Source organism: Burkholderia sp. HAN2018 (assembly GCF_024704855.1).
Lineage (GTDB): Bacteria > Pseudomonadota > Gammaproteobacteria > Burkholderiales > Burkholderiaceae > Burkholderia > Burkholderia cepacia.
In genome coordinates this window covers 1-54,509 of record NZ_QOBB01000018.1, presented here as the reverse complement: position 1 = coordinate 54,509, position 54,509 = coordinate 1, and the positions used below count along the sequence as shown (strand labels likewise).

The window sequence follows — 54,509 nt, the reverse complement described above, 5'->3', positions numbered from 1 at the left end:
CGCCTTCGCCGCCCTCGCTTTCACCGTCGCGCAAGCCGCGTTCGCCGAGGTGTCCGCCACGGTGCGTCTCGAAGACATGACCTGGACCGAGCTGCGCGACAGCATCCGGGCCGGCAAGACCACCATCCTGATTCCGGTCGGCGCAACCGAGCAAAGCGGGCCGTACGTCGCGCTGGGCAAGCACAATGCGCGGGTCGCGGTACTGTCCGAGCGGATCGCGCAAGGCCTCGGCAACGCAATCGTCGCCCCCGTCATCGCTTATGTGCCCGAGGGCGGTTATGCGCCGCCGACGTCGCACATGCGCTTTCCCGGCACGATCACCGTGCCCGACGACGTCTTCGAAAAGACCCTCGAGTCCGCAGCCAACAGCTTCCGGGTCCATGGCTTCACGAACATCGTGTTCCTCGGCGACCACGGCGGTTACCAGAACGACATCCGGCAGTCGGTCGCGCGGCTGAACAAGTCGTGGGCCGGCACGGGCGCGCGCGCGTTCGTGCCGGCCGAGTATTACGGCACCAGTTCCGACGGTTACGACCGGATCCTGCGCGAGCACGGCGTGCCGGCCGCGGACATCGGCACGCACGCGGGGCTGGCCGATACGTCGCTGCTGCTGGCGGTCGCGCCGGGCATGGTCAGGGTCGACAAGCTGCGCAACGCCTCGAAGCCCGGCGCCGCCGACGGCGTCTACGGCGGCGATCCGCGTCATGCGAGCGTCGAACTCGGCCGGCTCGGCACCGACGCGATCGTGTCGCGCACCGTCGACGCGATCAGAAGGGACACCGCCGGCCGCTGACGCCGCCGCGCCATTACGCCGCCTTTGCCGTCGTTCCATTCCATCGAACCGGGACATCGTCATGCAACCGCGCCTTCGCCGTCACATCCGCTTCCCCCGTCCCGCGATCGTCGTCGCGGCTGCGCTGGCCGGCTTTTGCGCCCAGGGTGCGATCGCGGCGTCCGCCGTCGCGGCCGTACCCGGCATGCCGCCCGTGATCAACCCCGACAACCTGTACGGCGAGGCACGGGCCGGCCGCATGAGCGCGGCGGTGGCGGGCGCGCTGCCGCGCATCTATGTGCCGAACCTGCGATCGAACGACGTCTACGTGATCGACCCGGCCACGTACAAGGTCGTCGACCGGTTTGCCGTCGGCCGCAGCCCGCAGCACGTCGTGCCGGCGTGGGACCTGCGGACGCTATGGGTCGCCAACAATGCGGAAGGGCGCACCGACGGCAGCCTGACGCCGATCGATCCGAAGACGGGCAAGCCCGGCCCGGCAGTGAGCGTCGACGATCCGTACAACATGTATTTCACGCCCGACGGCAAGGAGGCGATCGTCGTGGCCGAGGCGCATGCGCGGCTCGACTTCCACGACCCGGGCACGATGGCGCTGAAATCGAGCCTCGAGGTGCCGCAATGCAAGGGCATCAACCACGCGGACTTTTCGATCGACGGCCGGTATGCGCTCTTCACGTGCGAGTTCGGCGGCAAGCTCGCGAAGATCGACCTGGTGAATCGCAAGGTGCTCGGTTACCTCGAACTCGACCGGAAAGGGATGCCGCAGGACATCCGCGTGTCGCCGGACGGCAAGGTGTTCTATGTCGCCGACATGATGGCGGACGGCATATACGTCGTCGACGGCGACCGCTTCGCGAAGACCGGTTTCATCCCGACCGGCGTCGGTACGCACGGGCTGTATCCGAGCCGCGACGGCACGAAGCTCTATATCGCGAATCGCGGCTCCAATCTCGTCCACGGGCCGCGCCACGGCAAGGGCAGCGTATCGGTGCTCGACTTCGCGACGCGCAAGGTGATCGCGAACTGGCCGATCCCCGGCGGCGGCAGCCCCGACATGGGCAACGTCAGCGCGGACGGCAAGACGCTGTGGCTGTCGGGCCGCTTCGACGACGTCGTCTACGCGATCGACACCACGAGCGGCGCGGTTCGATCGATTCCCGTCGGCATGGAGCCGCACGGCCTGACGGTGTGGCCGCAGCCGGGGCGCTATTCGCTGGGCCATACCGGCAACATGCGGTAGGGCGGCGGACGGTCAGGGCGCGCGGTCGTGCGCTCGCGTGTCACGACCGGCGGTGCATCACTCCCACGCGTGCTTGCTGAACTGATAGCCCTTGCAGCGGATCGTCTTGATGCGCTTCGGTTCCGTCAGGTCGTCGCACAGCTTGCGGCGCAGCTTGGAGATGCGGCCGTCGATCGAGCGGTCGAAGCCGTCGAACTCGATTCCGCGTAACAGCTGCGTCAGGTCTTCCCGGCTGACCACCTCGCCGGCGCGGCAGACGAGGGCCCACAGCAGGTCGAATTCGGTCGAGGTCAGGCGCGGCGCGCTGCCGTCGGGAAGGCGAATCTTGCGATCCGCGCGGTCGATCGAAAACTTGCCGAACTCGAATCGCTGCGGCGATGCCGGCGCGCCGTCGACCGGGCGCAAGCGCATCCGTCGCAGGTGGGCCTTGATCCGCGCGAGCAGGATGCGCGGCTCGACCGGCTTGCGGAGAAAGTCGTCCGCGCCGAATTCCAGGCCGAGCAACTCGTCGAACTGCTCGTTGCGGGCCGTCATCATGATGACGATGCCGTCGTACTGCATGCGTGCGTCGCGGCAGATTTCGAAGCCGTCCTTGCCCGGCAGGTTGATGTCGAGCAGCACCAGGTCGGGGCGGCGCGCGACGATCGTGGACACGGCGTCGGTGCCGTCGAACAGCGTGTCCACCTCGTACTGATGCATGCGCAGATAGTCTGCGATCAGCGAGGACAATGGGACGTCGTCTTCGACGAGCAGGATTCGGATGGGCATCGCTAAACGAGGGGGCGAAACGGGAAAGTGGCGAGCGCTCAGGCCCGTCCGAACATGGGGAAGCCGAAGAGACGCGCATGATACTGAGAAACATTCCGGCAGAATGTGGCGAAATCTGCATCGTTCGGTGAGCCTCGCCGCGGGCGGCGCGTCGCCGCGTTGCAGGAAGGCGAACGCACGAAGATGCGGCGTCGTGTTTAGTCGAACGACGCGATGTACGCGTAAACACGTTCGGAGCGGTATCCGGCGTGCAACCGGCTGAAATACCGGGCGGGATGTCGTTCGTGCGGAAACGTTTGCGAAAGCGCCGCGCATGCGGGTATCGCGCACGCTCGCCAGAGCAAAACCGGTAAAGATTGCTCTACATATCATTACAAAATATTACCTGCCGGGTGGCGTGCGGCCCGCCGTATCGCCGCGGGAGATTGCCTTCGCGCTACCGTCGGATAGCCTTGCGCAACCGCGACACCTCCTGCTCCGACACCGGCGCCGCACGATTGCCTCACGCGCTGCGTACACCTGACCACCGATGGCGACGCGCGGGCGCGGCCGTCGGGCACGCACGTTGCTCGGCTGTGGGCGGCGCCCGCCTGCGGGCGCGGAACCGCGTGCCGTTGCGCACGGCGGGCCCGCGCGTGCGCCGATATCGACATTCGTATCCGGGAGGCGCCATGCGTGAATCGAACGATCCATCCCGCGCCAGGACGGGCCCGGGCGGCCGGGCCACGACCGATCCCCGGGCCGTCACGGTCAGGCACCCCGTCACGCGCGCGTTCGAACGCTTCGCGTCGCACGTGACCGTGTGGGCCGGTTCGCCGGTCGCGTTCGGCAGCGCGGTCGCCATCACGGCGCTGTGGCTCGTCACCGGCCCGCTCTTCCACTATTCGGATGCATGGCAGCTCGTCATCAATACCGGGACGACGATCGTCACGTTCCTGATGGTGTTCCTGCTGCAGCGAAACCAGAACCGCGACAGTGTCGCGATGCACCTGAAGCTCGACGAACTCGTGGCCGTCACGCACGCGGCGAGCGACCGGCTGATCGGGATCGAGGACGCGTCGGAGGAGGAGTTGCGCGCGATGGCGCAGACCTACCTCGACATGGCGAAGCGGGTGGCCGCCGGGGACGGTAATCCGGATGGCGATCGCGACCGCGAGCCGGCGGAGCCTTCGCCGGAATCCTGACGGACGTGACGCTGCACGGCTGCACACGATCGGCTCGCGGCCGGCGGACGATTTTTCAACCGCTTGTCATTTCTGTCCATGCGGCGCGGCATACAGCGCATTCGCGCGATGAGCGCATCGTGGCGTGCCGTCCGCTGCCGGGCGGAACGCGCGAAGCGGGCGGCATCCAGCACGCGCGTGCGGCCGAAGCGCTTCGATGCGATGTCCGGCAGCGGCGCTGCCGACGGTGTGCAGTCGAGCATGCTTCCGGCAAAAACGCTTGCGGAATTCCGCTGTCTCGAACGCCGCCTGTGTGAGTCGAACCCCCGCCAGGCAAGGTTACTCGACATATCATTACAAACTATTACCGATGTCGCCGCGTATCGTTCCCTACAATTTCGCTTCCTGATGCGCGCGCATGATGCGCCGCGAATTCGTCCGTCATGCGGACGGTGACAGGCAACTGACGGGAAGGCGACATGATGCCGTGGCAAGTCGTGCAGAGTCTCGAAGCGCTCACGAACGCGATCGAAGCCGCGGTGGCGCGGGCCGACTGGGCCGGGGCCGTCCGGGCCGCCGAGACGCGTTCGCGGTTCGTGCTTGCGCTGGCGCCCGATCAGCCGGACGAGGTCGTGTCGGCGCTCGGGAGAATGCAGGAGACCGATGTCCGGATCTCCATCGTCGCACGCGAAACGTTGCAGGCGCTCGTTGCCGAGGGCTGGGCGGCGTTGCACGACACGCGGGCGGCGACGCATGCGTTGAAGGCCGGGCAGCGCGCGCTCGACGCGGACGCTGCGGCATCGCGATGCGCGCCCCGCGCCGACACGCGATTCGCGCTTCGTCATTGAGCGCGACGCTGATATCCGCTTTCTTGGGTGGCAGGATGAGATTCAGAAAACGTACCGCCTACGTCGATGCCACACGATGGTTCGTCGATGGCGACCATGACCGGGTGGCGCGGCGCCACGACACGTGGGCAGTCGCGACGCCGGAAGGCTGGCGTCCGGTGAAGCCGGGCGACTGGATTCTGCTCGACGAAAGCGGGAACTGCTGGCCGATGGACAACGGCCTCTTCCTGCGCTTTTACGAACCGGCCTTGGACTGACGTGACCGACGAACCACGCTCGCCTATCGGCGCTTGCGCGAAAACAGCAACGAATCGGCGTCGTTGAAGCGGATACGCTGCGGCTCGCCATAACCCGCCTTCTCCGCGACGCGGATCGATGCAACGTTGGTCGGCGCGATCACGCATACGCTGCGCTCGAACCGTTGCTGCCCGTCGAGCCATGCAAGCGCCGCCGCGAGCGCCTCGGTCGCGTAGCCCTTGCCGTGCGCCCACGTCGCGAGAGCCCAGCCGGCTTCCGGCACACCGCGAATCGACGGCTCGATGAGCCGGTGGAAATCGGCGAAGCCGAGGTCGCCGACATAACGGCCCGACGCCTTCTCGCGAATCGCCCAGTAGCCATAGCCCAGCAGCGGCCACAGCCCGCGATACGCGAGCATGCGCATCCACGAGTCGCGCGGCGCGGACGGCTCGCCGTTGAAGATGTGCTCGACGACCTTGGGCTCGGCCCACATCGTGGCGAGCGCATCGAAGTCGCCGAGCGGATGGCCTTCGAGGATGAGGCGCGGCGTGTCGAGAACGGGCGGGGAAGAGACAGGCGGCATCGTGGTTTCCGAGAAAGAAGGGGGAGCATGGGACGGCCGGGCCGTCGGCACGTCGACGCCGCGCTGGTCGGGGCCCGTTCACGCGCTCGCCGGCAGGTCGGGCGGCGGTGTGGGTCGGTGAGCGGCGGCGTGCGGTCGGCGGTACGCGAGTGCGCCACGCTGCGAGCGGGCATGTCCATTTCGGCAAGACAGGGCGCGGGAATGATAGCAAAACCCTTGTCGCGGCGGGCGTCGCGTCCGGCGGCCGCGAGTGATGCCGGTGCGTCGACGGCGTCGAACCGGAAACGTGCGCGATCGCAGCGGCTGGCCGCGCGATAATCGGACTTTCATGCGGCGCACGCCGCACTTCCGATGTGCGTTCACCCCTCGACATGACACTCGAATCCGACTGGCTGAGCCGCTTCATGGCGCTCGTCACGGTTACCGGGAAGCTCGAAATCCGCTGCGCGTTCGGCGCGCCGTGGGCGGTCACGTATGAACGATCGCCTGCGTGCGAGATCCCGTATCACGTGGTGCTGCGCGGCCGCGCGATCCTAGAGAATCCCGACGACGGCTCCGTGCGCGAACTCGGCGGCGGCGACCTCGTGCTGTTGCCGCACGGTTCCCCGCACGTGCTCCACGACGGCAGCGGGTTGCCGCCGGTGCCGGCGGTCAAGCGGCCCGGCGGTCACGTCTTCATCGGCGAGAACGCGGGCACCGGCGAGCGGCTGGACATGCTGTGCGGACGTTTCGGGGTCGCGCCGCCGCACGACCGACTGATCCGGCGCCACCTGCCGGCCGATCTCGTCGTGCGCGCGGTGGCGGACAGCCGCACGGCGGACGCGCTGGCCGCCACCGCGCGGCTGACCGCCCTCGTGGAGCTGATGCGCGCGGAATCGCTCGAGCAGCAACTCGGCGGTCTCGCGATCCTCGACGCGCTGTCGGCGGCACTGTTCGCGCTCGCGCTGCGCGCGATCAGCGAATCGGGGCAGGCGCCGACCGGCCTGCTGGCGCTGGCCGGCCAACCGCGTCTCGCGCCCGCGATCGTCGCGATGCTCGACGATCCGGCAAGGCCGTGGACGCTGCCCGAACTGGCCGCGCTGTGTAGCATGTCGCGCGCGACCTTCATGCGTCATTTCCAGTCGAAACTCGGGCATTCGGCCGCCGATCTGCTGACGGATATCCGGATGAGCCTCGCCGCGAATGCGCTGCGCCGGCCGTCGGCCAGCGCGGAGGCCGTGTCGGCCGACGTCGGTTATCAGTCGGTGGCTGCGTTTCGCCGCGTGTTCACGCGTTGGGCGGGGATGACGCCAGGTGAATGGCGGCGCCAGTCGTTCGGTGGTCCGCGCGACGCGGCGGCATCGGACGACGGCGTGGCCGGCGATGCGGAGTAAATGCGAAGGAGGCGGCGCTTGCTGCGGTTCGATGCAATCGCAGACGGATCGGCCAGATGTCGGCGCACGGTTCGACGCCGGGTCCATCGCTACGGTTGTCCGGCTCGACGAACAACTCGGCGGCAGCGCGGCACTTCAGGTTTTCCGATCCCCCAGGCAGCGCCGTGGCCGTCATCCAGACGGCACGCCCGCCGCAGCAATGGAGCCGGCGACGGGCGCGATCGAAACGGCAGCGGCACCGCATGCCGTCCCGATGCTCTTGCAGCCGCGCGACTTACTTCACAGGCGGGAAATCGACGACCGTGTCGTTGATGCGGTTGAACGTGTTGGTGAAGATCGTCAGCGCGATCGCGAGCGAGATTTCCGCGAGTTGCGTGTCCGTGTAGCCGGCTTCGCGGATCGCCGCGAATTCGTCGTCGGTGATCGTGCCGCTCGTCCGTTGCAGGTTCAGCACGAAACGGATCAGTGCGTCGCGCTTCGCGTCACCGGTGTTCGGCTCGCGCGAACGGATCGCGCGCAGTGCGTCGGCCGACAGGCCGGTCATCTTGCCGAGCAGGTTGTGCGCGGCGACGCAGTAGTCACACCCGGTATCGGCGCTGACGAGCAGCTTGATCGTTTCGAGATCCTGCCTGGTCAGCGTGCCGCCGGCGAGCACCCCTTCGGCGTCGAGCACGGCCGAGAGCGCGTTCGGCGCGAGATGGCCGACGGCGGCGAACAGGTTGGGGACAGTGCCGCCGGCGACCTTGCGGACTTGTGCGTACACGTCGGCGGTTGCGCCGGTGGCGGTTTCGATGGCGGGGATGGCGATGCGGCTCATGACTGGCTCCTTGATCGGAAAGTTGACGCCCGTTCGTTCGGGGTGACTCCACTTTAGAAGCGCAGGGCGATCCTCATAAGGCGCAAAATCGCCATTGTGATGCTCAAAAGGATCAAGTCGATTCGCCGCCGCCGACGGTCTACTTCCGGCTTTTCAGGAAGGTCCGCCCTTCGGCCGTGATCGACGCGCCGGAGCGGCCGTGCGCGGAATGGCTGACGAAGCCCGCGCTGACGAGTTCCCGCGCGATCGACCAGCCGAGCGCGGGCGCATCGCGCCCGTAGCGGACGTCGGCGAGGCGCTCGAGCGCCCAGATGGCGGAGGCCGACAGGTTCGGGGTGTTGGACGTGAAGTTGTCGCTCATCGCTTCCTCGTGAAAAGGGGATTCGGGGTGGGCGGGATGCCGTGACGCTGGGTGGTGCGCAAATCAGCGCGCTTGCAGCACGGGCAGCAGCGCCTGCAGCGCCGCCTCCTCGTCGGGGCCGGTGGCCAGCACTTGCGCGGACGCGCCGCCGTGCACCTGCAGCGCCGCGATGGCGGCGCTGTCCTTCGCGTTGCTGCTGATCCCGTTCGCGATCAGCAGGATGTCGCTTTCGAAGCCGCGCGCCGCGTCGACGGCTGCTTTTCGTGCGGCGCCGCCGCGGTTGCGGTTCCAGGCGGGGCCGATTTCAACGTACACGACGGTTGCCACGATGTCGGAAAGCCTCTGAACGGAGAATCGGTGTGCGGTGCCAGGCCGGCGGTGCGCCTGGCGCGCGTGAAACACGCTTTCCCGCGAAACCCGGAGCAGCCGTCGGCGAGGCCGGGGTGTGTGCATCCTGCTTGGATGTGCCGGCATTCTCGTGGAAACGGGTTGCAAATCCGGCGAACGGCACGAAAGTGGTGATTATAATACAGCGGTCAAGATATGTGAATTGCATTATAATGCCGTGTGCGCCGACGGCGGTCCGCCGATCCGTCGGCGCGTGCCGTCAGGCCGGCCGGGCGACGCTGCCAGCGCGCCCGGCATTTTTATCGACGACCCAACTCCTCCTGAATGGAAGCTGCAATGAACGCCGCCCCTGCCTGCCCGCAATGCGCGATGGAAAACACTTACCCGGACGGCACGCTGACCGTATGCGCGGACTGCGGCCATGAATGGTCGGCCGGTGCCGGCGCCGAAACCGGTGACGAGCCGGCCGGCGACGTCGTCAAGGACGCGAACGGCAACGTGCTGTCGGATGGCGATTCGGTCGTGCTGATCAAGGACTTGCGCGTGAAGGGCTCGTCGATCACGCTGAAGATGGGTACCAAGGTCAAGAGCATCCGGCTCGTCGGCGGCGATCACGAGGTCGACTGCAAGACCGACATGGGCGGCTTCATGCTGAAAGCCTGCTACCTGAAGAAGGTCTGAGTGCACCCGCGCCAATCGACTGCTTGATCGACAGCCCACCATGGCCGAGGAACGATTTTCCTACGATGCGTTCGTCAGGTTCCTGGCGACGCCGCTGAACGACGGCCGGCCTTTCGTGCTGGAGACGCAGCACGCACTTTCGCTCCATTTCGATCATATCGGCACGCAGAGCTTCATGTCGCTCCGGGATCCGGGCCGGCTCGAACTCGGCTATACACGCGTGATGATGGGCTTTCTGCTGCTGCAGCCGGAGCCTGCGCACATCTGCATGCTCGGGCTCGGCGGCGGTTCGCTGGCGAAGTACTGCTACCGGCACCTGCCCGGTGCGGCGATCGACGCGGTCGAGATCAACCCGGACGTGATCGCGCTGCGGGACGTATTCAGGATTCCTGCCGACGACGGCCGGTTCACCGTGGTGTGCGCCGACGCCGCGGATCACCTGGAAAGGGCGGATGTCCGGACGGACGTGATCCTGCACGACGCGTTCGTCGCGGACGGCATGCGTGGCCGGTGCACGGGTGCGGCATTCCTCGCGGCATGCCGGGCGCGCCTGAGTGATACCGGCGTACTGGCGATCAACTTCATGGACGACGATCCGGCATTGCCGCAACATCTCGAGCAACTGCGAGCGGTGTTCGGTGCGTCGTATACGCTGGTGCCGTGCGGCGACGACAACAACTACATCGCATTTGCGTGGAAGGGCGGCCAGCGGCTGCCGTCACTCCGCATCCTGCTCGAACGCGCACTTGCGTGCACACAGGCCGGCGAGCTCAAGCTGGCGGCCACGGCGAGACGCATGAAGGCCGGGGAGTGCATCGAGCCGCAGCGGCTGGTGCAGCGTACGCAGCCTAAGGGGCGGTGGGAGATTGGCGCATAAGTGGCGTCAAGCGGCGTCAAGTGGCGCCGCGTGCGCGGCCGCGCTTACTTCACGCGCTTGCCGAGCGCGCTCTTGGTCTTGTACGTCACGCCGTGACGGTCGAGATACTCGCGGATCAGTTGCCGCACGACTTGCGAAGGCGTGAGATCCTGCTCTGCGCAGAGCATCTCGAATGCTTCCTTCTTCGCGGGATCGATCAGGACGGTCAGGCGGGCGGTTTTTGTTTCCATTGCGGGCGAGGGTGGTCGGTATGTTAATCAAATTATAATCGATGAGCCTTCGGCGCTACTACCGGGCACGCGGGGAAACGCGGCCGGGTGCGCGCTCAACGCTTGCTGCGGACCAACGCGAGCAGGTCGTCGATCACCGGTACGATCGCCAGCGTGACGAGCACCGCGGCGAGCGGCACGGTCGATACGTAGCCGACATGCTTGAAGCCGATTGCGCCGGCCAGGCCGCCGATGAAGAACGACGAAAGCATCGTTGCATGAATCCGCAGCTTCGAGCGGTTGGCGACCACCGCATGCGCGTCGACGTCGATCGCCGACCGGTTCCAGTAGAACAGCTTCCCGAGTTCGATGCCGAGGTCGGTCACGATGCCGGTCATGTGTGTGGTGCGGATCTCCGCGCCCGACAGCTTCGTGATCGTCGCGTTCTGAAGCCCCATGATGAAACACAGCAGCGTCACGGTCACCGGTACGAAGAAGGTTTCCCACAGCGCGAGATGGCTGCCGAGCAGCCCGAACAGAAGCAGCAGCGCGGCCTCGACCAGCAGCGGCAGCATGAACTGGCTGTGCAGGCCGCGACGGCGGCCCCAGTTGACGAGGATCGCCGAGCAGCTGGCACCGATCAGGAACGACCCCAGCGAGCTGATGCCGGCCAGCGCGAGCCGCACGTCGCCGAGCGCCGTCTGGTCGGCGATCGCCGATACGATGCCGCTCATGTGCGACGTGTATTGCTTGACCGCGAGGAAGCCGCCGGCATTGGCCGCGCCGGCGACGAACGCCAACGAAAACCCGAGCTGACGGTTTGCGTTCGCGCTGCGGTGTTTTCCCGTCAGGTTTCGAAAGTACTGCGCTGGCATGGTGGCTTCGCTCAATCGCCGCGGATCGCGGGCACGGACATGAAAACCGGCGCCGGGCGGCAGGGCGGGAACGCCGCATGCGTACGGGCGCCGGGTCTCTTGAATCATGTGACGAACATGATAATGTCATTATCATACTCTGTCAGCCGTATGGGGCTGACAGTACAATGTCGTGCTGCGCGGACCGGCCGCGGCTTCGCTGCCGCATTGCCGTGCCGCCCGCATTCGCGATCACTTCTGCCCACCGTTTCATGACCCCGATCAAGTTCATCCTTCGCTACACTGCGATCCCGTTCACGGCCATCGTGGCCGTGGTGATCTGGACAGTCATACCATCGTCGAAAGAGATCGATGCGAGACAATATGCGGCGCTGTCGCGCGCATACGCGAGTTTCCCGCTGCCGTTCCGGCGCGAGATCTCGGAAACGATGGACCACGGCCGGATCAACGACCGGCGCTACCAGGCGCTCGTGCGCGATTCGCTGGGCAACGGCGTCGCGCTGGACTGGCCGGCGTCGGGCGTCGGCGCGCTCGCCGACGAGCGGCAAAAACTGGCCGAACTGATTCAGGCCGATTCAGATCTTCAAGGGCATCACCAATGAAAACTCTGCTGGTTTCCGTGGCATTCGCGATGATCATCGCGAGCCTGATCTTTGCGCTGTATTTCATGAATCACGATCGCGGCAAGTCCAAGCGGATGGCATGGTCGCTCGCGGCACGCGTCGGGCTGTCGGTCACGCTGTTCCTGTCGCTGCTGATCGCTTACAAGCTGGGCTGGATCGAACCGACGGGGTTGCCGATCGGCCGCTGAACGACGGGTGCCCCGTTGCAGCCGGGGCGTTCGCGGAAATTCGCGTTTTTCGAGGCGAGTGACGTTGCGATTGCGTACGCGACGTAACGGGCGGAGGGATGGCCGGGTCGTTCAATCCGGCTGAAGGCAAAGGGGCGGCGGCACAACTGCGGCTCGAGCTTCGGGCATCGTGGATGCGTTACTGCCTGGGGTGCTTCATTTCCTCGGCTTCCATCGCGGCGAGTCGTTCCTCACGTGCGGATACGGACTCCATGGCTTCGTCGATCGAGGCCAATGCATATTCGCAGGCCAGTTTCACTTCTTCGACGGTAGCCTCCGGCGTCTGGTCGTCGCTTGGCGGAGGGGAAAGCATGTCTCCGAGCATCATCGCCAACTCAGGGGTGTCCCACGCTTCGCCCTTTTGCGCCTTTTTCTTTATATGGTGCCGGATTTCCGCGTCCTGCTCGGGCGAGAGCGGAAGGTGTCGAAACGTGTTGCCTGGGTTGGCGTCGATCATGATGGTGCTCCTGGGATTGCTCCCTGCAATGCGCGTGCACCCGGAAAAAGAGGGGCGAAGAAGGAGTCGGCTCCTATCTTCGGGAGCGTGAGTCCTGAATGCGTTCGAGGCGGGCCAGGAGTTCGTCCACTTGGAGTGAGAGAACCTTGTTGCGCTCGGATTGCGTGCGGAGCTTGTTGAGCTTGACTCTCCAGTACGCTGGATCGTTGACGGTCGATCTGTTGATGAACGCGTGTTGCGCTTGCTCAAGCAGCCCGATTGATCGTCTGATATGGGCCAACTCGCGTTCCGCGTCGCAGTACCAGCTCATGTTTTTCGCCTTCTGATTATGGTTTTCATTTTGACTTGCTGCACGGCGAGCGCACGTGCGCTCGCTCGAAAGGCGATGCTGGAGTCAATTTCGGGCAGCACCACGGCTGCACGGCGTGACGAGCGTACTGATCATCCTTCTTGCTGCTGCGAGGTGGCCGGCCGGCTTGCCGCCTGCGTCGTCCGGCCGCGGTAATTCATGCCGGGGGCCGAGATGGCGACGCAAGCGGGCCCCCGGCAGGCACGGCGTGCACGATGTTCCTAGAACATTTTGCGGGGCGGCATCAGGCGCTTCGTCCGCAGGCGCTGCCTGGCAACGGCGCTGGCCTTTTTCCGCTTGCGCTCCGTCGTGGGCTTTTCGTAGCTGGTGCGACTGCGCAACTCCCGAATCAACCCGGTCTTCTCGATACTGCGCCGGAATCGTCGCAGCGCGACATCGATTGGTTCGTTGATCTTCAGTGTGATGGTTGTCATGTAACTCCTGGTTGAAAACGGTCGACGGGAAAACTAGCCGAGTCGTGTCATGACGGTGCTTGCGATCTCGTCAGATTCGAATTCCGAATACCCGGCTCCGATTGAAAATGCGCGCACAGCCGCGAACATCTGCAGCTCCTGTTGATGACATAGCGCGGAACGGGTCATTCCAGCGGGCAGGACAGCGTCGCTCCGAGTGACCTTGCACCCTCTGATCAGGTCAAGAAGTTCGTCGACGATCATTTCGTCCTCCAAATTGCTGGAAAGTTACTTTGCCATCGTGAGTCGCGTCAGACGGCGCTCGAAAAGAAGCCCTGCTTTTCGCGATTTTCGTCGATGACACTTTCGGCATAGCGCAATGACGCACGACGTGCATCACCGGCGGTATCGAACGGACTGTCGTCGAGAAGCCTGAAAGTCTGGCTCTGCGTCAGCGTATCGGTGGTGCCGCGAAGACAAATCTTGACCGCTGCGTCGAAGCCGGCATCGTAGTTATGCGGGTTGCCATCCAACGCAGGCACGTGTGGGTAAATCAGTGGATAGATCTCGAATCCACGGTAAATATGCATGCTCATCATGAACTCCCGGCGATCGATTGCGGCGACTCGCAAGGACGAGCGTATGCAGCCAGCATCGCCTGATGCATGGCGCGGCGGGTCGGTGTGTAAGGGACAAACGTTGCGAGCGAGGCGGTACGCGACGCAACACGGTGGCGAGTGGAGGGCGAGCGGGCAAACAGCAAACGGGCGCTCGAATGAAACCATCATACGCGCATCGTCGATCGGGTGTCCATCTTATTTCGACCGCGATGAGGCAACTGCCTCGACAACCAGTCGACGCCGGTCATTCATGCCTTATACGGAAAACGACACCTCTCCCGATTCCGCGACATGGGGCAGGGGGGCATGTACCTGACGTTGCTTGCCGAAATTGTGACGGCCGTCGAATCGACAGGGAGCCAGCGTCTGGACGTCAGTGCGAAGGCGGCGTCAGTTGCCAGCCGATGCACGCCATTCCGTGATGCGCGCGGTAAGCTGCTGCGATCATTCGATTGGCGTTCCACGAAACGGGATTCGGCACGTAGCGCGCATGCACTCGCAGCCGGGCGTCGACAGAAATGATGTTGCCACCGGGGAGGCTGCGCAAAGGCTTCTGCCAACTTTCGACAGGGCCGTCACGACGGGGACGCTCGTGGTCGCGCGTTGTCCGGATCGCAAGTTTGATTTACCTATAGTGGTGTTGTGATAAGAAAACTTATCCCGATGATGTTGATCGGAATGAATCCCATCGGAGGAGGGCAGCATCGATGGCGTGACTGAAACGGGTTCTGGGGCGCCAACAGAGGCGGTAGCGTGCCGGGCGATGACGTTAGCCGCCCGACTCGCCCGTGATGTCATGTCGATAGGCACGAGGAGAGCAACCCACGATGCGCTTGAACGCATGTCCGAACGCGCTATCCGAGTCGTAGCCGAGCATTTGCGCGATTGCCGATATCGATGCGTTCGAGCGCCGCAGTTCCCGCATCGCGAGCTGCACGCGCCAGCGCAGTACGTACTCGAGCGGCCCGAATCCCAGCCGCCGCTTGAAGTGCAGCGCGAACGTCGAACGCGATACGTGGCAGCAGGTCGCGAGTTCGTCGACCGTCCAGCGTCGCGCGGGCTGCGCATGAATGGCGACAAGCGCCGTGCTCACCCGGGAGTCCGCGAACCCGGCAAGCCATCCGACATCGCTGTTCGCGCCGTCGTCCACGTAGCGGCGCAGGATCTCGACCAGCATCATGTGGCCGAGATGCCGAACCATCAGCGACGCCCCCGGCGATGGTTTGCCGAATTCATGTGCGAGCCGCTGCAGCGCCCAGCGCAACACCGCCGCCTGCTCGGAGTCGCCGCTCACGATCACCACGGGCGGCAGGCTGCCAAGCAGCAGCGGCATGCCTTCCTCGTACGAGAAGCGACCACCGATCAGAAAGCAGTTCGCCGGTTCGCCATAGTGCGCGATGCCGTGTTCGACGTTCCGGTACACGTCGGCGGCAGGGACCGGCGTAACCGATGGATCGCTCGCCAGCGAAAATGCCCGCGGCGATGCGAGCAGGAAGCAGTCTCCCGTGCGCAGCCGGATCGGCGCCCCGGCGCCGTCGACGGTCAGCCAGCAACTTCCCTCGACAACCGCATTGAACTTGATTCCCTCGGGCGGGGGAATGGCAACCGCCCACTGGCCGCCTGCTCTCAGGCCGGTGAAATACGAGTCGCGCGTTTCCAGCAGCGACAGCACTTCCGACAGGGGATCCACGTTCAAGCTCCGGACGATCTCGACGAAAAATCGGATTCTATTGCATTCACAGTCCGGGGGCGCCGCCGGACAATGGCCTCGTGCAGTGACGCGACCGACAGGCGGGCGCGTGCTTCACGCATCGTTCCAGGAGCCTTCGATGACGAGCAGGCAACACCCCCTTCATTCCGGATTCGGCGCAGCATCGACAGCAAGCGACGTACTGGCCGATCTCGACCTTCGTGGCAAGACCGCCATCGTCACGGGCGGCCATTCGGGTCTCGGCCTGGAAACGACGGTCGCACTGGCGCGGGCCGGTGCGACCGTCGTCGTCGGCGCACGGGGCATCGATGCCGCGCGCGAAGCAACGCGCGGCATCGACGGTGTGGAGATTGCGGCACTCGACCTCGCCGATCTCGCGAGCGTGGCCACGTTCGTGGCGCGGTTCGTCGATGGGCAGCGCAACGTGGACATCGTCATCAACAGCGCGGGCATCATGGCGTGCCCGGAGACACGCGTCGGCGATGGCCGGGAAGCGCAGATGGCCGTCAATCATCTTGGCCATTACGCGCTCGTCAACGGGCTGTGGCCCGTGCTCGCGCATGGCGGCGGCGCCCGCGTGGTCGCGGTGTCGTCGCTCGGGCACCGGCTGTCGCCGATTCGTTGGGATGACGTCCAGTTCGCACACGGCTACGACAAATGGCTCGCGTACGCGCAGTCGAAGACCGCCAATGCGCTGTTCGCGGTGCAGCTCGACGCGCTGGGCGCCCCGTTCGGCGTCCGCGCCTATTCGCTGCATCCGGGCAAGATCGCGACGCCGCTGCAGCGTCATCTGACACGTGAAGAGATGATGGCGCAGGGCTGGGTGGACGAGCACGGTGTGCCGGTCGATCCGACTTTCAAGACGCCGGCCCAGGGTGCCGCAACCCAGGTATGGGCGGCAACGTCGCCGCGCCTTGCGGCGATCGGCGGTATCTATTGCGAGGATTGCGACGTCGCGGTCGTCACGCAGGGAAACGAGGAATTCGGCGTGCGGCCGCATGCGATCGATCCGGATGAGGCGGCGCGTCTGTGGGCGTGGTCCGCGAAGCTGACCGGAATCGATGCCTTTGCGGCGAGCCGCTGACGCCCGAGCGCGTATGAAGGAGGGCACAGGCACCGGCGGAGACAGGGCATGCGGCCGGCGCGAGATCCGCGCGCGGCCACTTGGTCACGCGTCGCGCGAAGCGCGCGGCTCATCTCCGCGATCGGTATCGCGGAAAGCGAGTCGGGGTTCGAGACAAGTGCATCGAAGGTTGATGCGAGTTGGCTGATCGCGAAGCTCGAGAGGGCGATTGATTCCAGTCAAGAGGGGGCAGTTCACGGCGGCCGATTGCCGCCGAGAACACAGTGCATATATCAGGGGGCGGTAAGCAAGATCGGGCCGGTGGTCGCATCCGCCGTGTCAACTGGGTCAGGTTCCGACGCCACCGCGGTGCGCCGGCGCCCGATCGGGCGATCGCCCGTCGCGTATCCGTTCAAGTCGCCCGATCGCCTTAGCGTGGCCTCGAACACGAATCAATCCGCTGCTGGCTGCCGATCCGAAGTGGATCGAGTCGTCGCCGTACACGAATCACATGGGCTCGACGCACTGTCGCGATTGAAACCGGAGAAGCGGCCCGGCATTGCCGGGCCGCGACGACGATTACCTTACTTCACGGGGGTGAGGACCGGCGCGCCTTTGTTCTTGATCAGGAACACGACGAATTTTGCCGGCTTCGTGCTGCTGGCATTTCGCCCGACCGTGTGGACGTCCTCCGGGCCTTCGTGGAACGTGTCGCCGGCATGGAGCGTGACCTCCTTGCCGCCGTTCAGGCCCATCACGATGCTGCCGTCGAGCACGTAGACGAACGCGTGCGCGTCGTGACGATGAACGGGGTCGACGCTGCCGGGCGGATAGTCCACGACGATCATCTGGACTTCCTTGCCCGGATACTCGGGCAACGGCTCCGTGGTCAGCGGCGTGACCTTCGCTTGTGGCGCGGCGACGGCCGGCTGAACGGCCATCAGCAGCGACGATACCAGCGGCGCGAGTACGAGCATGATGCGTTTCATGTCGTCACTCCAGGTTGGCCTTGTCGAGCCCGAACATCTTGTCGAACGATCCCGGCACGATACGGAATGCGACATTCAGCCGGTTCCAGCTATTGATGGCGCCCACGAGGACGGTGAGATCCGACAATTCCTGCTCGGAATAGTGTTCCCGTACGCGTGCATAGAGATCGTCCGGCACGCCATGCGCAGGGAGGCGGGTCAGTACCTCGGTCCATTCCAGCGCGGCGCGCTCGCGGGGTGAAAACAGCGTCGATTCGAGCCAGATCGCGACGTGATGCAGGCGCAATTCACGCTCGCCATGAATCTTTGCCATCTTGATGTGCATGTCGACGCAGAATGCGCAGCCGTTGAGCTGCGATGCCCGGATCTCGACGAGCTCGCGGACCGGCGCCTCGATCGTCGTCTTCTGAAACAAGCCGTCCAGCTCGATGAGCTTCCTGACCAGTTCCGGCGATTGCTGAAAGTAGTTGATACGTTGCGTCATGATCTGTTCTCCTGATCGGTTGAAGCGGTGCCGTGGGCGCGTCGGATGGCGATTCGCCGCAGCACCTGCCCGGCAACCATCGTAATCGTGCGTCCCGGGAGCTAGTAGTGCCGGCAAGGTGCGCACTCTGTTGCCGCTTCCGAACCAATCGCCCATCATGCCGACACGGCGATGAAGCCGCATATGCCTTGTCGTGCCATCTTCGTATAAGGACAGAGACGTTCCGTGTCGCGTACGAGACTTTCCGCGACGGGCAACTCGACACCCGGCATGCGGACGGTGACGTTGGCAACCAGCGCATATCCGCCATCTACCGGATCGCGGCCGAACGAGACTTCGACGGTGACGGTCGTCTCCCGGATATCGACCCTTGCGCGTTGCGCCAGCAGGCTCAGCGCGCCGTGAAAGCACGCGGCGTAACCGGCGGCAAAAAGCTGCTCGGGATTGGTGCCGCCGCCCGGGCCGCCCAGTTCGGCGGGCACGCGCAGATCGAGGACGAGACTGCCGTCGTCGGATTTCGCGACGCCCGATGCACGGCCGTGCCTGGATGTGCCGCCAGAGACCGTGACCGTGGTCGTGTAGAGCGGGGCGAATTCCTTCCCGCGGTATTTGTCGAGCAGTGTCAGCGGCGGAGGTTGCAACCTCTCGTTCTCCATATGCCTCCCGGTTGCCGGTATGGCCAACGCGAGCGGCTCTCGAACCTTGGGTATCGAGGCGATGCGTTGTTCTTCGAAGCGAATCAGCGCAACGGCGCAGCGCTTGCCTGCCAGTCAATCCCCACGAGTGCCATCCCGTCGATGGACCACACGTACTTGCATGCTAGGCAAAGACGAGCCGACGCACCAGATCGACTCGGGATGCATGGTGTTGCCCGGTCCGCACCAATGCAGTCGATGGAAGGGTAGGGCGTGCAGGGCGGCCAGACCCTGGTCCAGACACCGGGTCGTCCGATCAGATGTCACGCGTGCGCGGGATGACAACCGCCTGGCCGTGCAGTGTGCCGTCGGCGTCGAGCAGTTGCCACAGCGTGGCTTCCTCGATCATGAAGCGCTGGCCTGACTTGGTGACCCGCACGCCCTTGTAGCCCGTCTCGTAGCCGAGCCGCTGTACGCGTGCGAGGAATTGCTGCCGCTCCTCGCGATTCGGGGCTTCTGCTGAGAGTCGGGACGGCAGTCGGGTGATTTCATCCCAGCTGTACCCGAACCGGCGCTGCGCGGCCTTGTTGCCGTAAATGAAGACCGGGTCGGGATCGGTGTTGTGCGCGAGTACCGCAAACGGCGCACGCTCATAGAGCCATTCGGTAGCTTCGTCCACGTGCATGGCCTGAGGCACCAGGGGGCGGCCAAGCAGCCGGGCGTAGCTGTCGGCAAGGAGCTGATAGAACGCTGGATCGCGATGGAGTGGAATCATCTGGGACATCTCGGCGGAGATTGTGTGGTCCGTCTGCGCGACTGCGAGGGTGCTTACGATACAGCATCTGCAGACGACCATTCCTGGTTAAATGATTTCCGCGACACGGACAATGACCAACGCCGCCGGAACGAGCGCCGCCTGAGCGCACAGCGTGCCGAGAACTCGCGCACCGGCGAGCGTCGTGATGGCCCGCCGGAAGCTGTTTTCCGATATCCGGCCTTCGATGACATCGTCGGTCATGACAGAAACCTGCGGGTCGATGACGACGGCCAGCACCACGGTCGCGAAGCCGTTGATGACGGACGACAGGTTCGCGCATGTCACCCTCAGGTCGGGTTTCAGGTAACCCGCATATAGCGACGCGAACACACCGACCGTCCAGATCGCCATGGCTGCCACGTTCAGCACGATGACTTTCCAGGACACGCCGGTGCTCGCGGTCAGTTGCGTGACGTTGTGGCGGGAAGGCAGTCGTGCGCCGACGCGAAGATAGTTGACGCCGGCGCGACTGCAGGCGTCGACCAGCAGCCGCGGAATCGAACGATTCACCTGGAAATGTTCGACGGCGCGGCTGAAATAACGCTGGAAAGTCGGGATCAGGAATGCGCCGGCAATGCTCGCCACGGTGGCGCTCAGCAGGAAGAGCCGAAAATCGGTGAGCAGCCCGCTGCCCATCCGATGCGCAATATCCATTTCGACCCGTTTCGCGATGAACGGCCCCTGAAAGGAGTTGGCCGTCCGGGAAACCAGCGCGATGATCCCGAACAAGGAAAACGACAAGGCGATCCGGCGCGTTCGAACGCCGGCGATCCGCACCGCATAGGCCAGTGTCGCGATCACATGGATGACGAATGTAAGCCCGCAAATGATCCAAAGCTGACTGTCCATGCTGTGACGGCGCGTGTGGCGGAGGCATGAGTGTACCCGAGCAAAGTACCGGCCCGGTTGTCGCGAGGCGCGCAGTCGCGGGAGCGCGAGGCCCGGTTCGTCGAGGATCGGGGCGGGGACGCGCGAAGCCGGGGCAGCAAGAGTCGTGATGCCGATTCGGTCGTCCGCCGCACGAGCAGGGCGATACGCGCTGCTTCGGCGCATGAAGGCGCCATGGCAGTCATTGCGTGAAAAGCTGCTGCCCGGCGGCGCCGATTGCCGTGTCGTTCATCGCGATCATCGGTTCCACGTCGAAACCCGCGACACGCCATGCCTCGATGCCGCCGGTGAGCGGCAATGCAAGCTTGACGCCGGACAGCCGCAGCTGCCTGGCCACCGACGCAGCAGACGCTTCGTGCGGACACGCACAATAGATGACCAGCGTCCGGTTCGTTCCATAACGCTCCATGATCTGGCGGGGCTGGCGTTCATCGGCGATCAGCGCGCCCGGAATGACAAACGGATCGCGCGTTCTCCATTCGGCGGAACGGATATCGATCACGGCCGGCCGCGGCTTGTTCGCGAGCAACGCATGTAATTCGCCCGCGCTGATCCGCGCCTTCCCGAGCGCATTTGCCATCATCTGCCTGCGGCAGTAGCCATACAGAAAGTACAGCACCGGGGCGATGCCGATCACGACGAGCGCTTGCCAGCCGAGCCGGGCGACAGTCGCGAAGATCGCATCGATCTGCGACGCGAACAGCGTGCCGATGGCGAGGCCGATCGATGCCCACAGTGCAATGCCGGCGCAATCGTGCAGGACGAAGGCGCGCACCCGGACGGCCATCGCACCGCAGAGCGGAACAGCAACGAGCGAAAGGCCGGGTACGAACCGCGCAACGACGAGCACGCGAACGCCCCAGCGCCCGAAAAAGCGCTCGGTCGTCGTGACGCACGCTTCGCGCGACGGCGACAGGCCGCAGACGGTGTGAAGCGTGCGCTTGCCGTACCGTTTGCCTCCCTGGAACCAGACCAGATCGCCGAGCAGGCCGCCGATCACGGCGGCACCCAGTATCGTCAGGAAATGCAGCAGCGTCGACGACCCGACATGCGTGACGAGCGCGGTGCCCGCGCCTACCGTGATCAACGTCGGTATGGCCGGCAACGGGAGGCCGAGCGAAGACCCGAGCACGTTCAGGAATACGACCCATGTGCCGTACCGCGCGATCAATTCATGCGACATCATGATGCTCTCCTTGAGGCTGCCGCGTAGCCTGTTCCGAAGGCCGGCCGCGGCGCCGCCTGATCCGGTCTTGCAGGGCGGATACGTCGAGTCGGGGGCAGTACCGGCCGGGTCGCTCGTCACGCGATGCGGGCGCTTGAACGACCGCCTTGCTGCCCCGTGGCGGGTGTCGACGCGCGTTACCTGGCGACGGACGATTCCTGCTCCGGCGAATGTTGCCGTGCCGGCAACGCAACCTTGCCCGACCAGCCGGGTTCGTCGACGTCCTGCCGATAGCGGTGCACGTCCCGCGTGACGAAGCCGATTTCCCGGCTCGGAATCTCGAACCACTCCGGGTGCCCGAACGTACGGCGAATATCCTCGAGGCCGCTTGCCCAATGCTCGCGCATCGTGTCCTTGCTGAACTCGTAGTCCTTGTAGTGCCCCTCGAACGTCTTGTTCTTGTAGATCAGGTGCACGACGTTCACGGCGCTGCCGTCCGCCGTTTTCTGCGCATCGCGCAGCAGCGGGTGGGCAAGCCGAACGTGTTCGGGAATATGTTCGAGCAACGCCTTGATCATCTGGGCGTGCTTTTGGTTCTGCGACATGAACGCGGTGATGGCGCGCGTGCGGCTCGAATACTGAATGTCCTTGGTCCGCTCGCTGACGTCGAGAAAATCGCCCGGCAGCTTGCCTCGCGCGCTCCACAGGTCGAGCTGGAACACGAGCGTGTCCTTGTGCTGGCTTTCCCGGATGATCTCGGTGAGCGGCGTGTTGGACACCAGGCCGCCGTCCCAGTAAAACTCGCCGTCGATCTCGACGGCGGGAAAGCCCGGCGGCAGTGCGCCCGACGCGATGAAATGCTCCGGCGCCAGACGCATTTTCGAATTGTCGAAATAGACGAGATTGCCTGTTCGCACGTTGACCGCGCCGACGGAGACGCGAATGTTCCCGTCGTTGATGCGATCGAAGTTCGCGTACCGCAGAAGCGTGTCGCGCAAAGCCGACGTGTCGTAATAGCTGACCTGGTCGGGACGCTTCCTGCCGAATCCGGCGAAAGGCGCATGCATGCGCGGAGCGAAGAATCCGCCCTGGCCTTCGATCAGTGTGCGCGTGGCGGCCCATGCGCTCGACCACCTGCGCCCCACGTCTTCAAGCCCCGGCCAAGCCGACAGGTAGGCGCCGACGTGCGAGAGCGGGTCGGTCGGCTGGCTGACGGTGTTCCAGAAGCCGCGCAACGCTTCCGTGCGATCGGCAGGCGCGTTGCCCGCGATGATCGCGGTATTCAGCGCGCCGATCGAGACGCCGGCGATTTGCGTCGGTTCCACGCCGACCTCGGCCATGCCTTCATAGACGCCGGCCTGGTATGCGCCCAGGGCGCCGCCGCCCTGCAGCACGAGCCCGATTTCGTCATAGGCGGGGAGCTCGATCCGATGGGGCTGCTTCAGCTTGTTTCGCTGGCTCGGTTGCATGGTGTTCTCCTTACTGCATGAACCAGCCGTGGCTGACCACGATCGATTGTCCGGTGAGTGCGTTCGATTCGAAGCCGGCCAGGAACGCGACCGTGTTCGCGACGTCGGCCACCGACGTGAATTCGCCGTCGACCGTTTCCTTCAGCATCACGTCCTTGACGACCTGCTGTTCCGAGATGCCCAGGACTTTCGCCTGCTCGGGAATCTGCTTGTCGACCAGCGGGGTCCTGACGAAGCCCGGGCACACGACGTTCGCGCGGATGCCGCGCGACCCGCCTTCTTTCGCGACGACGCGCGCGAGGCCGAGCAACCCGTGCTTGGCGGTCACATAGGCGGACTTCAGCGGCGACGCTTCGTGCGAATGCACCGAGCCCATGTAGATCACCGAGCCGCCCTTGTTCGACGCGTACATGTGCCGCAGCGCGGCGCGGGTCGTCAGGAATGCCCCGTCGAGGTGAATGGCCAGCATTTTCTTCCAGTCGGAGAACGTGTAGTCCTCGATCCGGTTGACGATCTGGATGCCCGCATTCGACACGAGCACGTCGATGCCGCCCAGCCGGTTCACGGTGTCGGCCACGCCCGCATCGACGGCTTCCTCGCTGGTGACGTCCATCGCGACCGCCGATGCTTTCCCGCCGCCGGCGACGATGTCGTCGGCGACCTGTCGTGCCGCCGCGAGATTGAGGTCGGCGATCACGACCGTCGCGCCGTCCGCCGCGAGCTTGCGCGCGCACATTTCGCCGATACCGCTTGCTGCGCCCGTTACGAGCGCGACCTTGTCATTCAGTGCCATATGTCCTCCGGGAGCTTACTGGTTGACCGCGAGCTTCAACGGCTCGGCGGGGGCGAGGTAGTCATGGGCGACTTCGCCGATATCGAGTGTGAGATTCGCCATGACGTGACGCGCGCCGATCACCTTGCGAACCGGCAGTTCGGCAACCGATGCGAGCGCATGCGGCCGCAGCTCGAGCGCGGCAGGCCCCTCCCATGCGCCGATCACGTCGACGTCGCGCAGGAAGAAACGCACCAGTTCGCAGATGCGCGCCGAGCCGTCGACGTGCGGAATGACCTTGAGCAGATAGTTGGGCGTGTCGGCGAGCTTGCGGCGCTCCGCTGCCGTGTCGAGCGCGCGGTACTTGTAACCCATCGTGCCGGTGGCGATGCGCTGCGTGCCGTAGTCGAGCGTGCCGAGCAGCGTGTCCTTGCCGTCGATGCAGAGCCTGGGCGAGGCCAGTTTCTTCGGAAATCCCCAGATCTCCCGTCCGGCTGCGATCGGGCCTTCGTCGTCGAGGTACATCGAGTGCGTGAAGTTGGCCCGGTTGCCGTCCGCGTCCAGAACGGAGATCACCTGACCGCTTTCCGTGTAGTCGCCGAATCCCGACGAATCGGGCATGCGGATGAACTCGTAGTGAACGACGGCATGGTCGACCGTCAGCGGTGCCGGCACGACGGCACGGAGGGCATCCAGGTCCGTCTCATACGAGATGATGAAGTACTCCCGATTGACGAAGCGGAAGGGCGGACGCGGATACGCCGGGTTGGGGACGGGCATCGCGAACGCTTTGCTGCGGATATCTTCTTCTGTCACGGATCGTTCCTCGGTAGGTGAGGTGCCGGGGGCACCCGTCGCGACGGCGTTTGCCGTCGCGACCAATGACGCGTGAAGACGCGACGCGGCGCGGATTCGCCACGTGGTTTCGCGCGTTGCGCTTGCGGTGTCGTCCCTGTGCTCCGGAACGCATCGGGCAGTATGTACGGCCACCGTCAGCGCCAAGCGTAGGCGATGTGGCCGCGCGTCAGTAGCGCCGCGAAGGACCTCACCATGTTGTCTCGGCGACAACAATCGACGAAAGGAGGATTGCCCGGCAGGGAACGCCGTGCGGCCCGAACGACGGGATCGACGGCGGCACGTGCAGCGTGAATTCGCGTCGAGCGGCGTCGGAAAGGCGCCGAACGCCCTATAGCGCGATGATCGTGCGGCTCGACGATTCGCTTTCGTGTTCTCCGAGCATCGCCTTCAGGTCGCGTTCGATCGTGCTGCACAGCGTTGAAATGGGCACATCGTTCGCACCGCCTTCAAACGGATTCTCGGTGCTTTCGCCCACCTGTTCGAGCGACGTATACATCCACGAAACGGCGACGCTGCACGGCACGACCAGCCATACCATGTTGCCGTGCATGAAGCCGCTCACGCTGTCGTTCAACCGATTGAATTCGTTCAGAAGACCGAACGGAAGCGAAAGGCAGAAGAACCGCACGAACAGCGAGCTGACGGTCGCGTACTGACGCGGATAGGGGAAGTTCTTGAATCGCTCCGACCTCGACTGGAGATCGACGAAGTCCCCGATCGTTTTTTGAAGCTCCATGTAAAAACCCGAATTCAGCTGGCCGGCCAGGTAAAGCGTCTTGAGCGACGTACCTTGAAGGCTCAGCACGCATGTCGTGATGGAGGAGGACGACAGCGCCTGCGCCGTTTCCGCGGGAGACAGGTATTGGGGTAGCAATTCCCTGATGTCCTTTTCCCATTCGGGAACACGATAGAAGCGGCGGTACTCCGCGTTGTAGCGTTTGGTCGTGCTTTCCCAGACCCGCGGGCGACGCAGGTCGTATCGCAGCGCGGTCAGCCAGGCGAGGTGGCGGTATACCAGCTTTCGGGCAACTTCTTCATCCGCGACGAAGTCGCGCGCAATTTGTCCCCAGCGGCGGCTCTTGCTCAGGATGCCGGTCCAGATTTCGAGCGCGTCCGCTGCACGGTTGTACGTCTGGACGTTCTTGAAGCCGACGATGAACGACGTCGCGGTGCCGAGGAGCACCACGATCGTCAGGGGGATCGACAGCCACGTGATCGAAAAGAACTTGTACAGCACGACCGGAACGGAACCGAAAATGAGCAGCTCGTAGATCTTCCAGCGCGTCCAGATCAGGAATTCCGATAGCTTGTACGATCTTCCGAGATGCATTTCATTTGCCTCATCGACGATTCAGGTGGGTGACGAAAGGGGCGGCAACGCACGTACTTCGCCGCACATCATGCCTGCGATCGATTCCGGTGACATGCGATCGATTGGTGCCGCGAAGGCAACATCGTGAGCACGGTTGCGGATCTACTGCACGCGGCCGCATCGCCCTACGATGATTTCGCGCGGCGGATGGCCGCTGTCGACATCAACCGAGGGCAATGATCATGTCGCAGAAAATCCTGATAGTGGGTGCCGGTTTTGCCGGCGTGTGGGGCGCACTGGGCGCGGCTCGCGTGCTGGACAGTGCCGGCGTCACGGGCAGTGACGTTGAAATCACGCTGGTTTCCCCGAAGCCGGAATTGCAGATCCGGCCGCGGTTGTACGAAAGCGGGCCGCAGCAAATGGCCGCGCCGCTGCTGCCGCTGCTCGATGCCGTCGGCGTGAAATTTCTCGAGGGCAGTGTCGAGGAGATCGACGTTCGCGAGAAGACGGTCGGTGTTGCTTGCGCCGACGGCGAGAAGCGCCTGATCGCGTATGACCGGCTGTTGCTGACCAGCGGCAGCAAGCTGAGCAGGCCGCCGGTGCCGGGGCTCGCGGAACACGCGTTCTCCGTCGACTGCATCGAGGACGCGGTCGCACTCGACGCGCACTTCGCGACGCTCGCGAAACTGCCGGAATCGCCGGCACGCAATACGGTCGCGGTGGTCGGCTGCGGCTTCACGGGTATCGAGGTCGCCACCGAGTTGCCCAAGCGATTGCGCGAGTGGTTTGGCCCGGATGCGAAGAGCCGTGTCGTCGTGATCGGCGCGCAGGACGACATCGGTCCCGATCTCGGGCCCAATCCTCGCCCGTACGTCGCTGAAGCCTTCGATTCGCTGGGCGTCGAAGCCGTACTCGGTTCGCGTGTCGTGTCGATCGCGGCCGACGGCGTTCGCACCGCGTCGGGCACGCATATCGAGGCGATGACCGTGATCTGGGCAGGCGGAATGCGTGCCAGCCCGCTCGCGGCGCAAGTCTCGTCGCATCTCGACGCGCTCGGACGTGTCGCGGTCACGGCCGATCTTCGGGTCGCCGACGCACCGCACGTGTTCGTGGCGGGAGACGTGGCGCGGGCACGGTGCGACGACGACGGGCACGATGCATTGATGTCGTGCCAGCACGCGATCGTGATGGGGCAATTCGGCGGACACAACGTCGCCGCGGATCTGATCGGTGTGCCGACGCTGACGTACCGCCAGCCGTTCTATGCGACATGCGTCGACCTTGGCGAGTGGGGCGCTGTCTACTCGGAAGGCTGGGATCGGCAGATCAAGCTGACGCACGCGGAAGGAAAGGCGCGCAAGCAGATGATCAACACGCAGTGGATCTACCCGCCGGCGCCGAATCGCGCCGACGCGCTGGCAGCGGGCAATCCGCTGGCATCGTTCGGCTGATCGGTCGGCGCCCCGCGCGTGTCACGAGATGCGCGGCGGGGCGTGCAGTCACGCGGCGGCGGCTGAAGGGTGTCGGCGAACAAGACGCCGCCGCGGCACGCAAGGCGTCGATTCAGTCGACGACGGTCATGATGTTGACGGTGCCTTGCCGCGCCATCTTTGCATACGGGCACAGGCGCTCGGCGGTGCGGACCATTTCCTCCGCGAGGCTGCGATCGACGCCAGGCATCCGCACCCGAACGTCGACGAGCAATGCAAAGCCACCGTCCATCGGGTCGCGGCCGAACGACACCTGCACTTCCACGGCCGTATCGGGGGCCTCCATTTCGGCGCGTTTCCCGAGCAGATTGAGCGCGCCGTGGAAGCACGCGGCGAACCCTGCCGCGAACAACTGCTCCGGATTGGTCCCGTTGCCGGGCCCGCCGAACTCGGCGGGCAGGCGCAGGTCGACCGCGAGATTGCCGTCGTCGGAGCGGGCCACGCCGGATGCGCGGCCGTGTCCCGTCTCGCCGCCGGAAACGGTGACGGTCGTCGTGTAAAGGGGTTGAAAGTCACGGCCCCGATACCTGTCGAGGAGAGACAGCGAGGGGGCCTGCAGCTTCTTGTCATCCATGATGCTTGCTCGAGTTCAGCGACGCGCTTCGACGGTCGAAACGTCTTGCGAAGGGGGCTGCACGCCCCACGCGAATTGCGTCTGCCGCGAATGGTGGGTGTCGAGCGATCGTATGACGAATACGGCAATCGCCCGGTGCAGCCTGATTCCTGGTTCGTCCACGAAAGAACGACGTTTCCATGCTAGAGGCGTGCACATGGCGGCGGTATAGCCGTTCAGGGCGATTGTCTGTTTCCCGTCGGACACCAATCCGGAACCCGGCGCGACGGGCGCAGCCGCGAATTTCCGTGCGTCAGCGGTCCAGGCACGCGCGCAGCGTGTGCGCGTGACGGTGCGCTTCGGCCGCATCGACGATGTTCGCGAACCCGATGACGAGCCCGCGCGGCGTCTGCCGCGTGTGGCTGTTCGTATACCAGATCGAGAGCGGCAGGATCGCAAGGCCCGCTTCGCGGGCGCGCGCGGCAACGGCGACGTCGTCGACCGGCCCGTCGGGCCCGTCCGGGAACTGCACCGCGAACTGGATTCCGCCGGGCGGCAGCTCGACGATCAGCCGCTCGCCGAATGCCTGCCGCAATGCGTTCACGATCAGCGTGCGCCGCTCGCCGTACAACGCACGCATGCGCTTCAGGTGCCGGGCAAAGTGCCCCTGTTCGATGAAATCCGCCAGGGCGGCCTGCAGCAGGGTCGGCGAGCCGGCATTCATGCTGCATGCGACGCGGTCGACACGCTCTACCGCGCGCTCGGGCACGACCGCGTAGGCGAGCCGCAAACCGGGATACATCGCCTTGCTGAAGGTACTGCAATAGATCACGTGATCCCGGCTGTCGAGACTCTTCAGCGCCTGCAGCGGGCGGCCGAGATAGCGAAACTCGCTGTCGTAGTCGTCCTCGACGATCCAGCCCGACGTCTTTTCCGCCCAGTCCAGCAGCGCGATGCGCCGGGCAAGCGACAGGGTGTGCCCGAGCGGGCTCTGATGCGACGGCGTCACCAGCGCGAAGCGCGCGTGCGCGTCGAGCTGCTTGCCGCGCTCGACGTCGATGCCCTCGGCGTCCACCGGTACCGGAACGAGCTGCACACCGGTCTCGGACAGGAAGGTGCGGGCCAGCAGGTAGCCGGGATCCTCGAACCATACGCGATCGTTCGGCCGCGCGAGGCTGCGCAGCACGAGTTCCAGCGTGGCGCGATAGCCACCGGTGACGAACACCTGTTCCGGCACGCAGGTGACGCCGCGCGACAAGCCGAGATAGGTGGCGATGTGCTCGCGTAGCGGCCGGTAGCCGGCCGGATTCGGGTAGCCGAGCAACGCGCGTTCGGCGCTGCGTGCACGTTGAGACACGAGCCGGTGCCACACCTTGCGCGGAAACGCGTCCAGTGCGGGGAGCCCCGGTTGCAACGGGCGCGGCTCGCCGCTCAGCGCGACCGCGATCGGCTGTGGGCGGCGCGGAGGCGGAAGCTCGCGCGACTTGCCCGGCACCCGGAGAGGGGCGTCGTCGGGGCGCCATGCCTGCTCGTCGCCGCGCGCGGGCGTCGGCCGCGTCAGCGATTTCGGCAGGGACGGCGAGACGAACGTGCCGGCCGCGCCGCGCATTTGCAGATAGCCCTCGTCGACCAGGATCGTGTACGCCTGCTCGACGGTGCCGCGCGCCGTGTTCAGCTGCGTCGCGAGGCCGCGCAGCGCGGGCACGCGGTCGCCGGGGCGCAGATGGCCCGCCGCGATCGCGGTTCTGAATCGCTCGCAGATCTGCAGGTAGATCGGCAACTGATGGTGCCGGTCGATTTCGATGGTCAGGGCGGGCGTTTGGGCGGGCATCACGGTCTCGTGGGCGACGGGAGCGGACGGCATGGACCAGTCCGATCGACGATTCTTGGCACTGATGGATAGGACATGATTCTTCCACAATTGCGCCATGCGATGCGACGGTCATGACCGTTTTCATCGGAGGCGGCGAGCGTCACACGCCGCGCGCGTTCCAGGAAAACCCTTTCGTCAGGAGATTTTGCGATGAAGATCGTTGTCATCGGTGGTTCGGGCCTGATCGGCTCACGCGTCGTCACGTTGCTCGGCGAGGCAGGGCACCAGGCGCTTGCGGCGTCGCCGCGCACCGGCGTCAATTCCATCACGGGCGAAGGCCTGACCGACGCATTGACGGACGCCGACGTCGTCGTGGACGTCGCGAACGCGCCGTCATGGGAACCGCAGGCGGTGCTGGATTTCTTCCGCACGTCGGCCCGCAATCTCGGCAAGGCCGAAGTGGCCGCAGGCGTGCGCCATCACGTCGCGCTGTCGATCGTCGGCTGCGACCGGATGCCGGAGAACGGCTATTTCGCAGCCAAGGTCGCGCAGGAACAGGCAATCGAGGCGGCCGGCGTGCCGTACACGATCGTGCGTGCCACGCAATTCATGGAGTTCATCGGCGGCATTGCGGATTCCGGCACCGAAGACGGGACCGTGCGCATCGGCGACGGACTGTTTCAGCCGATTGCCGCGGAAGACGTCGCGGCGCTGCTCGCGCAGATCGCGCTGGCCGGGCCGCTGAACGGCACGGTCGAGATCGCGGGACCGGATCGCGCGCCGTTCGCGGAGATCGTCGCGCGCTACCTGAAGTCGGTCGGCGACACGCGTGCGGTGGTGACCGATCGCGAGGCCCGCTATTACGGCGGCCGTGTCGAGGAACGATCGCTCGTGCCGCTCGGGGCAGCGCGGCTCGGCACCATCGGCCTGGACCGGTGGCTCGCAGGAAGCTGATTCGCGTGTCGAAGGTGGGGGGCAGGCGTACGCCTGCGACGGGCAATCGGGATGGGCGGGATGTCTGGGGGCAGCGGAAATGAATCGATCGGATACGTCGGAGCACGGCGTTCGTCGCGACTTGCCAGGGCGCGCCGACGCATTGTCGGCCAGCTTCGGTGCAAGCTACGCGGGCATCCTTGCGTTCGTCGCGGTGGCGAGCGAGGGGAGCTTTACCAAGGCCGCCGAACGTCTCGGCGTCGGTCGGCCGGCCGTGAGCCGCAACGTCCAGAAGCTGGAGGCGCAGTTGAGTACGCGGCTGTTCCAGCGGACCACGCGCATGACGGAACTGACCTGCGAAGGCCAGCGATTCTTCGAGAACTGCCACCAGGGCGTGGCGCAGATCGTCGAAGCCATGAACGACATGCTGGAACTGCGGGAGGGGCCGCCGCGCGGCCTCATCCGGATCAGCTCGGCGGTGGGTTTCGGCCGGAAGATCGTTGCGCCGCTGCTGGAAACGTTTGCGAAAGCCTACCCCGACATCGTCATCGATCTGCTGCTCGACGACCGGCCGGTCGATCTGGTATCCGAACGAATCGACGTGTCGTTCCGCAATGGACGCATCGAGGATTCGAGCATCATCGCCCGGCAACTGATTCCGATGCAGATGGCGCTCTGCGCGTCGCCGTCGTATGTGGCCGCGCACGGCCTTCCGCAGAGTCTGGAGGATCTGGGCCGGCACGAGTGCATCAACTTTCGTTTTGCGAGCGGCCGCATATTCGAATGGGAGTTCAACGTCGACGGCCGCGTGCAGAAATACCTGCCGAAGTCGAGGCTGACGTTCAACGACGCGGACCTGGTGCTGCGTGCGGTCCTGAACGGTTCGGGCATCGCGCAGATGGCGGGTTACCAGATCCGCGACCATATCGCTTCGAGCGAACTCGTCGTCGCGCTGGCGCAGCATGTGCCGGAAGATCGCGGCCACTATATCTGCTATCTCAGCCGGCAACATCTTCCGACGCGCATTCGTATCTTCGTCGACTTCATGACCGAGCAGATACGCGCGCTCGACCTGAACTGCATGACCCGGTTCAATCCGGATGTCGCGGTTGCGTCGCCGACCGGACTCGCGGCGTGACGCGCCGGTGAAGGGCATTCACCACGGGCCGGGGCCGGTTCGTCAGGCATCGGCCGCGGTGAGCGGACGGCACGCGACCCGCACGCGGCCGCTTACCCGCGCCCCTGCCGCAGCGCGCGGCCCATCTCCGCGATCGGCATCGAGACGATCGAGTTCAGCAGGCGCATTTCCCCGGCGTCGGGGCGCGCGACCTCGCGCACTTCGTCGAGCGTTTGCGCGACGCTGCGATCGAGCGGTTCGAGAAAGCGCCGCAGCTCGTTTTCGGCTGCCTTCTCCCTGAGCCCGAGCGCGTGGCCGAACGCGATCAGCGCGCCCAGGTCGATGTCGGCGAAGCGCGCCGCCGCGCCGAGCGGCATCGTCAGTTCGCAGTGCGGCCAATGATCGCCGCGATGATCGGGCCGGTGCGTGGGCGTGTGATAGACGACCGTGCTGACGATGTCGTAAAACGGCGCGAGCCGGTAGCCGCGCGCGTCGACGAAGAACGACAGGTTCTTCAGGTGTGCGTCGCCGTTGCCGACCACCACGTTGAAGATCGTCCAGCGGAACACCGACAGGCGCGCCAGCGCGCGCGTGCTGGTCTGCCCGATCGCGCGGCCGAGTTCTTCCGCGTTCGCGCGCTGGTACTTGAAGCCGCGATCGTAGTTCAGCAACTGCATCGCATCGATCGTATGCAGCCGTGCGGCCGGCTCCGACGCGGTATCGCGGTCGAAACGGTCGATCACGTAGCACGCGGACGGCGCGCGCAGAAAGTGCACGTCGGGCACGTCGAGGCCCATCCGCTTCGCGAGCTTCATGCAGAAGAACTCGTTGATCGCCGAATGCGGATAGCCGGCGGCGCGCATGTCCGGTTTCAGCAGATGCATCGACGGTTCGCTGCCGACCGGCTCGAACAGCGTGTAGTCCGGCGCGTCGCCGCGCAGGATCAGCAGCAGCTTCTGCTGCGCGCCGGCCGCCGACATGCGCTTGGGCGCGGTGGCCGTCAGCGCGCGCTCGGGCATCGCCTGGATGCGGCGTTCGAGTTCGTCGAGCGGGAGCGGCTGCATGCTGCCGGCCGCTTCCTGCTCGCCTTCCGCGAGCAGCGTGAGCGCGCCGGCCGATTCGCGCCCGAAGTACGCGAGCAGGCCCCACGCGTCGGCGGCGTCGACCCTGGCCTCGCGCGCAAGCGACGTGCGCATGCCTTCTTCCGGCAGCAGGTTGTCGAAGAACCACTGGACCGGGCGATCGGTCGAGGTATCGGTGAAGGTGCCGGCGCGCAGCGGGAAGGCGGGGGACAGCGGGTACGCGCGTGGCGATGCCAGCCACTGTGCGTCGTACGTGAACGACCAGACGCCTTTGTCGTCGGTCAGCGCGCCCATGCGCAACCCGTTCGCGGAGGCGATCAGCGTTCTACTCGCCATGGCGGCTCCTGCGGCGTTGCGCGGCCTTCAGCACGTTTGCCGCCGAAATCTCGATGGACGATTGCGCGAGCAGGGTGATGCCCAGTTCGCCGAGCAGCAGCAGGATCTTGCCGACCTGCGCGGTGGGCTTCCCGGCCTCCACCTGGCTGATGAATTTCGGCGAAAGCCCCGTGGCGTTCGCGAGTTCGTCCCGCGTAAATCCCTGCTGGAGCCGTGCCGCGCGGATGAGGTTGGCGAGTGCGCCGATCGTGCCGACGGGCAGGATCTCGTGCATGACGTCCTCCGTGCTTCGTATCTGATCGGGAACAGTATTGCACAACTCGTTGGCGCAGGCATCAATTCGTATCCGAACGGAAACGAATTGATCGTGCCGGCAACGGAATGCCCGTTTCGTTCCCGATCGGGAACCGGATGCGGTGAAATGACGATCGTCGACGTGTTCGTATCCGGGCGGATACGCGATGGATCGACCGAATGTCCCGAAGGAGGCCGGGGCAGCGCACGTCGGCATGGTTAGAATGACCGCCGCACGTCCGTTCATTCCGTGGCCCGTCACCGGGTCGACACGCGCCCATGACCTTGCAAGAACTCGAAAAACTGATGCGAAGCCTGTTCGAGGATGAGAGCCTCGACATCGTCCGTGACACCAGCTACAGCCTTTCCTTCGTCGTGCCCGGCAAGGTCCGGGACGTCAAGGCCGCGCTGCTCGCGCGCACCGACCCGGCCGGATGGGACGGCGAGGCGATCCACTGGTTCTACCGGTGCGACGACGAGGACTGGGCGCTGTATCTGCGCTCGGTTCCGCATTCGGTGTACTGCATCGCGACCGTGCAGTCGCTGCATGCGCGCCACATGCAGCAGTACGAGGATGCGGCGCGGGTCACGCCGGAGCAGCAGGCCATCTACGACGCCGAGGAGGCGCAGCGCCGTGAGGAGGCGGAAGCGCGGCGGCGGCGCGACACGCGCAACGAGCCGCTCGCCCCGCTCGGCGGGCCGTTCCACAGCGATGGCGAACGCGTCTGGGCCCGCACCGGCAGCGGGCATCAGTATCGCGCGCTCAACAACTTCGATCTGGGCAGCTTCCGGCACCTGGTCGACCACTTTGCCGTCGATGCGTCGGGGCTGCGCTACTACGCGGGCGGCGCCGCGTTCAGCTACGACGACGCAGGCGAAGGGCTCGTTGCCGACGGCGATGCCGCCACGCTGGAACCCCTGGGCGGCGGCTGGTATCGCGATGCACGGCAGGCTTACCACGTCGAGCGCGACATCCACGATCCCGATCGCGGCCCATGCCGCCTGACCGTCGTCAAGGCTGACGTGGCCAGCCTGACGCATATCGGCGGCGCGTACGCGCGGGATGCGAAGCACCTGTTCTGCGCCGGTGTGCGCAAGCGCGGCATCGACGATCCGGCCGGCGTGGTGAGCCTCGGCTACCGGTATGCGCGGCTCGGCGCGCAGATCCTTTACGACGGCAAGATCGTGACGAAGCCGGGGCGCGTCGACGTCGAGACCGCGCGCGGCGTCTTTCACGACATGCTGATCGACGCCGACGGTCACGTGCTGTGGGGGAAGAACTACCGCAAGCCGTTGCCGGGGATCGACGCACGAAGCCTGCGCTTTCTGAACTGGGCCTTTGCGGTCGACGACCAGCGCGTGTACTACCGCACCAATACGAACCTGGCCGTGTGCGAGGGCGTCGACCGTGCGAGCGTGGAGGTCGTGCCGCCGATCCGCATCCGCGACAAGCACGGACTGATCGACATCCGGTATCCGGAGGGCATCGTGCGCGTACCCGACCCGTCGACGGAATCGTGACGGTCGCCACGCGCGACCGTGCCGCGCCGGGGCATCGCGCGATGGCGCGCGACCATTCCCGGCACACGCATAACAAAAGCTGAAATCGGCTTTTCACGCACACCGGGGGCGTCCCTATACTTTGCGGTGCCGTATGTGCGCCGGTTCGCGGATGCCGCGATCGCACCGCGCAGCGGCATTCCCGAACCTCTCGTACAAGGAACCGCAGAATGACCGCCCGTGATGCCGTCGATCCGCGCGACGCGTTGCGCGACGCGCTCGCCGCACTGCCCGATCTCGCGACCGCGATCGGGCAGGATGCCGCGCAACGCGAGGCGCGTCGCGAGTTGCCGTTCGACGGCTTCGCACGCTTCCGGCGCTCGGCGCTGGGCGTGCTGCGGATTCCGGTCGCGCGCGGCGGCCTCGGCGGCACGCTGGTCGACCTGTTCGACACGATCGCGACGCTGGCCGCCGCCGATTCGAATCTCGCGCACGCGCTGCGAATCCACTACGACCAGACCGAGACGCTGCGGCTGTCGCCGCGCACGCCGTTCAACGACGTGCAGCTCGAGCGGGCACTGGCCGGCGCGATCTTCGGCGGTGCGTCGACCGAGCGCGGCACGTCGCGGCCGGGCGAGAACACCACCGTGCTGCGCCGGGACGGCGAGCACTATCGCGTGACGGGGCGCAAATACTATTCGACCGGCACCGCGTTCGCCGATTTCGCGCGCATCAACGTGGAGAACGAGCAGGGCGACGCGGTCGCCGTGATCATTCCCGTCGCGCGCGACGGCGTGCGGGTGCTCGACGACTGGGACGGCATGGGCCAGCGCATGACCGCGAGCGGCAGCCTGCTGCTCGACGACGTGCAGGTGTTCGCGGACGAAGTGGCCCCGCGCGACGGCTCGACGCTCGTCGGCCGCCATTGCGGCGCGCTGCGCCAGCTGCATCTCGTCGCGACGGGCGCGGGCATCGTGCGCAACGTGGTTGCCGATGCGCGTCGTTATGTGCTCGCGCACGGCCGCCCGGTGCTGCACAGCCCGGCGCCGACCGCGCGCGACGATCACTTCATCCAGCAGGTCGTCGGCGAACTGTCCGCGCACAGTCACGCGATCGACGCGCTCGTGCGCGAAAACGCGCGGGCGCTCGACCGTTCCGCCGACGCGATCGAGGCCGGCGATGCCGATGCGGATGCACGCGTGCTCGACAGCGCGCTCGCAACCGCGCGTACGCAGCTCATCGTCAGCAAGCTCGCGCTGCACGCGGCCGAGCGGCTGTTCGAAGTCGGCGGGGCATCGGCGACGGCGCGCGAACACAACTTCGACCGGCACTGGCGCAACCTGCGCACGATCTTCAGCCACAACCCGCTGCTGCACAAGGCGCGCGTGATCGGCGACTACGACCTGAACGGCGTGACGACGCACCTCACCGAAGGCCGCGTGTTCTGACCCGGCCGTGTCGAAACGGTGAGTGCCGCGGCGGGCGATGCGTCCGCCGCCCGCGTCAGCGCCGCAAGCCGGCGTCGCGCAGCAGCGGCAGCACGCGCTCGCCGAAGAAGTCGAGATCGGGCTTGAAATCGTAGAAGCTCAACTGGATGCCGTCGATGCCCGCACGGTGCAGCCGCACGATGGTGTCCGCCACTTCCTCCGGCGAACCCGTGATCGAGATGTTGCCGCCGATCGCGCGCGCGTCGGCCTGCGCGCGTTGTTCGAAGCCGCCTCGCCACGCATGCGCGTCGCTGTCGAAACGGTGGAAGCTGCCTTCGTCCGCATGCGCGACGATCGCGTCGCGATACGCGCGCGCTTCGGCTGCCGTTTCGCGGCAGATCACGAGCGGGTTGAGCAGCGTGCGGATCGTCCTGCCGCGCGCAGCGGCGGCCGCCTTCACGCGCGCGGTATGCGCGGGCAGGGCGTCGATCGCGCGTTCGGCGTCGGGGCCGGCCGGGCTCGTGACGAACACGATGTCCGAATAGCGCGCCGCGAACTCGATGCCCGCGTCGGAGCCGGTTGCGTTGATCAGCAGCGGGCGGCCGTAGCGTGGCTTCGGCGTGACGAACGCGCCGCCCAGCCGCCAGCCCGACAGCGCGGGCGTGTAGCTGAAATTGTCCGGTTGCGCCCACAACTGCTGCACCGCGTCGACGAACTCGGCGGCCATCTCGTAGCGCCGGTCGTGCTCGATCCGGTTCCAGCCGAACATCTCGTGCTCGATGGCGCGATGACCGGTCACGACGTTGATGCCCCAGCGCCCGCGCGAGATGTGATCGAGCGTCGCGGTGAACTTCGCGAAATGCAGCGGATGCCACGGCCCGTACAGCACGTGGCTCGTCGCGACCAGGATGATCCGCTCGGTGCGTGCGGTCAGTGCGGCCAGCGTCATGAACGAGTCGAGCGCGTGGCCGTCGAACACGCCGCCGTAACCGCCTTTCGGCAGCCATTGCGACAGCGCGAACACGAGATCGAAGCCGAGCGCTTCCGCGCGCGCGACCAGCTCGGCGTTGTAGTCGAACGTCCAGTCGGTCGTGCGCGGCAGCGTCGACGCGCTCCAGCCGCCGGCCTGGATCGGCAGGAACAGCCCGAGCATCAGCGGCTGCGCGAGCACGCGCGACACGGGGCTGTCGGGGAAGTCCGCCGGCGAGCGGACGTCGACGAACGGTGACGTCGCAACCGGAGCGGCGACGGAGGGGGCGCTCATGATGGCTTCCTTGCGGGTTGGGCACGCACCGCACGACAACGGCGGGTACGTGCGGCGGCGAATCGCCCGGGTGCGATGCCCGATGCGCCGGCGTGCCGACGCAGTGCCGCACGCCGGCTGCTGCGCGGCACGCGGGGCGGGAGTCGGTCATCGTCGAACGCGTATCGCGCCTGCGGGCAGCGCACGGGAAACGCACATTCTCGGCAACCGGGCACGGCGCGGCAAACAACGATTCCCGCTTTGCTTATCGCGCCGCACCGCATTGCACCACACCCGCTGCGCACGCCGTCAGAACTTCACGCGCAGCCCGCTGACGAGCGCGACCTGGCGGTTCGTCGACGACGCGCTGCCGATGTTCGAGATCGCCGCGATCCTGCGATAACCGCCCGCCGTCGCCGTGCTCGCATCGCCGGCTGCGAGCTGGTAGATGCCCGACACGTAGATGTCGGTGCGCTTCGACAGCGCATAGTCGAACCCGAGCGTGAACTGGTGCCAGCGCGGCTTCAGCGTCTGGCCGCCGGTGCCCGGCAGGCCGCTCGCGCGCCCGTCGGTGAACGTATAGACGCCGATCAGCGTAGCCGCCGGCGTGATCTGGTAACGCGCGTTCACGTCGTAGTTGTTGAACTTGCGCGACGAGCCGTCGAGATAGTTGAGCTGCGTGTGGCTCCACGCGAAGCCGAACGTCGCGCGGCCGAGCGCGTAGTTCGCGCCCGCCACGCCGATCTGCTGCTTGAGCACACCGCCGTTCAGCCCGTAGAAGAACGCGCCGCTGTAGTCGTTGCCGGTGGTCGAGGTCGCGCCGCCCACCGCGCCGGTCGTATTCGACGTCGCATTCGGGTGATTGAGTCGCACGTAACCGCCGCCGACCGACAGCGGCCCGTTCACGTAGTTCGCCGACACGCCCCACGCATTGTTGTTCGAGAAGCCGGTGCCGGCGCCGCCGTTCGCCTGGTTGCTGAACGCATAGAGCAGGTCGGCCGTGAAGCCGGCGATCGTGTCGCTGCGGAACTTCACCGCGTTGTTCAGGCGGAAGCTCTGGTTCATGTTGTCGTTGTCGCCCACGTGCGTGGCCGGCGACCAGAAGCCGGACCCCGAGTACTGCGCGACGAGATCGGTGATCGGCTCGTACTGGCGGCCGAAGGTCAGCGTGCCGATGCCGGACTTGGCCAGGCCCACGTACGCGGAACGGCCGAACAGCCGGCCGCCCTGGCCGAGCCCGCCGTCGCTCGGCCGGAACCCGCTTTCGAGCGTGAAGACCGCCTGCAGGCCGCCACCGAGATCTTCCACGCCTTTCAGGCCCCAGCGGCTGCCGCTCAGCTTGCCGCTCGTCTGCTGGATGTTGCTCGCGCCGCCCTGGTTGTTCGTATAGGCGAAACCGGCATCGACGACGCCGTACAACGTGACCGAACTCTGCGCATGCGCGCTGACCGAACCGATCGAAACCAAACCCAGGACCACCGTTTTTTTGATCATGACTTTCCTCTGTTTTTATGAGTAAGACTGTAAGGAGCACGATGCTATTGACGCGGGTTGAACCGGCGAACGGTCGATCCGTGGTTTGTAAATCGCTGCGCGGCCGATTTGTAATGTGCGTTGCTGCAAGTCCGGCATGTGCGTCGCGATCGCGTCCGGTACCCCTGCTGCGGCGAACGCATCGCTCGAACGGCGAACGTCGGGCGCCGGCTACCCGCAGCCGCCGTCATATCGATCGATGAAATGGTTCGATATCCGCAATGTCGGCGATGAACCGGGCGATGCATTTACGCAACGGCCGTCTGTGCGGCGCACGATCGATGCGCTATGCGCGCCGGCATATCGATTTCTCAAAACGTTGGTAGGGCGGTGCGACGCGCAACGGTAGAGTCGGGCATCCGGCCGCGGGCCGGCCTGCTCCGGGACCACGACGGCGCCGACGTGCGCATGCGTCCCGGCTGAACAACGAACACGGGAGCCGTTTGACATGAGTCGCGATGTACTGTTTTTGCTGGAACCGGGCTTTGCCGACCCGAAGCATCCGGGCCAGCGTTTCGTCTGTCCGCACGGACTGTCGATCGAGGGGCTGCTGGCGAGCGCGCCCGAGCATGCCGGCCGCATCGACGTGAAGCGCGTCGGCTTCGAGCGGCCGCGCCACGCGGTGATCGAGGCGCTCGACGATGCGCACCAGGGCTTGCCGGTCCTCGTGCTCGGTCGCGACCAGCCGGCGCCGGACGACGCGCGGACGCTCGGCGACGTGCGGTTTGTCACCGACGCGCGCCGCATTCTCGAGCTGCTGGCCGAGCGCCACGGATTCCCGGTGCTGCATTGATGCAGCCGCGCAGGCTTCCGCTCAATTCGCAACCGATCGACAGGAGGATTCGATGGCGTCAACGTCGGCGGCACGCCGCCGCCTGATTCTTGCCGGCGCCGCGGCCGTGGCGGCGCCGTTCGCCGCGAAGGCCGCGTTCGCCACGCCGGCCGTCAACGCCGATCTCGCCGGCACGACGTTGCGCGTCGCGACCTACAAGGGCGGCTGGCGCGCGCTGCTGCAGGCGGCCGGCCTCGGCGACACACCGTACCGGATCGACTGGCGCGAACTGAACAACGGCGTGCTGCACATCGAGGCGCTCAATGCAGATGCGCTCGATATCGGTTCGGGTAGCGAAATTCCGGCCGTGTTCGCCGCGCGCCAGAAGGCCAGCGTGCGGCTCATCACCCGCGTGCGCGAAGACCTGAACAACCAGGTCACGCTCGCACGCAAGGACACGCCGATCCGCAGCATCGCGGACCTGAAGGGCAAGCGCGTCGGCTACGTGCGCGCGACGACGTCGCACTACTTCCTGTATCGCCAGCTCACGGAAGCTGGCCTCGGCTTCGACGACATCCAGCCGATCAACCTGTCGCCGACCGACGGGTTGTCGGCCTACGATCGCGGCGACATCGACGCGTGGGCGATCTACGGCTACAACGGCCAGCTCGCGCGCAATCGCTACGGGGCGCGCGTGCTGAAGACGGGGAGGGGTTATCTGTCGGGCAATTTCCCGGTGTACGCGAACCCGCGCACGCTCGACGATGCGCGCCGTCGTGCGGCGACGGGCGATCTGCTGCTGCGGTTCCGGCGCGCGTATGCATGGGCAAACGGGCATTTCGGCGACTACGCGCGGGTGCAGAACCAGGAGACGCGCGTGCCGGTGGCCGATCTCGTCGCGATGTTCGACCAGCGCAGCGAAGACTATGCGCTGCTGCCGGTGACGCCCGACGTGGTGGCGCAGCATCAGCAGGTCGCGGATGTGTTCGCGCGGATCGGCGTGCTGGATGGGCCGGCGAATGTCGCGCCGTTGTGGGATACGTCGTTCAACACGCTGGTGGCGTCGGCGTGACGCGATGCGCCGGGAAGACGCGCTCGTGACCCGGCGGCTTCAGGCCCGACGCAGGTTTCGTCGGGCGCGCCGGTTCGGCGGGATCAGGCGAACGTCGTCGCGACCATGATGCCGAACACGAGCCCGAGCGCGATCCCGCAGAGCCGGCCGTAGATCGACGCGCGCACGTTGTCGTCGAGCACGAACGGCGAGCGCTTGTGCTTCCACACCGTGCTGAATGCGACCGGGCGGGTCAGCAGCGCAATGCAGGCGAGCAGCACCGGCGTGGCGATCAGCATCGCGATGCGCTGCCCGTTCCAGTCGACGCCGTGCATGGCGAGCGACACCAGCGCGGCGAGCGGCACCTCGACGCACAGGCCCAGCAACGAGCCGTTGACGAATGAATCTCCCGGGGTCTGGAACATGATCGGTCGTAGCGTCCGGATGAAATCGGCGCCCCGTTCAGGCACCTGAAAAATGAAAGCCACGGCCGGAGTCCAGGGTCGGTCAACCGTGATCGGCGTCAGTCGAGATGACGGCCGGATGTTAAGGCAAATTGCCGGCCGGTTGTCGGTCATTCAAGCTATTTAACAAATGTTCCGGATCGCGACGCATTTTCAGGTCGCGCGGGAATATCGCGCCATGGTAAAAATCATGCATCCATTTTCAGGCGAACGGCCCCGGCGAACGGGCCGCCGCCGAATGGATATCGCTCGCAATCGTATGACGATAACGGGTATTCGACTGCCTTCCGATAATCGGCGTCGCGTGTAAAGGAACACCGGCAGCCGGACCGATCGGAACGACGGACTGACCAATCTCACCACACGCATGAACACGTCCGACAACAACGAGACCGACCGCCATCAACTCGTCGCGTTCGCGATCGACGACAACACGCAGGCCTGGTACGAAATGGTCATCCCGTTCATCGTCTCGCTGCGCGCGACGGACTACCGGGGGCGCATCGGCGTCATCGGCTACGGGTTGTCCGACGAGAAGCAGCAGCGGCTGCGCGCGAACGGGATCGAGGTGTACGCGGCGGCGGGCGTCGGCGACCTTGCCTGGGACCGCTACATCTCCGCGGCCGCGATCTTCGACACCGATCCGGCGTTGCAGACGCTCGCGCTCTACGATGCCGACATCTGGTTCCCGGGGCCGCGGTTCGACATCTTCGACGTCGTGCCGCACGACGACGCCCTTCACGTCGCGCCCGATGCGCACTTCTGCGCGTTCGTGATGACGCCGCTCATCGGCGAACGGCGCGACGCGCTGATCCACCAGTGCGTGCAGGACGTGCTCGAGCGGCTGGGGCAGCCGCTGCAGGCGGGGCTCGTGGTCGGCGGCCGCGAGCCCTGGGCGCGATTCGCGCGGTTTGTCCGCGAACAGGCCGGCAGGATCGGCCGGGACTTCGCGGCGATCTACGGGCTGGACACGACCTTCCTGCATCTGTGGGGCGGCCGCGGCCACGTGCGGCTCGTGGGCTGCGAGCAGAATTTCGTCACGAAATGGGGGCTGCACGAGCGGCACGATTTCGACGCGGTCCGCATCGTGCTCGAGCATCAGGGCAAACCGATCCGTGGCCTGCACATGACGGGCGACGTGCGCTTCCTGAATCACTGGCGCTACCTGGCGCGTCATGCCGAGCATGCGATCGCGCTCGGGCAGGCGTTCGCGCTGGCGCCCGAAGCCGGCAAGCGGGCGCAGCCGGCCGATCCCGGCTTGCTTCAGCCCGAACGCTTCGTCGCAAGCGGGTTGTCGGTGCTGGCCGCGCACGAGGACGTACTGGCGAACGTGCCGCGTCTGGCCGCGGGGCCGTCGTTCCGCAACCCGCAGGGCCATGCACTGAATGCGTGGGCGGCGCACACGGTCGAATTCGCGGTGACGCGCGACCGGATGGTGCTGGACATCTGGCTGTCGCATCTGAGCGGCCAGCCTGCGGCGCCGGGCTTGCAACTGGAGCACAACGGCGCGACGGTCGCGCTGCTGGCGCCGCATAAGTTCAGCGTCGCGACGCAGCAGGGCGATCGGGTGGTGCTGCGCGCGCTGACGCTGCCGGGGCAGGCGTGTCATACCGCGTGGGATATCGTCGTGCGCCACGCGTGACGGGCCGGCCCGCACGCGCGATCGACCGAAGCGGCGCGCACCGCCGGACGGTCACGCGCGCCCCATGATCCGCGTGCCGAGCGAGATGCCGAGGTCGGACAACGACGCGTTGGTCGCGAGCTGACGGCGTTCCCAGCCCGCCAGCGCGGCGTCGAACGCGGGGCCGTGCACGACGCCGCGCAGCGCCTCGGCGAGCCCGACCGCATTCTCCGCCGCTTTCGCGACGCCCGCGGCCGTATGCGGCCGCACGAGGCAGGCCGCGTCGCCGAGCAGCACCGCGCGGCCGAACGCCATGCGCTCGACCGAGAGATCGAGGATCGCCTGCGCGAACGGCGCCTGCGTCGCGTCGACGAGCGCGGCGAGCGTGGGCGCCAGCATCCGGCGGCCCGCGTCCACGAGTTCGAGCCGGTTGTCGTCGCGCATCGCGCCGGGCGGCAGCGAACCGTCGCGCTGCGTGCCGTCCCGCGCGAGAAACAGCGACGGCAGGCTCGCCGGTGCGAGCCGCCGGTACCAGACCCAGTTCACGCGCCGCTTGCCCGGCTCGATCGCGCCGTCGCGGCCGGGAACCAGATAGGTGAGGAACAGGTGCGCGTCGCCTTGCTGGAACGTGAAGCGGTCGCGCAGCACGTCGAGCACCGGGGCCGGCAGCAAGTGCTCGTCGACGAGCCCGCGCCACGCGACATAACCCGCATACGCGGGCCGCGCATCGGGCAGCAGTTGCGCGCGCACGTTCGAGCGGCCGCCGTCGGCGCCGACCAGCAGGTCGGCCGGCTCGACCCGACCGTCCCCGAAGTGCGCGATCACGCGTTCGCCGTCCTGCTCGAAGCGCTCGAACGACACGCCGCCGTGCACGACGCCGGTGGGCAGCGCGCGCTTCAGCGCCGTATAGATCACGTTCCACGCGGTCTGCGTCTGCGGCATGTTCATGCGTTGCACGATCCGGTCGTGCGCGTCGAGATAGATCCGGTCGCCCGAATCGACACCCGCATCGTGCGGCACGGGCACGCCGCCGAACGCGAACGCGCGTTCGATCGGCGCTTGCAGCACGATGCCGCCGCCGCGGCTGTCGAGCTCGTTCGGCGATTGCTCGAAGACCTTGACGCGCCAGCCGGCCGCCCGCAGTGAAGTGGCGGTGAACAACCCGCCCACCGATCCGCCGATCACGACCGCCAGCGGGCCCGAAACGTCGCTCATGCTGCCAGCCTCCCGATGGTTCGTTGCGCGCGCATCGAATCAGCCTTCCCAGTGCTGCAGGAAGTCGAGCAGCAGCGCGTTCACGCGCTCCGGCTGCTCCTCTTGCGGCAGGTGCCCGCACTGTGCGATCGGCTCGGCGCGCAGGTCCGTCGCCATGCTTTCCCACACGGATTTCATGTCGAACATCTTGCCGACCGCGTAGAAATCCTCGCCCCAGAGCGCCATCGTCGGGCACGCGATCTTGACGTCCGCGTCGACGAGATCCTGCCGCACGTCCTCGGCGTTCGCGCGGTAGTCGGCCAGCGCGCCGCGCACGGCGCCCGGGCGCCGGTACGCGCGCACGTAGGTGTCGAACGCGTCGCCGGAGATCGCGTGCGGGTTGTAGCACCAGTCGGAGAAGAAATGGCTGAGCCACTCGGCTTCCTTGCCGGCGATCAGCGCCTCGGGCAGATCCGGCACCTGGTGGAACAGGAAGAACCAGTACGCGCGCGCCGTTTGCGCGGTCATGTTCTGCGCGACGATGCGCGTCGGCACGTTGTCCATCACGACGAGCCGGTCGACGCGCTCGGGGAAGTCCTTCGCGAAACGCGTCGCGACGCGCGCGCCGCGGTCGTGCCCGACGAGCGCGATGCGGCCGATGCCGAGCGCGTCGAGCAGCCCGGCGACGTCGCGCGCCATGTTGCGCTTGTCGTAACCGGCGGCCGGCTTGTCGGTTTCGCCGTAACCGCGCAGGTCGGGCGCAATCACGCGGTAGCGCTGCGCGAGCGCGGGAATCTGGAAGCGCCACGCGAAGCTGGTCTCGGGGAAGCCGTGCAGCAGCACGACGGCAGGCCCGCTGCCGGCGTCGATGTAGTGCTGGCGGATGCCGTTCGCGGTGACGGTGTGATGGGTGATCGAAGGCATGGAGAGGGTCATGGGTCGGTCGCTGTTCGGTTCGGCCCGCGCGAAACCGGCGCGGCCGCAAATGCCTTTCGAGAATAGGCGAATCGTGCGGCGCGCCGGATAAATTGTTCTGAATTCGCGTGATTGCGCGCACGGCCGGAACCGGCTTGCCTGGTCACGGGCCGGCCGTGGCAGGCGGTTGCCGATCCTCGTGCGATTCGCTCGGCCGGTGGCGTCCCGTCGCGTGCGGGCCTGACGAAGGCGCACGAGCGTGAACATGCCGGACGACGATGCGACCGTCGTCGTCCGGCATGCCTGCCACCCGTGTCAGCCGCGCCGGCGCCGCCGCGCGGGTGCGTCCGACGTGAGCTGCTTCAGCGCGGCGGGCGTGCCGTGCAGGAACGCGTCGATCAGCCGTTCGATCTCGGTGTCGAGATCGTCGGGCACCGGCAGGCCGTAGACCCACTTGCGCACGCCGAAATAGAAGATGCTCGCGTGCAGGCTCCAGACCAGCTCGACTTCCGCATTGCGCTGGGCCTCGGTGGTGGGCGTCGCGATGTCGTATTCGTGCCGCAGCTCGCGCAGCACCGGCAGGAACACGCGTTCGCGCAGCCGCGACAGGTAACGCGTGTTGAATCCCTCGCGGCTGAGCCCCGCGAAGATGAACGTGCGGATCCATTCGCGCCGCAGGATGGTTTGCGCATAGTCGCGATAGAACGCGACGAGCCGCTCCTGCAGCGACACCGTGCGGTCGCCGATCAGTTTTTCCCAGTCGGGGTTCCACGTGTAGATCTCGTCGTACACGCGGTCGATCAGCGCTTCCTTGCTCGGGAAGTACCGGTACAGCAGCGGCTGGGTGACGCCGATCTGCCGCGCGAGCTCGCGGGTGCTGCCGGAAAAGCCGTGCGTCGCGAAGTGCTCGATCGCCTTCTCGACGATCTGCCGCTCGCGCGCTTCCGGCGCGAGCCGGCGGCCCGGCGTGACGGCGTTGCCGTCGGCGTCCGTCCCGCGCTCGCGGGCCGGCGTGCTGCGTTTTCTTTCGGTCATGCATCGGCTCCCGATGGTGCGCCTGCGTTAACTATCGATCGAAAAATAGCACGATTGACGGGCCGCATGCCGCGCGCGGCGTGGCTTTCGGCGCTGCGGGGCCCGGCGCGGTGCGCAAACCGCGTCGGGCCCGCCCAGCCCCCCGGCCACGCGAGCCCGCCGCCGATTCAGAAAAATTCAGGCGGCCGCCATGACATTAAGGTCAGCCTTCACTAGTCTGGCTTCCGAACCGCCGCACGGGCCGGATGCCAGTCGGCAAGCCGGGCCGGTCGGCGCAACCGGAGCGGAACATGCGTTATCAGATCTCGCCGGGCGCCGGCGCCACCATCCAGGAAACCGGGTCATGCCGTCGCAGCCGGTAACCGCGGGCGCCGTGCCCGACCGCGTGCGCGGCGAGGACGTGTTTCTCGCGTCGATCGCGGGATATGTCGACACGCTTGGCTTCGTCGCGCTGTTCGGCCTGTTCACCGCGCACGTCACCGGCAACTTCATCCTGATCGGCTCGGGCCTGGCCGGCGTCGGGCAAGGGCTCGCGATCAAGTGGCTCGCGTTTCCGTCCTTCATCGCGGGCATCGTCGTCGCGCGCGTGCTCGACCACCGGATGCGCCAGCTGGGCCACGGCGTGCGTGCGCGTTCGCTGTATGCGCTGCAGGCCGTGCTGCTGGCCGGCTTCATGCTGGCCGGCGTGATGGCCTCGCCGATCGCCGATGCCGACGCGCCGAGGACGATCCTGTGCGGCCTCCTTGGCGCCGCGGCGATGGGCGTCCAGAACGCGCACGCGCGGCTGACGGCCCGCTCGGTCGTCGCCAACACGGTGATGACGGGCAACGTCACGCAGGCGGTGATCGATGCATTCGACTGGCTGGTGCCGCTCGCCGCGCCGGCCGAACGCGAAGCCGCACGCGTGCGGCTGCGGCGCACGCTGCCGCCGGTCGCGGGCTTCGCGCTCGGCGCCGGCGCGGGTGCGATGGCCTATCTGTTCGCGGCGTTCTGGGCGCTCGCGCTGCCGCTCGCGGTGCTGTGCTTCCTCGCCTATCAATCCGGTCGGCCCGACGAGCGGCCGACGTCACGCTGAATGCGCGCGCGGCATGTGGCCGCGCGTGCCACTTTCAAGGAGAACCCGATGATCGCACTGAAATTGCAACAGGCATGGCGGCTGACGGCCGCGTCGGCGGCCGTGCTCGGCGCATTGCTGGCCACCGCGCCGGCCCATGCCGACGAGACGCGCCTGCTCGAGACGACGTCCGCGAAGGTGCCGGCCGTCGCGGTCGGCCCGCAGTACGACACGACGCACGTGTGCGTTGCGCCGGAAGATTTCGATCGCTTCACCGACAGCTTCGTCGCGACGTTCGGCGGCAGCAAGTCGAAGCAGGGCGTGTTCCAGGTCACGCCGACGCCGAGCCAGACGATGTCGCAGCTCGTGTTCACGCCGGCCGGCACGATCTCGGTGTTCGGCTTCAAGACGCCGATCCCCTATCCGTTCTGCGAGGAGCGCACCGGCTACCTCGTCACCGACATGGACGTCGCGATGAAATCGGCGCGCGCGCACGGCGCTGACGTGGTCGTCGACACGTTCCCCGACCCGATCGGCCGCGACGCGATCATCCGCTGGCCGGGCGGCGTGAACATGCAGCTCTACTGGCACACGCAGGCGCCGAAATACGACCCGCTGCAGACGGTGCCGGAAAACCGCGTGTACGTGTCGCCGGAAAGCGCGAGCAAGCTGGTGCACGACTTCGTCGCGTTCTCGCGCGGCAAGGTGGTGTCCGACGTGCGCAAGGCGCCGGGCATCGAGATCGGCCGGCCGAACGATACGTATCGCCGCATCCGCATCGAATCGGGTTTCGGCAAGATGACCGTGCTCGCCACCGACGGCCATCTGCCTTACCCGTTCGGCCGCGAGATGACCGGCTATGAAGTGCCGGACCTGGCCGCGACGCTGAAGCAGGCGCAGGCCGCGGGCGTGACCGTGCTGGTGCCGACGTTCACGTCGGACGGGCGCGATGCGGCGCTCGTGCAGTTCCCGGGCGGCTACGTCGCCGAGATCCACGCGCGGTCGAAGTGATGGAGCGCGGGTCGATGGGGCGCGCCTGGCGCCGCGTGCTGCCGGCCGCCGTGCTGGCGGGCGGCGTCGCGGGCTACGCGGGTACGGCGGCCGGGGCCGAGGATGCCGCTTCGACAGCTTCGCCGGCCCCGGCCGCCGGCACGACGTGTACCGCGAAACGGCCCACGGTGCTGTTCAACCGCTGGCAGGAAGACTGGTCGGTGCTCGCGAACCCGTGCGTGCCGCGCCAGCCGGGCGATGCGCTGAAGTACATCCCGCTCGGCGGCGACCCGTCGACCTACCTGTCGCTCGGCGCGAACCTGCGCGAGCGCTTCGAGCTGAACAACGCGCCGCTGTTCGGGCTCGGCGCCGCGCACGACGACAACTACGTGATCCAGCGTGCGACGGTGCATGCGGACCTGCGTTACGCCGGGCATTTCCAGGCGTTCGTCCAGTTCGTCGATGCGCGGCCGTTCGGCAAGGACACGGTGTCGCCCGTCGACAAGGATCAGTTCGACATCGAGCAGGCGTTCGTCGCGTATGTCGACCAGATCGGCGGCGGCACGTTCAAGGCGCGGATCGGCCGGCAGGAGATGGCGTACGACCTGCAGCGGTTCGTGTCGGTGCGCGACGGCCCGAACGTGCGCCAGGCGTTCGACGCGCTGTGGGCGGATTACGAAATCGGCAAGTGGCGGCTGATCGGCTATGTGACGCGCCCGGTGCAGTATCGCAACGACGCGGCGTTCGACGACGTGTCGAACCGGCACCTGCGGTTCGACGGCGTGCGTGTCGAGCGCACCAACACGGGCCCCGGCGACCTGTCGGCATACTGGTCGCGTTATACGCGCGACAATGCGCGCTACATCGCGGGGGCCGGCACCGAGCGGCGCGACGTGTTCGACATGCGCTACGCGGGCAAGTCCAGCGGGTTCGACTGGGACGTCGAGGCGATGCTCCAGACCGGGCACATCGGCCAGGACACGATCGGTGCGTGGGCGTTCGGCGCGCTGGGCGGCTACACGTTCGCGAAGACGCCGGGCACGCCGCGCGTCGGCATCCAGGTCGACGGCGCATCGGGCGACAAGCATCCCGGCGACGGACGCATGGGCACCTTCAACCCGCTGTTCCCGAACGGTTATTACTTCACGCTCGCGGGCTATACCGGCTACAGCAACCTGATTCACGTGAAGCCGTCGCTGACATTCAAGCCGTCGAGCAGCGTGACGGTGCTGACCGCGGTCGGTTTCCAGTGGCGGGAGACGACGGCCGACGCGATCTACGGGCAGGGGATGTCGGCGGTGCCCGGCACGGCCGGCAAGGGCGGCTCGTACACGGGGATGTATGCGCAGGCCCGCGTGGACTGGCTCGTCAATCCGAACATGGCGCTGGCCGTCGAGGCCGTGCACTTCCAGATCGCCGACTCGATCCGCGCGCTCGGCGCGCGCAATGCCGACTACGTAGGCGTCGAAGCGAAGTTCGGCTGGTAGCGCGTCGCGCGGCACGCCGCCGGACGGCTCAGTGCGGCGCGCGCACCAGCGTTTCGACGAAATCGATGAACGCGGTCACGCGTTTCGAGCCGCGCTGCGTCGGCAGGTAGAGCGCGGTGACGACCGAGCGGGCCGTGCCGGGCGTCACGTCGTATTGCTCGAAGAGCCGGCGCAGGCGGCCCGACTGGACGTCGGCCTCGACCAGCCAGTCGGGCAGCAGCGCGATGCCGGCGCCGTCGAGCGCCGCATCGCGAAGCACTTTGCTGTGGTTCGATTTCAGGCGCCCGGTAACGCGCACCTGCGCCGTGCCGTGCGCGTCGACGAACGACCACGCCTGCTGGTCGCCGCCGAAGTGAAAGCGCAGGCACGCGTGATCGACGAGCTCGCCCGGCTCGGCCGGCGTGCCGTGCGCGGCGAGATAGTCGTGGCTCGCGACGACGTAGCGGTGGAACGTGCCGAGCGTCCGCGCGACGACATCGGCGGACGGCGCCGCTTCACCGAGCCGGATCGCGACGTCGATGCGGCCTGCGACGAGATCGACGCGTTCGTCGGTGAGCTGCAGGTCGAGGTCGAGCTTCGGATGGCGCGCGAGGAACGCCGCGACGTGCGGCGCGATGCGGCGCACGCCGTACGCGACCGGCACCGACACGCGCAGCGGCCCGGACGGCTCGTCGCCGCGATCGGACACCAGCGCGTCGGCTTCCGCGAGTTCCTCGAGCAGCTGCTTCGCGCGCGCGTAGTACATCGCGCCCGCATCGGACAGCGTGACCTGGCGCGTCGTGCGGTTCAGCAGCACGGTGCCGAGCGACGCCTCTAGCGCATCCACCGCGCGTACTACCGACGATGCCGCGAGGTCGAGGCGGCGCCCCGCGCTCGAGAAGCCGCCGGCTTCCGCTACTTCGACGAACGCGCGCAGCGCGGAGAATTTGTCCATGTCGTGCTCTTCGAGTCTTTGTGTCTTTGTGCAGGCCGCAACGATGCGTTGCGTGCCGTTCGCATTCTATCGCCGGCGCGCAAGCGTTATCTTCCGGACTGCAATGTACAGGAGATGACGATGAAACCCGTCGAAGTAACCGTGACCTACGACCTGATCTGCCCGTGGTGCTGGATCGCGGAGCACCGGCTCGCGGAGGCGATCGAAGCAGCCGGCCTGGCCGGCGCCGTCAACGTGCGGTTCGTGCCGTTCGAACTGAACCCGACGATGCCGGCCGGCGGCATCGACCGCAAGGCGTACCGGAGCGCGAAGTTCGGCAGCTGGGCGCGATCGCAGGCGCTCGACGCGCATGTGGCCGACGCCGGCCGCGCGGCGGGCCTTGTGTTCGACCACGCACGGATCGCGCGCACGCCGAACACGCGGCTCGCGCACCGGCTCGTCTGGTTCGCGCAGCAGCGCGGCAGCGCGGTCGCGCTCGTCGATGCGCTGTTTGCCGCGTATTTCCGCGACGGCCGCGATATCGGCGATGCGGACGTGCTGGTCGAGATCGCGGCCGGCGCCGGCCTGGCCGGCGACGCGGTGCGTGCCTTCCTCGCATCCGGCGAAGGGCTCGACGCGGTGGTCGCGCTCGAGGAGGCGGCGGTGCGCGACGGCATCGCGTCGGTGCCGTCGACGCGCATCGGGTCGACGGTCGTCAGCGGCGCGCAGCCGGCCGACGTGTTTCGCGCCGCATTGCTCGACGCGCAGCGCGCGCGGGATCGGGCCGCGTAAGCCGGGCCGGCGCCGGCGGGTGCCGGCTTTCAGAACGATTCATGTCGCGCTCAGGATTATTGCGAAACCGGCCGGTAAGCTCGGTGTCGCGCGCCTGACCGGCCGGGCCGGCAACGCGCGCGATATCTCGATACGCAACCGGGGAGCGGACATGAAGAACCTGAACTGGCGTACCGGCGGCATGCTGGTCATCGCGTGGTGCTTCGGCATCCTCGCATCGGCCGCGTGTGCGGCCGGACCGGGCGGCGCGGATCAGGCGCCCGGCTTTTATCGGCAGCAGCTCGGCAGCCTGCGGATCGTCGCGCTGTCCGACGGCACGCATCCGTTTCCGGTCGATACGGTGTTCCGCGGCATCTCGAAGGACGACATCCGGCGCGATCTCGACCGTGCGTTTCTCGAGCCGCCCGTGCAGGGCTCGATCAACGCGTTCCTGGTCGATACCGGCACGAAGCGGATCCTCGTCGATTCGGGGGCCGGCGTGCTGTACGGCGATTGCTGCGGCAAGCTGCTCGCGAACCTGCGTGCGGCCGGTTATGCGCCGGAGCAGATCGACGAGGTGCTGCTCACGCACCTGCACAAGGATCATGTCGGCGGCATCGTGACGAACGGCAGGATGACCTTCCCGAACGCGGTGGTGCGCGTGAACGAGATCGAAGCGAACTACTGGCTCGATCCGGACAACAAGGCACAGGCGCCGGCGTTCCTCGCGTCGTTCTTCGATGCGGCTGCCGCGTCGGTCGCGCCGTACGTCGCGGCGGGCCGCTTCAAGACGTTTCGCGGCGAAGCGACGCTCGCGCCCGGCATTCGCGCGGTGCCGATGCCAGGCCATACGCCGGGCCATACCGCGTACCTGATCGAGAGCGGCGACGCCGGGCTGCTCGCGTGGGGCGACATCGTGCACGTCGCGGCGATCCAGCTGCAGGACCCGGACGCGACGGTCCAGTACGACAGCGATGCGGACGCGGCGCGCCGCACCCGGCGCGATACGCTGAAGCGTGTCGCGGACAAGCGTTACCTCGTCGGCGCCGCGCACATCGCGTTTCCCGGGCTCGGGCATTTGCGCAGGGACGGGGAGCAGTACGACTGGGTGCCGGTCAATTACGACGCGACGCCGCTCCGGTGAGCGACGGGCGATGCGCGCCGTGCCGTGCCGTGTCGTGCAGTGAGTTGCGGGGCGCGCGCGTAGCGGTGGCGCGCGGCCGCGTCAGCGCGTCAGTTCGCGCCGCCAGGCGCCGGGCGGATGGCCGACGATGCGCGCGAACACGCGGTTCAGGTGGCTCTGGTCCGCGAAGCCGCAGGCGGCCGCGATTTCCGCGAGCGACATGTCGGTCGTCTCGATCAGTTGCCGCGCGCGGATCACGCGCTGTTCGAGCAGCCATTGATGCGGCGTGCGCCCCGTCGTGCGCGAGAACGCTCGAATGAAATAGCCGCGCGACAGATCGCACTCGCGCGCGACTTCCTCGATCGACACGCCGAGATCGGCCTTCTCCATCAGCAGCTCTTTCGCGAGCGCCGTCTTCGCCGGCGACAGCAGGCCCTTGTGCTGCAGGTCGCGCGCGTCCGCGTTGCCGTACTGGCGCGCGAGATGCGCGCCGATCGCGAGCCCCATCTGCTCGACGAACAGCGCGTTCAGCACGCCGGGCTCGTCGAGGCTGTCGGCCACCGCGTGCGCGAGATGGCCCAGCACCTCGTCCTGTACGTCGGGCGCGCAGGTCAGGCCGCCGATTTCGGTGCCGTCGTGCTCGCGGCCGAGGCCGTCGAGATACGCGTGCGACAGCTCGACCAGCAGGAAGTCGAACTTGCCGTACAGGTCGGCCCGAAAATTCCGGGAGAAGTCGCGAATGTAGATCGAGTTGTGCTGGAACCGCCGCTCGGAGCGGGATTGGCCGGTGCCGCCGTAGATCGTGCGCCGGTGTCCGCCGTTGAGCGACACGCCGATCAGGAAGCCGCGATCGCTGGCCGCCATCTCGATGCGCTCGAAGTGCTCGTCGCGCATGCATTTGCGATGGAGCGTGAGCCCGCCGACCGGGCGTTCGATGTCCTTGGACAGCAGGCTCGACAGGCAGCCGAGCGTGTCTTTCGGCCGTGCGGCCGGGGACGCGACGAGGGAATCTGGCATGGCGGAACAATCCTTCGATGGGGGGCGGCGCGCGAACATATTTACGCGAAGTTTAAACGGTGCACTCGACCGGCCCAAGTTAACTTGAATAAATGTCCACTTGCTGACGAAATGCTTGCCAGCGGCCCGACCCGCGCCGCGCCGGCCTCGACGGGCACGCGAGCGCGCCGCCATGGCCAATGCGGGGCCGATGTCGCCCCATTTTCATTCGGCGCGGCGCCCGCCCGCGGGCGCGCCGGTGTGCGGAAGGCCAGCGCATTTTCCTTCAAGATTTTTGTTAATTCGGTGTTTACACTCAGTCCACATTTTGAGACTTTGCGCCCGGCCGGCAGCGCTGGACGGGTGTGCATTCCCGCCCTGGTGAACGGCCGTGTTCACATGGCGGTCATCGTGGGGAACCTGGAGGCGGCCATGATCCAGATCGGGACGTTGTCGGTGGATTTCGAGCAGCGTGACATTCGCCACCACGGCGCGTCGCTGCGTATCGGCGCACGCGCGCTTGACATACTTGAAGTGCTGCATCGCGCCAACGGTTCCGTCGTGTCGAAGGACGACATCATGGATGCCGTGTGGCCGGGCCTGATCGTCGAGGAAAACCGGTTGCAGGTTCACGTCGCGACGCTGCGCAAGGCGCTGGGCGCGGACCGCGACCTGATCAAGACGGTGCCGGGCCGCGGCTACCTGCTGATCGCGCCTCCCGCCGTCGCGCACGAGGCCGCGCCGCGCGCGGCCGCGTTGCCGGCCGATCCCGTCGCG

The 54,509-nt window shown here is 66.6% G+C and carries 60 protein-coding genes (1 of these 60 running past the window's edge); 26 read left to right on the top strand and 34 right to left on the bottom strand.

Going from position 1 to position 54,509, the window contains the following annotated elements; all coding sequences use genetic code 11:
• Positions 1–793, top strand: the 3' portion of a protein-coding gene (locus DPV74_RS06805) for a creatininase family protein (RefSeq protein ID WP_091921746.1). It extends 20 nt beyond the left edge of the window; the window shows 793 of its 813 coding nt (coding positions 21–813); its start codon lies beyond the left edge, outside the window; the stop codon is at positions 791–793.
• Between the two features lie 61 nt (positions 794–854).
• The gene (locus DPV74_RS06800) at positions 855–2,033 is read left to right on the top strand and encodes a YncE family protein (RefSeq protein ID WP_091921748.1); all 1,179 of its coding nucleotides are present in this window, start codon (positions 855–857) and stop codon (positions 2,031–2,033) included.
• A gap of 57 nt (positions 2,034–2,090) precedes the next feature.
• Here DPV74_RS06800 and DPV74_RS06795 read toward each other — a convergent pair whose 3' ends face one another.
• Positions 2,091–2,801 (bottom strand): response regulator, encoded by a 711-nt coding sequence (locus tag DPV74_RS06795; protein WP_027792565.1) that lies wholly within the window; start codon positions 2,799–2,801, stop codon positions 2,091–2,093.
• A gap of 671 nt (positions 2,802–3,472) precedes the next feature.
• On the opposite strand from DPV74_RS06795, the gene DPV74_RS06790 reads away from it, so the two are divergent.
• The 4 genes from DPV74_RS06790 to DPV74_RS06775 all read left to right on the top strand — a co-directional run bounded on the left by DPV74_RS06790 (position 3,473) and on the right by DPV74_RS06775 (position 5,069).
• Positions 3,473–3,985: a low affinity iron permease family protein gene (locus DPV74_RS06790; RefSeq protein ID WP_059693426.1), complete on the top strand. Its 513-nt coding sequence runs from the start codon at positions 3,473–3,475 to the stop codon at positions 3,983–3,985.
• 63 nt (positions 3,986–4,048) lie between these two features.
• Complete coding sequence (locus tag DPV74_RS06785) at positions 4,049–4,420, top strand: hypothetical protein (RefSeq protein ID WP_143066125.1); 372 nt, start codon at positions 4,049–4,051, stop codon at positions 4,418–4,420.
• Positions 4,421–4,443: 23 nt separating this feature from the next.
• Positions 4,444–4,812: a hypothetical protein gene (locus DPV74_RS06780; RefSeq protein ID WP_091921750.1), complete on the top strand. Its 369-nt coding sequence runs from the start codon at positions 4,444–4,446 to the stop codon at positions 4,810–4,812.
• Complete coding sequence (locus DPV74_RS06775) at positions 4,809–5,069, top strand: hypothetical protein (protein WP_226113495.1); 261 nt, start codon at positions 4,809–4,811, stop codon at positions 5,067–5,069. The genes DPV74_RS06780 and DPV74_RS06775 overlap by 4 nt, the downstream gene beginning before the upstream one ends.
• 23 nt (positions 5,070–5,092) lie before the next feature.
• On the opposite strand, the gene DPV74_RS06770 is transcribed toward DPV74_RS06775, so the two are convergent.
• A complete protein-coding gene (locus DPV74_RS06770; RefSeq protein ID WP_027792568.1) occupies positions 5,093–5,632 on the bottom strand; it encodes a GNAT family N-acetyltransferase in 540 nt (179 codons plus the stop codon).
• 371 nt (positions 5,633–6,003) lie between these two features.
• Between DPV74_RS06770 and DPV74_RS06765 the strand changes: the two genes are divergently transcribed.
• Positions 6,004–7,005: an AraC family transcriptional regulator gene (locus DPV74_RS06765; protein WP_091921752.1), complete on the top strand. Its 1,002-nt coding sequence runs from the start codon at positions 6,004–6,006 to the stop codon at positions 7,003–7,005.
• A 274-nt stretch (positions 7,006–7,279) separates the two neighbouring features.
• Here DPV74_RS06765 and DPV74_RS06760 read toward each other — a convergent pair whose 3' ends face one another.
• From DPV74_RS06760 to DPV74_RS06750, 3 genes are all read right to left on the bottom strand, one after another.
• Positions 7,280–7,822, bottom strand: coding sequence for a carboxymuconolactone decarboxylase family protein (locus tag DPV74_RS06760; RefSeq protein ID WP_060194522.1), 543 nt, complete (start codon positions 7,820–7,822; stop codon positions 7,280–7,282).
• Positions 7,823–7,961: 139 nt separating this feature from the next.
• Positions 7,962–8,183, bottom strand: a complete 222-nt coding sequence (locus DPV74_RS06755; RefSeq protein WP_021158205.1) for a hypothetical protein — start codon at positions 8,181–8,183, stop codon at positions 7,962–7,964.
• A gap of 63 nt (positions 8,184–8,246) precedes the next feature.
• A complete protein-coding gene (locus tag DPV74_RS06750; RefSeq protein WP_059693440.1) occupies positions 8,247–8,510 on the bottom strand; it encodes an HPr family phosphocarrier protein in 264 nt (87 codons plus the stop codon).
• A gap of 357 nt (positions 8,511–8,867) precedes the next feature.
• Here DPV74_RS06750 and DPV74_RS06745 point away from each other — a divergent pair, with 357 nt between their 5' ends.
• Entirely contained in the window at positions 8,868–9,212 is a 345-nt protein-coding gene (locus tag DPV74_RS06745) for a zinc ribbon domain-containing protein YjdM (RefSeq protein ID WP_021158207.1), read from the top strand.
• A 40-nt stretch (positions 9,213–9,252) separates the two neighbouring features.
• Complete coding sequence (locus DPV74_RS06740; protein WP_119336821.1) at positions 9,253–10,089, top strand: spermidine synthase; 837 nt, start codon at positions 9,253–9,255, stop codon at positions 10,087–10,089.
• A 44-nt stretch (positions 10,090–10,133) separates the two neighbouring features.
• Here DPV74_RS06740 and DPV74_RS06735 read toward each other — a convergent pair whose 3' ends face one another.
• A complete protein-coding gene (locus tag DPV74_RS06735; protein ID WP_021158209.1) occupies positions 10,134–10,319 on the bottom strand; it encodes a ribbon-helix-helix protein, CopG family in 186 nt (61 codons plus the stop codon).
• A gap of 95 nt (positions 10,320–10,414) precedes the next feature.
• Positions 10,415–11,173: a YoaK family protein gene (locus DPV74_RS06730; protein ID WP_027792573.1), complete on the bottom strand. Its 759-nt coding sequence runs from the start codon at positions 11,171–11,173 to the stop codon at positions 10,415–10,417.
• Positions 11,174–11,424: 251 nt separating this feature from the next.
• On the opposite strand from DPV74_RS06730, the gene DPV74_RS06725 reads away from it, so the two are divergent.
• A complete protein-coding gene (locus tag DPV74_RS06725; RefSeq protein WP_027792574.1) occupies positions 11,425–11,775 on the top strand; it encodes a hypothetical protein in 351 nt (116 codons plus the stop codon).
• The gene (locus DPV74_RS06720; protein WP_006489184.1) at positions 11,772–11,984 is read left to right on the top strand and encodes a twin transmembrane helix small protein; all 213 of its coding nucleotides are present in this window, start codon (positions 11,772–11,774) and stop codon (positions 11,982–11,984) included. The genes DPV74_RS06725 and DPV74_RS06720 overlap by 4 nt, the downstream gene beginning before the upstream one ends.
• Before the next feature lie 178 nt (positions 11,985–12,162).
• Here the strand turns inward: DPV74_RS06720 and DPV74_RS06715 are convergent, their stop codons facing one another.
• From DPV74_RS06715 to DPV74_RS06695, 5 genes are all read right to left on the bottom strand, one after another.
• Positions 12,163–12,480 (bottom strand): hypothetical protein, encoded by a 318-nt coding sequence (locus DPV74_RS06715; RefSeq protein WP_119336820.1) that lies wholly within the window; start codon positions 12,478–12,480, stop codon positions 12,163–12,165.
• Positions 12,481–13,050: 570 nt separating this feature from the next.
• Positions 13,051–13,263 carry a 30S ribosomal protein S21 gene (gene rpsU, locus DPV74_RS06710; protein ID WP_021158214.1) on the bottom strand — a complete coding sequence of 71 codons (213 nt, stop codon included), beginning with the start codon at positions 13,261–13,263 and terminating at the stop codon, positions 13,051–13,053.
• Positions 13,264–13,296: 33 nt separating this feature from the next.
• Complete coding sequence (locus tag DPV74_RS06705; protein WP_027792577.1) at positions 13,297–13,506, bottom strand: hypothetical protein; 210 nt, start codon at positions 13,504–13,506, stop codon at positions 13,297–13,299.
• Between the two features lie 47 nt (positions 13,507–13,553).
• Positions 13,554–13,838, bottom strand: coding sequence for a hypothetical protein (locus tag DPV74_RS06700; protein ID WP_027792578.1), 285 nt, complete (start codon positions 13,836–13,838; stop codon positions 13,554–13,556).
• Positions 13,839–14,631: 793 nt separating this feature from the next.
• The gene (locus tag DPV74_RS06695; protein WP_119336829.1) at positions 14,632–15,552 is read right to left on the bottom strand and encodes an AraC family transcriptional regulator; all 921 of its coding nucleotides are present in this window, start codon (positions 15,550–15,552) and stop codon (positions 14,632–14,634) included.
• A 139-nt stretch (positions 15,553–15,691) separates the two neighbouring features.
• Between DPV74_RS06695 and DPV74_RS06690 the strand changes: the two genes are divergently transcribed.
• Complete coding sequence (locus DPV74_RS06690) at positions 15,692–16,657, top strand: SDR family NAD(P)-dependent oxidoreductase (RefSeq protein WP_119336819.1); 966 nt, start codon at positions 15,692–15,694, stop codon at positions 16,655–16,657.
• Between the two features lie 563 nt (positions 16,658–17,220).
• Here DPV74_RS06690 and DPV74_RS06685 read toward each other — a convergent pair.
• From DPV74_RS06685 to DPV74_RS06640, 10 genes are all read right to left on the bottom strand, one after another.
• Entirely contained in the window at positions 17,221–17,625 is a 405-nt protein-coding gene (locus DPV74_RS06685) for a cupin domain-containing protein (RefSeq protein WP_027792581.1), read from the bottom strand.
• 4 nt (positions 17,626–17,629) lie between these two features.
• Positions 17,630–18,109, bottom strand: a complete 480-nt coding sequence (locus tag DPV74_RS06680) for a carboxymuconolactone decarboxylase family protein (protein WP_059693446.1) — start codon at positions 18,107–18,109, stop codon at positions 17,630–17,632.
• A gap of 155 nt (positions 18,110–18,264) precedes the next feature.
• Entirely contained in the window at positions 18,265–18,765 is a 501-nt protein-coding gene (locus DPV74_RS06675; protein WP_119336818.1) for an Ohr family peroxiredoxin, read from the bottom strand.
• A gap of 295 nt (positions 18,766–19,060) precedes the next feature.
• Positions 19,061–19,519 carry an MEKHLA domain-containing protein gene (locus DPV74_RS06670; protein WP_119336828.1) on the bottom strand — a complete coding sequence of 153 codons (459 nt, stop codon included), beginning with the start codon at positions 19,517–19,519 and terminating at the stop codon, positions 19,061–19,063.
• Between the two features lie 87 nt (positions 19,520–19,606).
• Positions 19,607–20,410, bottom strand: a complete 804-nt coding sequence (locus tag DPV74_RS06665) for a lipid II flippase Amj family protein (RefSeq protein ID WP_027792585.1) — start codon at positions 20,408–20,410, stop codon at positions 19,607–19,609.
• 220 nt (positions 20,411–20,630) lie between these two features.
• A complete protein-coding gene (locus DPV74_RS06660) occupies positions 20,631–21,635 on the bottom strand; it encodes a DedA family protein/thiosulfate sulfurtransferase GlpE (RefSeq protein WP_119336817.1) in 1,005 nt (334 codons plus the stop codon).
• 176 nt (positions 21,636–21,811) lie between these two features.
• Positions 21,812–23,083, bottom strand: coding sequence for a patatin-like phospholipase family protein (locus DPV74_RS06655; RefSeq protein ID WP_119336816.1), 1,272 nt, complete (start codon positions 23,081–23,083; stop codon positions 21,812–21,814).
• A 10-nt stretch (positions 23,084–23,093) separates the two neighbouring features.
• Positions 23,094–23,876, bottom strand: coding sequence for a 3-hydroxybutyrate dehydrogenase (locus DPV74_RS06650; RefSeq protein WP_060173558.1), 783 nt, complete (start codon positions 23,874–23,876; stop codon positions 23,094–23,096).
• A gap of 15 nt (positions 23,877–23,891) precedes the next feature.
• Entirely contained in the window at positions 23,892–24,671 is a 780-nt protein-coding gene (locus DPV74_RS06645) for an acetoacetate decarboxylase (protein WP_119336815.1), read from the bottom strand.
• A gap of 370 nt (positions 24,672–25,041) precedes the next feature.
• The gene (locus tag DPV74_RS06640) at positions 25,042–26,043 is read right to left on the bottom strand and encodes a bestrophin family protein (protein ID WP_027792590.1); all 1,002 of its coding nucleotides are present in this window, start codon (positions 26,041–26,043) and stop codon (positions 25,042–25,044) included.
• A 224-nt stretch (positions 26,044–26,267) separates the two neighbouring features.
• Between DPV74_RS06640 and DPV74_RS06635 the strand changes: the two genes are divergently transcribed.
• Positions 26,268–27,476, top strand: coding sequence for an NAD(P)/FAD-dependent oxidoreductase (locus tag DPV74_RS06635; RefSeq protein ID WP_119336827.1), 1,209 nt, complete (start codon positions 26,268–26,270; stop codon positions 27,474–27,476).
• A 112-nt stretch (positions 27,477–27,588) separates the two neighbouring features.
• Here DPV74_RS06635 and DPV74_RS06630 read toward each other — a convergent pair whose 3' ends face one another.
• Positions 27,589–28,089, bottom strand: coding sequence for an Ohr family peroxiredoxin (locus DPV74_RS06630; RefSeq protein WP_027792592.1), 501 nt, complete (start codon positions 28,087–28,089; stop codon positions 27,589–27,591).
• 292 nt (positions 28,090–28,381) lie between these two features.
• Positions 28,382–29,899 (bottom strand): PLP-dependent aminotransferase family protein, encoded by a 1,518-nt coding sequence (locus DPV74_RS06625; protein ID WP_119336826.1) that lies wholly within the window; start codon positions 29,897–29,899, stop codon positions 28,382–28,384.
• A gap of 192 nt (positions 29,900–30,091) precedes the next feature.
• On the opposite strand from DPV74_RS06625, the gene DPV74_RS06620 reads away from it, so the two are divergent.
• On the top strand, positions 30,092–30,835 hold the full coding sequence (locus DPV74_RS06620) for an SDR family oxidoreductase (protein WP_027792594.1): 744 nt from the start codon (positions 30,092–30,094) through the stop codon (positions 30,833–30,835).
• A gap of 79 nt (positions 30,836–30,914) precedes the next feature.
• Positions 30,915–31,952: a LysR family transcriptional regulator gene (locus DPV74_RS06615; RefSeq protein ID WP_027792595.1), complete on the top strand. Its 1,038-nt coding sequence runs from the start codon at positions 30,915–30,917 to the stop codon at positions 31,950–31,952.
• A 92-nt stretch (positions 31,953–32,044) separates the two neighbouring features.
• Here DPV74_RS06615 and DPV74_RS06610 read toward each other — a convergent pair whose 3' ends face one another.
• Entirely contained in the window at positions 32,045–33,349 is a 1,305-nt protein-coding gene (locus tag DPV74_RS06610) for a HipA domain-containing protein (RefSeq protein ID WP_119336814.1), read from the bottom strand.
• A complete protein-coding gene (locus DPV74_RS06605) occupies positions 33,339–33,623 on the bottom strand; it encodes a helix-turn-helix domain-containing protein (RefSeq protein WP_021158233.1) in 285 nt (94 codons plus the stop codon). The genes DPV74_RS06610 and DPV74_RS06605 overlap by 11 nt, the downstream gene beginning before the upstream one ends.
• Positions 33,624–33,922: 299 nt before the next feature.
• Between DPV74_RS06605 and DPV74_RS06600 the strand changes: the two genes are divergently transcribed.
• Together DPV74_RS06600 and DPV74_RS06595 are read left to right on the top strand one after the other, a co-directional pair.
• Positions 33,923–35,164, top strand: a complete 1,242-nt coding sequence (locus DPV74_RS06600; protein ID WP_059693466.1) for a DKNYY domain-containing protein — start codon at positions 33,923–33,925, stop codon at positions 35,162–35,164.
• A gap of 209 nt (positions 35,165–35,373) precedes the next feature.
• Positions 35,374–36,591 carry an acyl-CoA dehydrogenase family protein gene (locus DPV74_RS06595; RefSeq protein WP_060194537.1) on the top strand — a complete coding sequence of 406 codons (1,218 nt, stop codon included), beginning with the start codon at positions 35,374–35,376 and terminating at the stop codon, positions 36,589–36,591.
• Between the two features lie 55 nt (positions 36,592–36,646).
• On the opposite strand, the gene DPV74_RS06590 is transcribed toward DPV74_RS06595, so the two are convergent.
• Both DPV74_RS06590 and DPV74_RS06585 read right to left on the bottom strand, forming a co-directional pair.
• Complete coding sequence (locus DPV74_RS06590; RefSeq protein WP_027792599.1) at positions 36,647–37,834, bottom strand: LLM class flavin-dependent oxidoreductase; 1,188 nt, start codon at positions 37,832–37,834, stop codon at positions 36,647–36,649.
• 288 nt (positions 37,835–38,122) lie between these two features.
• Complete coding sequence (locus tag DPV74_RS06585) at positions 38,123–39,307, bottom strand: porin (RefSeq protein WP_119336813.1); 1,185 nt, start codon at positions 39,305–39,307, stop codon at positions 38,123–38,125.
• A 487-nt stretch (positions 39,308–39,794) separates the two neighbouring features.
• Between DPV74_RS06585 and DPV74_RS06580 the strand changes: the two genes are divergently transcribed.
• Together DPV74_RS06580 and DPV74_RS06575 are read left to right on the top strand one after the other, a co-directional pair.
• Positions 39,795–40,139 carry a DUF3088 domain-containing protein gene (locus tag DPV74_RS06580; RefSeq protein WP_119336812.1) on the top strand — a complete coding sequence of 115 codons (345 nt, stop codon included), beginning with the start codon at positions 39,795–39,797 and terminating at the stop codon, positions 40,137–40,139.
• Positions 40,140–40,191: 52 nt separating this feature from the next.
• Positions 40,192–41,190 (top strand): ABC transporter substrate-binding protein, encoded by a 999-nt coding sequence (locus DPV74_RS06575; protein WP_119336811.1) that lies wholly within the window; start codon positions 40,192–40,194, stop codon positions 41,188–41,190.
• An 83-nt stretch (positions 41,191–41,273) separates the two neighbouring features.
• Here the strand turns inward: DPV74_RS06575 and DPV74_RS06570 are convergent, their stop codons facing one another.
• Positions 41,274–41,594, bottom strand: a complete 321-nt coding sequence (locus DPV74_RS06570) for a hypothetical protein (RefSeq protein ID WP_027792604.1) — start codon at positions 41,592–41,594, stop codon at positions 41,274–41,276.
• 406 nt (positions 41,595–42,000) lie between these two features.
• Between DPV74_RS06570 and DPV74_RS06565 the strand changes: the two genes are divergently transcribed.
• Positions 42,001–43,275 carry a hypothetical protein gene (locus DPV74_RS06565; protein WP_060173551.1) on the top strand — a complete coding sequence of 425 codons (1,275 nt, stop codon included), beginning with the start codon at positions 42,001–42,003 and terminating at the stop codon, positions 43,273–43,275.
• A 51-nt stretch (positions 43,276–43,326) separates the two neighbouring features.
• On the opposite strand, the gene DPV74_RS06560 is transcribed toward DPV74_RS06565, so the two are convergent.
• The 3 genes from DPV74_RS06560 to DPV74_RS06550 all read right to left on the bottom strand — a co-directional run bounded on the left by DPV74_RS06560 (position 43,327) and on the right by DPV74_RS06550 (position 46,398).
• Positions 43,327–44,469 (bottom strand): FAD binding domain-containing protein, encoded by a 1,143-nt coding sequence (locus tag DPV74_RS06560; protein ID WP_119336810.1) that lies wholly within the window; start codon positions 44,467–44,469, stop codon positions 43,327–43,329.
• Between the two features lie 39 nt (positions 44,470–44,508).
• The gene (locus DPV74_RS06555; protein ID WP_060084564.1) at positions 44,509–45,384 is read right to left on the bottom strand and encodes an alpha/beta fold hydrolase; all 876 of its coding nucleotides are present in this window, start codon (positions 45,382–45,384) and stop codon (positions 44,509–44,511) included.
• 294 nt (positions 45,385–45,678) lie between these two features.
• A complete protein-coding gene (locus DPV74_RS06550) occupies positions 45,679–46,398 on the bottom strand; it encodes a TetR/AcrR family transcriptional regulator (RefSeq protein WP_027792608.1) in 720 nt (239 codons plus the stop codon).
• A 343-nt stretch (positions 46,399–46,741) separates the two neighbouring features.
• On the opposite strand from DPV74_RS06550, the gene DPV74_RS06545 reads away from it, so the two are divergent.
• Genes DPV74_RS06545 through DPV74_RS06535 form a run of 3 tightly spaced genes read left to right on the top strand, consistent with a single transcriptional unit; the run spans position 46,742 to position 49,929 of the window.
• A complete protein-coding gene (locus DPV74_RS06545) occupies positions 46,742–47,473 on the top strand; it encodes a YoaK family protein (protein ID WP_027792609.1) in 732 nt (243 codons plus the stop codon).
• A gap of 48 nt (positions 47,474–47,521) precedes the next feature.
• Positions 47,522–48,463 (top strand): glyoxalase, encoded by a 942-nt coding sequence (locus tag DPV74_RS06540; RefSeq protein WP_027792610.1) that lies wholly within the window; start codon positions 47,522–47,524, stop codon positions 48,461–48,463.
• A 14-nt stretch (positions 48,464–48,477) separates the two neighbouring features.
• Positions 48,478–49,929 (top strand): alginate export family protein, encoded by a 1,452-nt coding sequence (locus DPV74_RS06535; protein ID WP_119336825.1) that lies wholly within the window; start codon positions 48,478–48,480, stop codon positions 49,927–49,929.
• Between the two features lie 28 nt (positions 49,930–49,957).
• On the opposite strand, the gene DPV74_RS06530 is transcribed toward DPV74_RS06535, so the two are convergent.
• Complete coding sequence (locus tag DPV74_RS06530; protein ID WP_119336809.1) at positions 49,958–50,863, bottom strand: LysR family transcriptional regulator; 906 nt, start codon at positions 50,861–50,863, stop codon at positions 49,958–49,960.
• A 120-nt stretch (positions 50,864–50,983) separates the two neighbouring features.
• Between DPV74_RS06530 and DPV74_RS06525 the strand changes: the two genes are divergently transcribed.
• Together DPV74_RS06525 and DPV74_RS06520 are read left to right on the top strand one after the other, a co-directional pair.
• Positions 50,984–51,634: a DsbA family oxidoreductase gene (locus DPV74_RS06525; RefSeq protein WP_119336824.1), complete on the top strand. Its 651-nt coding sequence runs from the start codon at positions 50,984–50,986 to the stop codon at positions 51,632–51,634.
• 151 nt (positions 51,635–51,785) lie between these two features.
• Positions 51,786–52,757, top strand: a complete 972-nt coding sequence (locus DPV74_RS06520; protein ID WP_374708955.1) for an MBL fold metallo-hydrolase — start codon at positions 51,786–51,788, stop codon at positions 52,755–52,757.
• A gap of 81 nt (positions 52,758–52,838) precedes the next feature.
• Here the strand turns inward: DPV74_RS06520 and DPV74_RS06515 are convergent, their stop codons facing one another.
• Positions 52,839–53,753, bottom strand: coding sequence for an AraC family transcriptional regulator (locus DPV74_RS06515; protein ID WP_027792615.1), 915 nt, complete (start codon positions 53,751–53,753; stop codon positions 52,839–52,841).
• Between the two features lie 111 nt (positions 53,754–53,864).
• On the opposite strand from DPV74_RS06515, the gene DPV74_RS06510 reads away from it, so the two are divergent.
• Positions 53,865–54,509, top strand: a 645-nt coding sequence (locus DPV74_RS06510) for a winged helix-turn-helix domain-containing protein (protein WP_240439937.1), incomplete at its 3' end; no start/stop codon positions are given.

Coding starts and splice junctions, on each gene's coding strand:
- DPV74_RS06725 (WP_027792574.1), top strand. CDS start 11,425: ATGACCCCGATCAAGTTCATCCTTCGCTACACTGCGATCCCGTTCACG.
- DPV74_RS06560 (WP_119336810.1), bottom strand. CDS start 44,469: ATGAGCGACGTTTCGGGCCCGCTGGCGGTCGTGATCGGCGGATCGGTG.
- DPV74_RS06640 (WP_027792590.1), bottom strand. CDS start 26,043: ATGCATCTCGGAAGATCGTACAAGCTATCGGAATTCCTGATCTGGACG.
- DPV74_RS06600 (WP_059693466.1), top strand. CDS start 33,923: ATGACCTTGCAAGAACTCGAAAAACTGATGCGAAGCCTGTTCGAGGAT.
- DPV74_RS06705 (WP_027792577.1), bottom strand. CDS start 13,506: ATGATCGTCGACGAACTTCTTGACCTGATCAGAGGGTGCAAGGTCACT.
- DPV74_RS06605 (WP_021158233.1), bottom strand. CDS start 33,623: ATGCACGAGATCCTGCCCGTCGGCACGATCGGCGCACTCGCCAACCTC.
- DPV74_RS06730 (WP_027792573.1), bottom strand. CDS start 11,173: ATGCCAGCGCAGTACTTTCGAAACCTGACGGGAAAACACCGCAGCGCG.
- DPV74_RS06660 (WP_119336817.1), bottom strand. CDS start 21,635: ATGATGTCGCATGAATTGATCGCGCGGTACGGCACATGGGTCGTATTC.
- DPV74_RS06790 (WP_059693426.1), top strand. CDS start 3,473: ATGCGTGAATCGAACGATCCATCCCGCGCCAGGACGGGCCCGGGCGGC.
- DPV74_RS06740 (WP_119336821.1), top strand. CDS start 9,253: ATGGCCGAGGAACGATTTTCCTACGATGCGTTCGTCAGGTTCCTGGCG.
- DPV74_RS06745 (WP_021158207.1), top strand. CDS start 8,868: ATGAACGCCGCCCCTGCCTGCCCGCAATGCGCGATGGAAAACACTTAC.
- DPV74_RS06735 (WP_021158209.1), bottom strand. CDS start 10,319: ATGGAAACAAAAACCGCCCGCCTGACCGTCCTGATCGATCCCGCGAAG.
- DPV74_RS06670 (WP_119336828.1), bottom strand. CDS start 19,519: ATGATTCCACTCCATCGCGATCCAGCGTTCTATCAGCTCCTTGCCGAC.
- DPV74_RS06700 (WP_027792578.1), bottom strand. CDS start 13,838: ATGAGCATGCATATTTACCGTGGATTCGAGATCTATCCACTGATTTAC.
- DPV74_RS06585 (WP_119336813.1), bottom strand. CDS start 39,307: ATGATCAAAAAAACGGTGGTCCTGGGTTTGGTTTCGATCGGTTCGGTC.
- DPV74_RS06650 (WP_060173558.1), bottom strand. CDS start 23,876: ATGGCACTGAATGACAAGGTCGCGCTCGTAACGGGCGCAGCAAGCGGT.
- DPV74_RS06630 (WP_027792592.1), bottom strand. CDS start 28,089: ATGGATGACAAGAAGCTGCAGGCCCCCTCGCTGTCTCTCCTCGACAGG.
- DPV74_RS06620 (WP_027792594.1), top strand. CDS start 30,092: ATGAAGATCGTTGTCATCGGTGGTTCGGGCCTGATCGGCTCACGCGTC.
- DPV74_RS06760 (WP_060194522.1), bottom strand. CDS start 7,822: ATGAGCCGCATCGCCATCCCCGCCATCGAAACCGCCACCGGCGCAACC.
- rpsU (WP_021158214.1), bottom strand. CDS start 13,263: ATGACAACCATCACACTGAAGATCAACGAACCAATCGATGTCGCGCTG.
- DPV74_RS06555 (WP_060084564.1), bottom strand. CDS start 45,384: ATGACCCTCTCCATGCCTTCGATCACCCATCACACCGTCACCGCGAAC.
- DPV74_RS06540 (WP_027792610.1), top strand. CDS start 47,522: ATGATCGCACTGAAATTGCAACAGGCATGGCGGCTGACGGCCGCGTCG.
- DPV74_RS06535 (WP_119336825.1), top strand. CDS start 48,478: ATGGGGCGCGCCTGGCGCCGCGTGCTGCCGGCCGCCGTGCTGGCGGGC.
- DPV74_RS06615 (WP_027792595.1), top strand. CDS start 30,915: ATGAATCGATCGGATACGTCGGAGCACGGCGTTCGTCGCGACTTGCCA.
- DPV74_RS06765 (WP_091921752.1), top strand. CDS start 6,004: ATGACACTCGAATCCGACTGGCTGAGCCGCTTCATGGCGCTCGTCACG.
- DPV74_RS06610 (WP_119336814.1), bottom strand. CDS start 33,349: ATGGCGAGTAGAACGCTGATCGCCTCCGCGAACGGGTTGCGCATGGGC.
- DPV74_RS06755 (WP_021158205.1), bottom strand. CDS start 8,183: ATGAGCGACAACTTCACGTCCAACACCCCGAACCTGTCGGCCTCCGCC.
- DPV74_RS06715 (WP_119336820.1), bottom strand. CDS start 12,480: ATGATCGACGCCAACCCAGGCAACACGTTTCGACACCTTCCGCTCTCG.
- DPV74_RS06590 (WP_027792599.1), bottom strand. CDS start 37,834: ATGAGCGCCCCCTCCGTCGCCGCTCCGGTTGCGACGTCACCGTTCGTC.
- DPV74_RS06575 (WP_119336811.1), top strand. CDS start 40,192: ATGGCGTCAACGTCGGCGGCACGCCGCCGCCTGATTCTTGCCGGCGCC.
- DPV74_RS06530 (WP_119336809.1), bottom strand. CDS start 50,863: ATGGACAAATTCTCCGCGCTGCGCGCGTTCGTCGAAGTAGCGGAAGCC.
- DPV74_RS06780 (WP_091921750.1), top strand. CDS start 4,444: ATGATGCCGTGGCAAGTCGTGCAGAGTCTCGAAGCGCTCACGAACGCG.
- DPV74_RS06525 (WP_119336824.1), top strand. CDS start 50,984: ATGAAACCCGTCGAAGTAACCGTGACCTACGACCTGATCTGCCCGTGG.
- DPV74_RS06795 (WP_027792565.1), bottom strand. CDS start 2,801: ATGCCCATCCGAATCCTGCTCGTCGAAGACGACGTCCCATTGTCCTCG.
- DPV74_RS06770 (WP_027792568.1), bottom strand. CDS start 5,632: ATGCCGCCTGTCTCTTCCCCGCCCGTTCTCGACACGCCGCGCCTCATC.
- DPV74_RS06545 (WP_027792609.1), top strand. CDS start 46,742: ATGCCGTCGCAGCCGGTAACCGCGGGCGCCGTGCCCGACCGCGTGCGC.
- DPV74_RS06550 (WP_027792608.1), bottom strand. CDS start 46,398: ATGACCGAAAGAAAACGCAGCACGCCGGCCCGCGAGCGCGGGACGGAC.
- DPV74_RS06625 (WP_119336826.1), bottom strand. CDS start 29,899: ATGCCCGCCCAAACGCCCGCCCTGACCATCGAAATCGACCGGCACCAT.
- DPV74_RS06685 (WP_027792581.1), bottom strand. CDS start 17,625: ATGAAACGCATCATGCTCGTACTCGCGCCGCTGGTATCGTCGCTGCTG.
- DPV74_RS06800 (WP_091921748.1), top strand. CDS start 855: ATGCAACCGCGCCTTCGCCGTCACATCCGCTTCCCCCGTCCCGCGATC.
- DPV74_RS06580 (WP_119336812.1), top strand. CDS start 39,795: ATGAGTCGCGATGTACTGTTTTTGCTGGAACCGGGCTTTGCCGACCCG.
- DPV74_RS06565 (WP_060173551.1), top strand. CDS start 42,001: ATGAACACGTCCGACAACAACGAGACCGACCGCCATCAACTCGTCGCG.
- DPV74_RS06595 (WP_060194537.1), top strand. CDS start 35,374: ATGACCGCCCGTGATGCCGTCGATCCGCGCGACGCGTTGCGCGACGCG.
- DPV74_RS06680 (WP_059693446.1), bottom strand. CDS start 18,109: ATGACGCAACGTATCAACTACTTTCAGCAATCGCCGGAACTGGTCAGG.
- DPV74_RS06690 (WP_119336819.1), top strand. CDS start 15,692: ATGACGAGCAGGCAACACCCCCTTCATTCCGGATTCGGCGCAGCATCG.
- DPV74_RS06675 (WP_119336818.1), bottom strand. CDS start 18,765: ATGGAGAACGAGAGGTTGCAACCTCCGCCGCTGACACTGCTCGACAAA.
- DPV74_RS06515 (WP_027792615.1), bottom strand. CDS start 53,753: ATGCCAGATTCCCTCGTCGCGTCCCCGGCCGCACGGCCGAAAGACACG.
- DPV74_RS06720 (WP_006489184.1), top strand. CDS start 11,772: ATGAAAACTCTGCTGGTTTCCGTGGCATTCGCGATGATCATCGCGAGC.
- DPV74_RS06655 (WP_119336816.1), bottom strand. CDS start 23,083: ATGCAACCGAGCCAGCGAAACAAGCTGAAGCAGCCCCATCGGATCGAG.
- DPV74_RS06635 (WP_119336827.1), top strand. CDS start 26,268: ATGTCGCAGAAAATCCTGATAGTGGGTGCCGGTTTTGCCGGCGTGTGG.
- DPV74_RS06520 (WP_374708955.1), top strand. CDS start 51,786: ATGAAGAACCTGAACTGGCGTACCGGCGGCATGCTGGTCATCGCGTGG.
- DPV74_RS06665 (WP_027792585.1), bottom strand. CDS start 20,410: ATGGACAGTCAGCTTTGGATCATTTGCGGGCTTACATTCGTCATCCAT.
- DPV74_RS06570 (WP_027792604.1), bottom strand. CDS start 41,594: ATGTTCCAGACCCCGGGAGATTCATTCGTCAACGGCTCGTTGCTGGGC.